The following is a 57,671-nucleotide window of genomic DNA, read 5'->3' on the forward strand; positions in this document are numbered from 1 at the left end:
GAGCCGTGCCCCCAAAAAAGTTCCACCGGCCGTCAAGCCTGGCCTTTTGCGTTGTGGTGGTCGTCGTGGTGGCCGCCGTCGTCGTGATCTGCAGCGTCGTGCTGCCGCCACCACTGAGCGTGACCGGGCTGAAGGAGCAGGTCGCCTCAGCGCTTGACGGCGGAGAGCAGCCGAAGGTCACAGTGCCTTTGAAGCCTCCAACCATGCCCAGCAGCATTACCACCTTGCCCGTCTGCCCTGCCTTCAGGGTCAGGGTCTGCGGCACGCTGGTAAGGTTATAGTCCGCCATCGTGATTGCGAGCGTGGACGAGGTCGCGATGCTGAAGTTCGCGTCGCCGCTATAGATGGCGTAGACGCTGTGTGTGCCTGCGAGCAGGCCGGTGGTCGAGAAAGTCGCGATGGACTGGTTCGGACCGTTAGGCGTCAGCGGCGTAGGCGTGCCCAGCTGAAGCGCAGATCCGTTGAAGGTGTCGTAGAAGGTGATGCTGCCCGTGGGGCCGACGGAGTTCGTCGCCGTGGTGAAGACCGTCGCCGTAAAGACAAGATTGACGCCGGCAAGCGTCGTCGTGGTGTTCGAGGTCAGGGTAAGGGTGGAGGGCAGAAGCGTTGGCTGAACCGACTGTGGGACTGAGTTGCTTGGATTCCAGTTCGCGTCGCCGCTGTACTTTGCGACGATGCTGTGCTGGACGTTGCCGGAGAGCGTCTTGCTCGTCGTGGCTGCATTGGTCGCAACCGGCACCGTCGCGATCAGCACGCCATTGTCATAGAACGTCACGTTGCCGCCAAAGCTATATGTATCAGTGCCATTGCCCGCGTTGTTGATGGTGGCGGTGAGCGTCACCGGCTGGCCGGCCTGCGGAGACTGCGGGGTCAGGCTTATGGTCGTAATCGTGTTTCCCTTCGCCGTCGTGAAGGTAAGGTCGACAGGGGTCTGGCACTGGAAGTTCTGGTTGCCCGCGCAAGTCACCTCCACCGTGTACGGCTGCGTCTGCGGCTTGGGAGCGTTGATGACGATGTTGGACGTCGCCGTGTTTCCGCCTGGATTCGGGGAGAGCGTTGCATTGAAGACTGCTCCCGTAACGGCCTCAATCGTTGCGGTCACGGTACCGGAGGGGGCGGCTGAAGAGGTCGGCAGCTTGACCGTCGCCGTAACCGTTGCAGTTGCTCCGTAGGGTACGTTCTGGGTGGGAGAGATCGTCGCCGCCAACGTGGCAGTCACAGATCTAACATTAATTCCTATACCGGTACTGGTACTGGGCGCATAGTTTGGATCCCCGGAGTAATTCGCAATGATCGTATAGGCGCCGAAATCCAGACTGCTCGTATGAATGTCGCCGTGCCATTTGTCAGCTGTGCGGAGCCGATGGTCGTCCCCTGCAATGAGGTAAAGGTTACTGTACCCGTAGGACCCGTTGCAGCATAAGACGAGGGTGTAATGGAAGAAGCCAGTTTGATCGGCGTGCCATAATCCACAGTGTATTGATCCGCAATGAGCGACGTTGTCGTACTGATGGAACCCGTGCCGCGCGGAAAGACCTTCACCAGTGTCTGAAGGTTCACCATGCCGAGCCCCGTGTTCGCTTCCCATGTGCCGCTCGCTCCATCGGGCTGCGTGTAGAGGTCGGGCGTCGATGCCAGCGAATACAGCGTGGCGTTGATATTGCCCTGACGACCTCCCCCCTCCGTCTGCTGCAGGATCGATGCCATCGCGTGTGTGAAGTCTTCGATCGATGTGGTCGTCAGATCGGGCGCATGACGCAGGCCATCGTCAGGCAGTCCCGGCGCGCTCTGCCAGGAAGGACGAGGGTCAACGACTGCAAGAGGCGACGTGAGCGGGGCCGTGATCAACGCAGTGGCTTCGGCAAGATCGCCTGCCTGCGCTCCGATGCTCTGCGCATCGCAGGTGTTCGACGTCACGACCGTAATGCCCTGCGCCGCGGCCTGGCGGAAGAGCGCGCGATAAGCCTCATAGTCCGGCTGGCTCAGCGTGCCGGTGCAATCGCTCGTCGTCAGCGCGAGAATCGGGGAGGAGTTTGCATCGATCGCCGCTGCTGCAGCATCGAGCGGATCGGTCGCATCGCTCGAGAGGATCGTCGTCAGCCCGTTCGTCGAGATCGCCGCGACCTTCGTCTTCACGGGAGAAGGCATGTCGTCGAGGCCGGAGATCTCAGCGATCGCAGAGGAGACCTCCTGCGGCATCGACGGGCGTACTGTGCTGGCGTAGTACTGCGTTCCCGACACACTGTAGGCACGCAGTGTGACGGCAAAGGCTCGCTGCACCTGGTCTGCGGTGCCTGAGACCGCGATGCGCGTCTTTGTCGCGGCGACACCGTCGACCGAGAGTCCCTGCGACTGAAGCCACGCCGTCGTCGCGGCGATCTGGTCGTCCGTAGCTCCGTACGTTGCGGCGAACTGCGGCGGGGTAAGCCAGTGATGGTATGACGAAGAAGAGGGCGTGATCTGCTGATCGAGGGCAGCCTGGCGATCGGGAGTCGCCTGCAGACGCAGCGTCAGATGCATGGGCTGCGAGACCGGCAACGGGCCCACATCGACTGCCTCGGAGGGGCTGTCGATTGCGTCGATCGTACGCGCCGCAACCACGCGCTGCTGCGCGTGCAGAGAGGAAACGACAAAGCAAACAGGCAGAAGTGCCGCCACGACGGACGGCAAAGCAACGCGGACTCTGCGATGCAAAGGATGACGTGTAACCATGGGCATTCCGCACGATGGTTACAGACGTGCCTTCAAAAGGCAACGCAAACGGACAGCCGAAAGGGGTAATTCGACTGGTCCTTTTGTGGGATGGTCAACGAGCGATCATCGCGGTCAAACTCAAGCGTTACAGCGCGTACTTCCCTGCCCGGATCACATGCTGCGCCACCTGCCGCCGAAGACCGATCGTGTCGGCCGGATCATGCTTCGCAAGCCTGCGCAGGATCGCAAGCTGCGTGCGAAGCATGTCACCCTCGGCAACAGTAGCGATCACACGCCGCGCGGCCAGCTCGATCTTCTCCATCGCCACCGAAGCGTAGATGCGAGCCATCGCCACGGGAATCTCGGCTGTGCCTTTTGCCGAGAGCTTCTCCGCGCGCAGAATCGCCGACTCCATCGCGAAGACCTCGATGATCATGTTAGCGATGGCCCCCATCACCTCCTGCTGTTCGGTCAATTGCTGCATGTACTTCTGCGTTGCAGCGCCTGCAGCGAAGAGCCCAAGCTTCTTCGCGCTCGCAAGCAGGTTGAACTCCTCCGCCAGCGGCCCCTCACGCTCCTCCTTCTCGACCGGGCCGGCCATCACCTCGTCCATCACCTGCTTGATGGCGGGCATCAGCGCAAGCTTGCCGCCCATCGCCGACTTCATCAGCCAGCCCGTGATGATCAGCCGATTGATCTCGTTCGTGCCTTCAAAGATGCGGTTGATGCGCGAGTCGCGGTAGGCGCGCTCCGCCGGATACTCCTCCACGTAGCCATAGCCGGCGTAGATCTGCAGTATCTCGTCCACGACAAGGTCGAGCATCTCGGAGTCCCACACCTTGCAGATGCTGCACTCGACGGCGTAGTCCTCGATCGCCTTCTGGATCGCCGCAGTGTCGTGCTTGTCCACCTGTGCCAGCGCCGCGTCGATCATCCCCACTGCGCGGTAGCTGAGAGCCTCGCCCACAAAGACGCCAACGGCGCAGTCGGCAAGCTTCTCCTGTATCAATCCAAACTCGGAGATCGGCTTTCCGAAGGCCTTGCGGTCCTTCGCATAACGAATCCCGTTGGCGATGCACATGCGCGCTGCGCCCACAGCGGCATTGCCCAGCTTGTAGCGGCCGACGTTCAGGATGTTGAACGCGATGTGATGACCCTTGCCAACCTCGCCCAGCAGATTCGACGCAGGAATCCTGCAGTCGGCGAGAATCAGCGGGCACGTAGAGCTGCCGCGAATGCCGAGCTTGTGCTCCTCCTTGCCGACGGTGAACCCCGGCGTCCCGCGCTCGACGAGAAACGCGGTCAGTCGCTCCTTGCCTGCATCCTTGCCCTCCTTCACCTCGCACTTCGCGAAGATGGTGAAGAGATCGGCAAAGCCTGCGTTCGTGATCCACATCTTCTCGCCGTTGAGCGTGTAGGTCTGGCCATCCTCCGAAAGCACAGCGCGCGTTCGCGCGTTCAGGGCGTCAGAGCCGGAGGTCGACTCCGAGAGCGCATAGGCGCCGATGAACTCGCCGCTCGCCAGCTTCGGCAGATACTTCTTCTTCTGCTCCGCCGTGCCGTACCACACGATAGGCAGCGTACCGATCCCGACGTGCGCCGAGAACGCAACCGAGAAGCTTCCCTGCTTGGCGATGTTGTCCGCGATGATCGCCGACGTCACCTTGTCCATCTCAAGGCCGCCGTACTCCTCGGGGATATCGACCGACGTGAGCCCAAGTTCGCTTGCGTGCTTGATGAGGCGTCGCGTCACGGAGAAGTCCTTCGCTTCGATCTGGTCCGAAACCGGAACGATCTCGTTCAGAGCAAACTCCGCCGTTGTCTGCGCGATCTGGCGATGCTCCTCGGTGAAGTCTTCGGGGAAGAAGCAGTCGGCAGGAGTTGGGTTGGAGATGAGGAAGCTTCCGCCGGGAATGATCTTCTTGTCAGTGGGCGTTGGGGTCGTCATTGTGGCCATGATGCGGCTCCTTACGTGAACTTAATTGATAGCCTCGAAGATTCCAGCGGCGCCCATGCCTCCGCCGACGCACATGGTTACCATGCCATACTTTGCGTTGCGGCGAGGCATCTCGCGCAGCAGCGTCGCGGTAAGTTTCGCTCCCGTGCAGCCAAGCGGATGCCCCAGCGCGATCGCTCCTCCATTGACGTTGAGCTTCGTCGGGTCGATGCCGAGCACCTTAATTACGGCCAGCGACTGCGCCGCAAATGCCTCGTTCAGCTCAATCACGTCGATTTGATCCAGAGACAGACCCGCCATCTTCAGCGCCTTCGGAATCGCGTGGATCGGGCCGATGCCCATCTCCTCGGGATCACATCCCGCGTAGGCGAAGGCGATGAACTTCGCCATCGGCCTGATGCCCAACGACTGCGCACGCCCGGCGGACATGACGACCGCCGCCGCTGCACCATCGGAGGTCTGCGACGAATTTCCCGCTGTCACCGTTCCATTCGCATGAAAAACTGGCTTCAACTTCGCCAGCGCCTCGAGTGAGGTATCGGCACGCGGTCCCTCATCCATCCTGAAGGTCGACTCCACCACCTCAGCCTTGCCCTTGCCATTCACGCTCGTCGACGTCACGGGCACAGGAACGATCTCATCATCGAACCTGCCCGACTGAATCGCCGCAAGCGCCTTCTGATGGCTCTGGTACGAGAACTCGTCCATCGTGTCGCGCGTGATGCCGTAGTGCGCCGCCACACGCTCCGCCGTCAGCCCCATCGACATATACGATCCGGGATAGTTATCGACTAGCCACGGATTCACCGAGATCTTGTTGCCCCCGAAGGGCACATACGACATGCTCTCCGTTCCGCCGGCGACGATCACGTCCGCACCGCCTCCGCGAATGCGATCCGCCGCCAGCGCAATCGACTGCAGACCCGAGGCGCAGTAGCGATTGATCGTCATAGCCGATGCAGTCACCGGCAGGCCCGCGCGAAAGCTCGCGACACGGGCGACGTTCATTCCCTGCTCGGCCTCAGGCATCGCACAGCCGAGGATGACGTCCTCCACCTCCGACTTATCGAGCTGAGGCACGCGCTCCAGCGCGCCGATGATCGTAAGTGCAGCGAGATCGTCGGGCCGCGTCGTGCGTAGCGTGCCACGCGGAGCCTTGCCAACCGGCGTGCGTACTGCTGAGGCGATAATGACTTCGTTGTTCATGATGCTTCCTTCCTGCTAGTTCCTTAGCGGCTTGCCGGTCTTGAGCGTAAAGGCGATGCGCTCCTGCGTCTTCTTCTCGCCGCAGAGCGAGACAAACGCCTCGCGCTCCAGATCGAGCAGGTACTGTTCACTGACGGGTGTGCCTGGAGCCACCTTGCCTCCGGCGAGAATGTATGCGGCCCAGTTGGCCACCTTTGCGTCGTGGTCGGAGATGTACTGTCCCTCGCGCATCGTCCACACTGCGAGCTTCAGCGTGGCCAGCACAGATTCACCCGGCGCCGGAATATCGGTTCGTGGAACAGGCGCCGTGTAGCCTGCATCGGCCTGAGCACGCGCCCGCAGCTTCGCATCCGTCACCAGTCGGTCGCGATTGATCGTGATGCTGTCCGAGTGGCGCAGGAAGCCAAGCCCGCGAGCCTCAGCTGCGCTCGTCGAGACCGTCGCCTTCGCTATGGTCTCAAAGTTCTTCTTGATCGCCTCGAAGATCTCAACGCCCTCGCCGCGCGCATCCGGCCGAATGCTCGAGCCTGCCTCGATCGATCGAAGCACGATCTCCTTGCAGCCGCCGCCTCCGGGGATCAGGCCAACGCCAGCCTCCACCAGTCCCATGTACAGCTCGGCATGCGGCTGTCGTGCTGCGGCGTGCAAGCTGATCTCGACGCCTCCGCCCAGACACATTCCGTATGGCGCGACGACAACCGGCCGCGGGCAGAACTTGATCGCCTGCGTCATGTTCTGGAAGCTCCGCACCATCAGGTCAACCTCGTCCCACTCCTGCTCCTGCACTGCGAGCAGAAGCTGCATCAGGTTCGCGCCGACGGAGAAGTTCGTCGAGTCGCCTGTGATCACGAAGGCCTCGAAGTTCGCCACCTGCTCGCTCGTGGGCTTCAGCGTCTGCGTGATCAGCGAGACGATGTCGCCCCCCAGAGCATTCATCTTCGAGTGCAGCTCAATCGCCGCCACGCCATCGCCCAGATCGACCACCGACGCTCCGGCATTCTTCTTCATCACGCCGCGTGCCTTCTTGATCGTCGCAATCGACGTCGTTCCCTCGGCCGCGGGAACAGGCTTGTAGCTCTCGGCGAACGGATCGAAGTAGCACCGGCCGCTCGCCGAGCTTACATCGTCGCGATACCACGTTGGATTCGCCTCACCGTTCTTGCCGGCCCACGCCAGCAGCTTCTCCACGTTTGGCGCAATCGTCAAACCGGCGGCGCGCATCTTCTCCGTCGTCGCGCGTACACCGGCCGCGTCGAAGAGCTCAAACGGCCCAAGCTCCCAGTTGAAGCCCGTGCGCATCGCCGTGTCGACTTCGACGATGTTCTCCGCAGGCTCCGTGTCGTCCTTCGAGACGCGATTCGCCGCGTAGGTGAACAGCTCCGTCAGCAGAGGCCAGTAAAATCGCGCAGCCTTATCGGTCGTTGCGTCCGAATGCAGAAGCTGCGCCACACGCGCGCCCGTCGCTTCGACGTTCTTCGCCATCTCCAATGCCGGAAACTTCGGCCGCTCTGCCGGGCGATAGTCCAGCGTCTGCCAGTCGAGCACGTGGCGCAGGTCGCGACCCTCGGCATCCTTCCCGGCCTTCTTGTAGAAGCCCTGCCCCGCCTTGTCGCCGATCCACTTCTTCTCCAGCATTGTGCCGATGAATGCAGGGAGCTTCACGTCCGAGCGCTCGTCGCCGATGCCCGCGGCCTTCGCCTCGAAGTTGCGCGCCACATGCACCAGCACGTCGATCCCGACCATGTCGCCCAGGCGAAACGTTCCCGTCTTCGGCCAGCCCAGCGCCGAGCCGGTCAGCGTATCGACCTCTTCGATCGTCAGCCCCTGCTCCTGCATCAGGCGAATCGCATTGCCCATTGAGAAGGTCCCGATGCGGTTCGCAATGAAGTTCGGCGTATCACGCGAGCGCACGATCGCCTTGCCCAGGCGCTGATCGCAGAAGTGCGCAATTGCCGCAACTGCCTCTCGATCGGTCTCGGCCAGTGGAATAATCTCCAACAGCCGCATGTAGCGCGGCGGATTGAAGAAGTGCGTGCCAAAGAACAGCGGCTTCATCGCTGCCGGAAGTCCATCGGCGAGGCTGGCAATAGGCAGTCCGCTGGTGTTCGTCGTCAGAATCGCGTCGCCGCGCCGGTGCTGCATCACCTTCGCATAGAGCGCGTGCTTGATCTCAAGATTCTCCGCGACCGCCTCGATGATCCAGTCGCAGTCTGCGATCAGCACCATGTCGTCTTCGAAGTTCCCCGGCGTAATCAGCCTCGCTGACTCGACCGCGTAAAAGGCTGCCGGTTTGGCCTTCTTCAGCCCGTCCATCGCGGAAAGGACGATCCTGTTCCGCTCCTGTTTCGGAGCCGCCGCGTCCACGTCGGGAGGAACGATGTCGAGCAGGACAACCGGAAGTCCGGCGTTGGCAATATGTGCAGCGATCCGCGATCCCATGGTTCCGGCGCCGAGGACAGCAACCTTGCGAATGGTTCGGCTGGGCGCGGAGTGTGTGCTGGTCGGCATGCTGGTGATCTCTCCCTCCGGCGAAAGCCCGGACGCGGTGAAGCATACTGAATGACCATTCAGTCCGTCAAGAACAGCAAAACAACACACGGTAAATTTCTCATTCTGAGACGCATTCGTGCTCCGCCGCACCACGAACCGTTATGATTCGGACGAGCGCTACGAGACATTGAGCGGCGCCTTGGAGGTAGCAGATAGAGATGAAGACCTTCTCACGGAGAGAGTTTTGTGCGCTGGCCGGCGCAACCGCTGCCAGCCTTCGCAGCATGGATGCCTGGGCGGCACCGCTCAAGGGAGCCTACGAGCTGGTAGCCTCCACCGACCGCACCCGCATCCTCGCCGCAGCTGACAAATACCTCTCTGAGCAGCCCATCACCGTCACGGCCTCGCACTCCGAGCGCAGCCCCGGCGGCGCACACGATTTCTTCTCCGAGGGCGACTACTGGTGGCCAGATCCTGAGAACCCTGGCGGCCCCTACATCCGCCGCGACGGCGAATCCAATCCGCAGAACTTCAACGGCCACCGCGAGGCGATGATCCGGCTTAGTCTCATCGTCCCTGCTCTCACTGCGGCGTGGATGCTCACGCGGCAGAAGAAGTACTCCGATCACGCCGAAAAACACCTGCGCGCCTGGTTCGTCGCCCCCGACACGAAGATGAATCCGAGCCTGCAGTACGCCCAGGCTATCTTCGGGGTGAGTAAAGGCCGCGGAACCGGCATCATCGACACGCTGCATCTCGTCGAGGTCGCCCGAGCCGCCACGCTGCTGCGCAACGGCAGCGCGCTTAAGTCCGGCGCGGAGGTTCGCCGCTGGTTCGCCGACTACCTCGAATGGATGCGCACCTCGAAGAACGGCCAGGAGGAGCGCGACGCCGCGAACAACCACGGAACCTGCTGGGTCCTGCAGGCCGGCGAATTCGCCCGCTTCACCGGCAACACCGAGGTCATGGAATGGTGCCGCGACCGCTTCCGCACCACGCTCGTCCCCAAACAGATCGCGCCCGACGGCAGCCTTCCTCTCGAACTCGCGCGAACCAAGCCCTACAGCTACTCGCTCTTCGACATGGATGTGCTCTGCGGCATCGCGCAAAGCCTCTCCAACAGGCAGGAGAGCCTCTGGAGCTTCTCAACTCCTGACGGCCGCGGCCTCGCGAAGATGATGGAGTTCATGGTTCCCTTCATCGCCGACAAGTCGAAGTGGCCCTACAAGCACGACGTCGAGCACTGGGACGACTTCCCTGTCCGCAATCCGGCGCTGATCTTCTCCGGCATCGCCTATGACAAGCCCGAGTACATCACGGTCTGGAAGCGGCTCAACCCCGACCCCACCGTCCCCGAGGTCATTCGCAACTTCCCCATCCGCCAGCCGCTTCTGTGGATCTCCTGAACCTTCCGCAAAGAAAGAGAGCCGCCGGAAATCATCGCATCGGCTCTCTCTGTTCTGCAGTCTGACTACTTCCCGCCCGCCAGCCGGTTCATCTGATAACCCGCCATCAGGAAGCCTCCCACGCCGTACACATGGCTGGACGAGGGCTTGAACTTGCCCGGCTGCGCATCCACCGGCTGAATCGAGCCCAGCCGTCCGTCCGCGTAGACGTGCTGCAACATTCCCTTCCACGACTTCTCAACAACAGGGAGGTACGTCTTGCGATCGAGGATGTGCTCGTTGATGCCATACGCAATCGCGTACGTAAAGAACGCCGAGCCCGAGACCTCCGGAAGCTCATACGCGCCCGGATCGAGCAGTCCCGAACGCCACAAGCCGTCTTCGCCCTGGATGTTCTTCACTGCCTCGGCCATCTCCTTGAACTGCGCGATGTACTTCGGCCGGCTCGGATAGTTCTTCGGCATGATCTCCAGGACCTTCACCAGGCCGCCCAGAACCCATCCATTGCCGCGCGACCAGTAGAGGCTCTTGCCGTTCGCCTGTTTCTGCGTCAGGTAGCGCTCGTCGCGGAAGTAGAGGTGATCGGTCGGGCTATAGAGCTTTGCCGAGGTCTGCCACCACTCCTTGTCCATATAGTCGAGATATTTCCTGTCGCCCGTCGCCTTGTACAACTGGGCCAGCACCGGAGGAGCCATGTACAGTGCATCGCACCACCACCACACCAGCTTCGCAGGATCATCCGGACGAGCCACCAGGCGATCCATCACCTCATTCGTGTTCGCCATCCGCACCGGCTTGCGCTGAGCCTTCGGATCGCGCAGGTAGAGATACATATACGACTTGCCCATCGCCTCGTCGTCGGCGTGCGGAAAGCGATTGTCGATCAGCAGCCACTGCTCTTCTTCAGAGTACTTCTCGACTGCATTCCGAAACGTCGGATCGCCCGTAGCATCCGACGCAGCAAGCAGACCGTCGTACATCGCGGCATAGGTCCACAGCCGGTTGAACGTCGGCTCCGCCACCTTCACCTGCCAGTCGGCGACCTTCTTGATCACCGCCTGGATCGCCTTCGGCTTCAGATCGGACGAGATGTCGGTGGCAAGCGGTCCGGGATCATCCGGCGCATCGCCCGAAGCCTTGGAGTCCGGCACAGGCTTATTTGCATGCGCAGGAGCGGGAGCGGCCTGCGCAAACGCAGCCGTGCTGGCGCCCACCATCGCGCTCACAGCAACCAGGCCAAGCGCACTCGCCCGGCGAAGACCACGCAAATCCAAGAAAGAGGGACGCAGAGAGAGCGACGACCCCGACGACGCGGGGGATCGCAGTTCGGCAAGAGGCATAAACGGCAGATTTCCTTTCAGTTCAGTTGAGACCCTGGTTCATGACGAGCGCGACTGCGCTGCGCAGCCTCGCGGTGTTGCCCTCAAACGAGGGCCGCAGTTTTGGAGCCTTTGAGAAGGCATTCTGTTTGAGCTCGGCCTCGATCTTCGGGCCGAACAGGTGCCAGGCGCTCGTAATGTCGCCCACAATCACGATCTCGCTCGGAGCCAGCGCAGAGGCGATCATCCGCAGGCCCCTGCCCAGATAGCAGGACATCTTTTCCAGTGCGCGGGTGGCGTTCTTGTCGTCGGCCTGCGCCATCTTCACCAGCGCGGCAAAGCTTGGCGGAGCGCCGTTGCCGCTGATCTCCCGGTAGTAGCGCAGCCCCGCACGGTTCGAGGCCAGCGTCTCCCAGCAGCCGCGCCCGCCGCAGCCGCAGGGATGACCGTCGTGCTCCATCTCCACGTGGCCGAACTCGCCCGCCATGCCATTGGCTCCGCGCAGCAGCCGGCCGTTCGAGAAGATGCCCGTCCCGATGCCCTCCGACACATTCACCACGACAATATCCTGTAGGCCGTCGCTGTCTCCGAACCACACCTCGGAGAGAGCGCAGGCGTTCGCAACATTGTCTATCTCCACGCGCAGCCCGGTCGCGCGATGAATCCTCGACTTGATGCTCTGCACCGGCCAGTTCAGGTTCGGCGCAAAGATCGGCTTCCTCAGCTCCGGATCGGCGCGCCCCGGAAGGCTGATGCCCACTCCGTCGAACGCCTTGTCCGCGTGATTCGCAATTAGCTTGCGGATCGCCGCCACGATCGGCGTGATCGCCTTGTTGGGATCGTCCGGCAGTGCCACGATATTCTGCGCGACGATCCTTCCGCCCAGATCGGTCACCGCTACCGTCGTCTGCGAGGGATGAATGTCCAGCGCAATCACGGCGCGCTGATGGTTCAGCTCCAGAAACGTAGGCCGCCGACCACGCGGAAGCCTGCCAGTCGATCCCTCGAGCACCCATCTCTCACGAATCAGGTCTTCGACGATCAGCGAGATCGTGCTCCGCTGCAAGCCCGAGACACGAGCCAGATCGGCCCGCGAGATCGGCTGTCGCGTCCGAATCAGGTTGAAGACAAGATTGCGATTGATCTGCCGAGGCGTCTTGTTCGACGCACTTTGTTTTCGCGTAAACGTGAATGCGTGGGTCGGAGGTGTTGGCATCTTGGGCGTCCTGTCTTTCCGTACCGATCGAACTGCAGCACCACAGGTAAAGCGATTTTGCAGGCTGAAATCTAAACCACTGACGATCTTCGTTCGCTTCCCCGTAACTTGACATCGCGGAGGAAGAGTCTTTATATCACTGGAAGCCCGGCATTTTGTAGACGGTCTGAATTATATGTCGCAGATTGTCCTGCTGGCCCGGCGCTTCTACCCGGAAGTAACCCCTGTACTGGAGCCCTGGCCCCGCTATGCCTACTCGCCGACAGTTCCTCGCCAGCAGCGTGTCCGCCGCTGCCGCCGCCTCATTTCTCTCGCGCTCGGCCCTTAGCGCATCTCTTGCAAGACTTGCCGATGGCGGCAGCTCGGCCTCAGAAAACTGCCGCCTCTCCGCGGGATGGGAGTACTTTCAGGGCTCGCTCGGCGGCCCCTGGGAGGTCTGGCACTCCCAGGAGGTCGCCGCCTTCCAGCCAGTCGCCATGCCCCACTGCTTTAATGCCTACGACGGCTGTGACCCGGACGTTCCCGCCTATCGGGGCCCCGGCTGGTACCGCACTCACGTCCCGATCGCCAACCCCTACCCCAACGGCCGCACCCTACTCCAATTCGAGGGCGCCGGGCAGGACACCACCGTCTACGTCGGCGACACCCTCGTCGGCAAGCACGTCGGCGGCTACGACGAGTTCATCTTCGACATCACCGGCGCCATCGCCAAACTTCCCCCTCCTCCCGCACCCGATCCAAAGAAGAAGACGCCCGCCAACGGAATCCCGCTCGCCATCCTCTGCGACAACTCCCGCGACCTCGACCGCATACCTTCGGACCTGAGCGATTTCACGCTCTACGGCGGCCTCTATCGCCACGTCAGCCTCGTCTACGTTCCCTCCGTCTCGCTCGAGACCGTCCATATCAAGACCACTCTTGCCACACCGAAGTCCCCGGCTGAGGTCGAACTGATCGCCTCGCTCTACAATCCCGCCAACACCACCACGCCCGTAACCCTCGCCATCGAGTTCCTCGATGCCAAGGGCGCCTCCGTCCACACCGCAAAGCAGATCCTCACACCGTGGACATCGGCAAAATCCCTCACCTCCTTCAGCCTCCGCACGCCCCAACTCTGGAGCCCCGCCATCCCGCAGCTCTACCAGTGCCGCATCACTCTCACTACGTCCGCCGGCGAATACACCGCCACGGAAGCCTTCGGCATTCGCCACACCGAGTGGGTCGAGCACGGCCCCTTCAAGCTCAACGGCGAGCGCCTCCTCCTGCGCGGAACACACCGCCACGAGGATCACGCCGGCTACGCCGCCGCCATGCCCGACGACCTCCTCGAGCAGGAGATGCGCCTCATTAAAGATATGGGCGCCAACTTCATCCGCCTCGCCCACTACCAGCAGTCCCGCCGCGTGCTCGAGCACTGCGATCGCCTCGGCATCCTCGTCTGGGAGGAGATCCCCTGGTGCCGCGGCGGCATCGGCAACGAGACCTTCCAGGAGATGGGCCGCCGTACTCTGCGAAACATGATCGCCCAGCACTACAACCACCCCAGCGTCCTGCTCTGGGGCCTGGGCAACGAGGACGACTGGCCCACGGAGTATCCAGAGGTCGACCAGCAGAAGATCCGCGCCTACCTCACCGAGCTGCGCGACCTCTCCCACCAACTCGACCCCTCGCGCATGACCACCATCCGCCGCTGCGACTTCTGCCGCGACATCCCCGACGTCTATTCCCCTTCCATCTGGGCCGGCTGGTACAGCGGAACCTACCCCGAGTATCAAAAGTCCCTCGAGACCCAGCGCGAGCGCGTCAAGCATCTCTTCCACGCCGAGTGGGGTGCCGACAGCCACGCCGGCCGCCACTCCGAAAACCCCGACAAGGCACTCGCCCAGGTCGCCACCGGCCACGGCACCGACGAGCGCGGCATGGCCTACCTCAAGACCGGCGGCGAGGCCCGTGTCTCCCGCGACGGCGACTGGTCCGAGACCTACGCCTGCAACCTCTTCGACTGGCACCTCAAGGTTCAGGACACCCTCGACTGGTTCACCGGGTCCGCGCAGTGGGTCTTCAAAGACTTCACCACGCCCCTGCGCGTCGACAACCCCGTCCCTCGCGTCAACCAGAAGGGTCTCATCACCCGCGACATGCAGAAGAAGGAGGCCTACTTCGTCTTCCAGTCCTACTGGTCCGACGTCCCTATGGCCCACATCTACGGCCACTCCTGGCCCATCCGCTGGGGCGCGTCCGGCGAACAGAAGATGGTCAAGGTCTACTCCAACTGCGAAAATGCTGAGCTTTTTCTCAATGGAACCTCTCTCGGCTCCCGTACCCGCAACAGCCAGGACTTCCCCGCCGCCGGCCTTCGCTGGATGACCCCATTTGTCGAAGGTACGAACAAACTGCGCGTCGTCGCGCGAAGAGGTTCGACCACCGTCACCGACGAGATCGAGTTCCAGTATCAGACCCAGACGTGGACCACTCCGGCAAAGTTCACGCTAACGGAACTCCATCGTACCGACGATAAGATCACCGTCGAAGCGAAGCTCTGCGATGCCCAGGGCGTCCTCTGCCTCGACGCCCGCACTCGCGTCCGATTCTCGCTGGCCGGCAACGGGCGTCTGATTGATAATCAGGGCACTCCCACTGGCTCCCGCGTCGTTGAGCTGGCCAACGGACGAGCCCGCTTCACCATCGAGCGCAGGCACTCTGGCGAGTCGCTGGTCGCAGTCGAAGCCATGGACCTTCCGAGCGCCTCGCTTGCGCTAGCGTAAAAACAGTACCTCGAAAGTGGCACAAATCTCGGCCACGATTCTAATTCGTGACCAGATCGGTCACGTTTTTATTAACCTCGCCGAAATGAACGATTGACAATCGTTCATTCCGCGAACTATCTTTCCCAGCGATTCCAAAAATCAAGTTAGAGCCTCGTTCAACGGGGCGAGACAAACGTTTGACTCTGGAGGCAACACATGAATAGTGCCTTATTCTCTCGGGGCTGGCGGTTTGCACTGCTTGCGCTACTGGCCATCGGGCTCTCTGCCGATGCCAACGCGCAGCTCAGCACCGCAACGCTCGCCGGTACGATTACCGACTCCACCGGCGCGGCCATCCCGAATGCGACCATCACACTGTTACAAACTGCGACGAACTTCACGCGCGTCGCTAAGTCCAAGGCGGACGGCTCCTATCACGAGGAGTTCCTCCCCATCGGCCCCTATCGGATCACTGTAGCCGCTCCGGGCTTCAAGACCCTCAATCGCACCGGCATCAGCCTCTCGGTTATGCAGAACGCCGATCTCGACCTGCAACTCGAGGTCGGAACCACCGGCGAGACGATCGAGGTCGTCGCTGACGTTCCCCTGGTCAATACCGGTGACTCCACCCTCGGACAGACCGTCTCGAACGTCGAAATCGACAACCTTCCCCTCGTCAACCGGAACGTCGACCGTCTGCTGCAGCTCGTTCCCGGTGTGCAGACCGTCAACACCATCAACAACCTCGGCTATCAGGAAATCAAGGTTCTCATCAACGGATCGACCGACGGCTTCGTCGGACAGGTCTCTTACTACCTCGATGGCGGCCTTAACATGACCGGCCTCCGCAACTCGGGTAACCAGGTCCCCAATCCCGACGCAGTCAGCCAATTCAACGTCGTTACCAATAACTACAGCGCTCAGCTCGGGAAGTACTCTGCTGGCGTCGTCAGCATCGTCACGAAGAGTGGAACCAACGGCTTCCATGGGTCGGCCTTCGAGTTCTTCCGCGATAGAAATTTCAACTCCGGAGGCTTTAACACCGGTGGCGCTCCTCCAAACGCATACAATCTCCATCGTTTTGGCGCTACCCTCGGTGGGCCCATCCGTCGCGACAGAGACTTCTTCTTCGGCAGCTTCGGCGGGTATCGCTTCAGAACAGTTGCAACCAACAGCGGAAACCTTCCAAGCGATGCCCAGATCGCGGGCAACTTCTCTGAGAATCTGCCCAGCGATATCACGCGCTGCAACCAGGCTCCTACTGCTGCGGACAATACCAACATCAAGTTCCTCGTCTGCGATCCCAAGACCGGAAACCCCTTCCCAGGCAACATCATTCCCGCCTCGCGTCTCGATCCCACCGCGGTCAACATCATTAAGTATGTAAAGTCGGCAGTCACCCAGATTCCCAAACAGCCCTTCCGTTCCGGCGATACACCGTACACCTATCGCATTCTCGAGCCGACGCCCGAGCAGAACGAAGAGTACCTGATCAAGACCGATCACCAGATAACCTCATCTCACCGGCTCACACTCAGCTACTTCCTTCTGAACTACAGCACCCGTATCAACCTCGGCGGCTTTACGCAGAAGTGGTCCTCTTCCAACTACGCCAACAAGCAGCAGAACGCCAACATCAGCGACGTATGGACCGTCAGCGGACGTACCGTCAACCAGTTCTGGGTCAATTACACCCGTCAGAACGGCGGTCGTAATCCCGTATCCGGCGACCCCACCAAGAAGACCCTCGCCGACTTCGGCTCGGACTTCGGTGTCGTCGGCGCTCCATCTCTTCCCAATATCAGCGTAGGCGGCGTTGAGGGCTTCACCCTGGCGCAGGCCATCACTGGTCCTAAGGCCGGCGCTAACGTCTACGGTGTTCGCGACGTCCTCAGTACCACTCGTGGCCGTCACACACTTTACTTCGGTGGTGAGGCTGGCCTCGAAAAGGACTTCCAGCTCACCTCGCTCAACAACTACGGCACGTTCAGCTTCAACACCACCAACGGCAGCAGCTTCGCCCGTTCCACGAACGGTCTTTCGGACTTCATTCTCGGCGTACCCGCCAGCATGGGTCAGGATACCGGGCTCTATGCCAATGCGAACTGGCTCCTCTTCGCAGCCTTTGCACAGGATGACTGGCGCATCACCCCGAAGCTGACTCTCAACCTGGGCATCCGCTACGACTGGCAGCAGGCACCCACCGACAACAAGCGCATGCAGACGAACTTCACTCCTGGTGTTCAGTCGCATGCCTTCACGGCCTCCGTCATCGGAACCAACAAGACCCTTGCTCCTCTCGGCATGCTCTTCCCCGGTGACCCCGGTGTTCCGAAGGGCGGCGTCTTTACACCTCTCAATCACGCCTCGCCGCGCTTAGGTTTCGCATATGATCCCTACGGCAACGGCAAGACTGTCCTTCACGGAGCTGCCGGCCTCTTCTTCGGCGGTATCTCCGGAAATCAGTGGGAGTTCCCTTCCAACTTCGCTCCTTACGCTGTTCGTAATAGCGGATACACGAAGGTCCAGTCACTGACACATCCTTACTCGAATGACCCGACTGAGTTCCCCACCGGAACCAATCCCTATCCACAGCTGGCGTTCGACTATAAGAGCAAGACGGCGACCTTTCTTCCGTTGAATCAGGTCGTGGCCTTTGATCCGAACTATCGCTGGCCATACTCTATCCAGCTCAACTTCGGGATCCAGCAGCAACTCACCAACAGCCTGGCATTCAGTGCCTACTACGTAGGTTCACTCAACCGAAAGACGCCACTCTATAACGACATCAACGGTCCCATCTTCAACGTCAGCCCTCAGGGTACGTCCGGTCCGTCGTGCTTCCTCCCGGGAACCAAAACGCCCGACACGACCAAAGGCTGCGGTTATGCCAATACAAGCGGAACGATCAACAACCGTCGCCCACTGAACTCCATGTTCGGAAACTCGGCGGCCAGCCCCATCTACTCGAACGTCTGGATCATTCGCTCTAACCAGAACTCCAACTACAACGGTCTGCAAGTTGTACTCGAGCAGCGTATTACCCACCACATCAGTGCCCGCGGCTACTACACGTGGAGCAAGACGCTTCAGAGCAACACTCTTGACTCCACAGGCGGCCTCAATGGAACCTTCGTCGATGCCAACTATCCGCAGCTCGAGTACCGCCAGCGTTCTGACCAGGACCGTCGTCACATGATGACCATGTCCTTTGTCTGGAAGCCGGACTATTTCGACCGCTACAATCGTTTTGTCCGCACGGCTCTTAACGGATGGACGGTCACGGGAATCTGGACGGCAAACAGCGGCCAGCCCTTCACCGTGACCACCGGAAACGACAACTACTTCTCGGGTCTGGGCAACAACCGTCCGAGCATTCTTTCTGGCAAGCAGCCTCACACGCTGCCCAGCAACTCGCGTACGGCCGAAAGGAAGCTGTGGTTCGACACCTCGGCCTACTGTCGTCCAGGTGTTGATGCGGGCTGTTCCGGCGTTGGACCTCTCGGCCTGCTCGGAAATGAGCGGCCGGCACAGCTCGACGTACCCGGTTATAAGAACGTGGATGCGTCGCTGTTCCGTTCCTTCTCCATCTACGAGCAGCTGAAGTTCCAGCTCCGCGGTGAGTTCTCCAACGTCTTCAACTTCGTCAACCTCGGCGGACCCTCAGCGTCCATCAACAGCTCGACCTACGGTCAGATCAATGGAAGTGGCGGCGGCCAGCGCGTCATTCAGGTCGGCGGCCGAATCCTCTTCTAACAACGTACTTCCCTCTCCTCCCGGGACATCGGCTCACACCGATGCCCGGGAGTTTTCTCTTTAAGAGACGCATCGATTCTTCCCCGCCTGCGTCGAACAAAGATGCCGGCTTCGCTCCGGTATATTAAATCTTCCGGCTGTACTTCTCAGGAGGTCTCCTTCGTGCGCGTCCAGCGTGTGCTTCTAACCCTCACCCTCGGTCTCGCCCTCTCGAGCGCGGCCCGCGCCCAGGACCTCGCCAGCTTCGAGAAGCGGACCCACGTGAAGGTCCTGCCCAACGGCCTCACGCTCATCGTCTGCGAGCGCCCCGAGGCTCCCGTCTTCAGCTTCTACACCCTCGTCGACTCCGGCTCCGCCAACGACCCCCAAGGTGACAGCGGCCTCGCCCACATGTTCGAGCACATGGCCTTCAAGGGCACTCGCGAGATCGGCACCACAAACTACCCCGCCGAAAAGCTCGCTCTCGAAAAGGTCGAGCAGGCCTACGCCGCCTACGACGCCGAGTATCGCAAGCGCGTCGGCCAGGACCCCGCCAAACTTGCCCAGCTCAAGAAGGCCTTCGAGGACGCCCAGGAGGCCGCACAGAAGTACGTCATCCCCAACCAGTTCTCCGAGATCGCTGAGCAGAACGGAGCCACCGGCATCAACGCCTCCACCAGCGAAGACTCCACCCAGTACTTCTGGTCCATGCCCTCCAACCGTCTGGAGCTCTGGGCCTATCTCGAAAGCCAGCGCATCGCCTATCCAGTCCAGCGCGAATTCTACAAGGAGCGCGACGTCGTCCAGGAAGAGCGACGCATGCGCGTCGACTCTTCCCCCGTGGGTCGTATGGTCGAGCAGTTCCTCGCCGCCGCCTACACCGCCCACTCCTACCGCATCCCCGGCGTCGGCTGGGAGAGCGAGATCTCCCAGGTTTCCGCCACCGAGGCCGAGGCCTTCCACAAGCAGTACTACGTCCCCTCGAACATCGTCATCGCCGTCGTCGGCGACGTCAAAGTCTCCGAGGCCATGCCCGTCCTCGAGCGCTACTTCTCGAAGATCCCCGCCGGCGGTCCCAAGCCGACTCCCATGACGACCGTCGAGCCTCCGCAGTTCGCTGAAAAGTCCGTGGTCATCAAAGAGGCCACCCAGCCCTTCTACATCGAGGGCTACCACCGTCCCAACTACCTCGACCCCGACGACTCCGTCTACGACGCCATCACCGACATCTTCTCGAACGGCCGCACCGCGCGCCTCTACCGCTCACTCGTCCGCGACCAGCGCATCGCCGCCGCCGCCGAGGGCTTCTCCGGCTTTCCCGGTTACAAGTTCCCCGGCCTCTTCGCCTTCTACGCCGTCCCGCTCCCCGGCCACACGCCCGACGAGGTCCGCACCTCCATCCACAAGGAGCTCGACCGCCTGAAGAACGAGGACGTCTCCGACGACGAGCTCACTCGCTTCAAGACCCGCGCCCGCGCCGAACTCCTCCGCGGCCTCGACGACAACGACGGCCTCGCCCACCAGCTCGCCGAGTACCAGACCCGCTACGGCGACTGGCGCCAGCTCTTCCGCGATCTCGACAAGATCGATGCCGTCAACAAGGCCGACATCCGCCGCGTCGCCAACAAGATCTTCCTCGACAGCAACCGCACCAGCGCGCGCATCGAGTTCGTCGCGCCCCAGAAACCCGCCGCAAAGAACCAGGGAGGTGCGGAGTGAACAATCCCATGAGCCTGTATCGCCTGCCCATCGCTGCCACTCTCCTCGCCCTCGCCGTCTCTCCCTCGCTCGCCCTCGCGCAGGCCGCACCGGCTCCCGCAAAGCCCACGCCCGCAAAGCAAGCAGCCACACCCTCCGAGCCTTGGAAGAAGATCCCCATTCCTCCGCTCCACGCCTTCAGGCCGCAGCAGCCCAAACGCATCGAGCTCTCCAACGGCCTCGTCCTCTTCCTCCAGGAAGACCACGAGCTTCCCTTCATCAACGGCTCCATCCTCATCCGCGGAGGCAGCCGCGAGGAGCCGGCTGACAAGGTCGGCCTCGTCTCCATGTACGGCCAGACCTGGCGCACCAGCGGAACCCCCACCGTCGACGGCGACAAGCTCGACGATCGGCTCGAGATCAAAGCTGCCAGCATCGAGACCACCGGAGGCTCCGCCAATACCTCTCTCCGCTGGTCCTCGCTCAAGGGCGACTTCGACTCCGTCTTCGCCTCCACCGTCGATCTCCTCCTCCACCCCGCCTTCAAGGACGACAAGCTCGCTCTAGCCAAGCGCCAGCTCGACACCGCCATCTCCCGCCGCAACGACGACGCCAGCGGCATCGCCATCCGCGAGGCCATCAAGCTCGTCTACGGCCCCACCAGCCCCTACGCGCGCGATCCCGAGTACGCCACCGTCGCCGCCGTCACCCTCGACGACCTGAAGGCCTGGCACGACCGCACCGTCGTCCCCAACGGCATGATCGTCTCCGTCTCCGGGGACTTCGACTCCGCACAGATGGAACAGAAGCTCCGCGCCGCCTTCGAACCCCTCCCCCGCGGCCAGGTCATCGCCCAGGAGAAGTTCACCTTCACCGACCCCAAACCCGGCGTCCGCTTCGCCAACAAAGACGACGTCAATCAGTCCAACGTTTTGATCGTCGGCCTCGGCACCGAACGCTCCAACCCCGACTACTACGCGCTCTCCGTCATGAACGAGATCTTCTCCGGAGGCTTCAGCTCGCGCGTCGTCCAAAACGTCCGCACCAAACTCGGCCTCGCCTACGATGTCAGCGGCGCATTCGGAGCCTCCTACGACCACCCCGGCATCTTCTACGTCATCGCCGGCACCAAGAGCACCTCCACCGTCGCCGCCACCAAGGCAATGCTCGACGAGGTCAACCGCCTCAAGACCGTCCCGCCCTCCGCCTCCGAACTCGCCAAGGCCAAGGACGACCTCCTCAACTCCTTCATCTTCCGCTACGACTCACCGGAGAAGATCCTCGCCGAGCAGGTCACCCTCGCCTTCTACGGCTACCCCGCCGACTTCCTCGAGAAGTACAAGGAAGGCATCGAAAAGGTCACCGCCGCCGAGGTCTCCCGTGTAGCCAACAAGTACGTCGACCAGTCCAAGCTGGGCATCGTCGTCGTAGGCAACCAGTCCGAGATCAAGCCACCAATCTCCGAACTGGGCAAGGTCACCGAGATCGACATCACCATCCCACCACCGCCCACCAAGTCAGGCCAATAGCCTCCTCGCCAATCCCCAACCCAAAACACTCTGGTGCCCCATCCTTCGCAGCTTCATCGCGAAGGGTGGGAGTAGATTGCTCGAACTGGTGCCCCACATCTGATCGCGCACGAGCCTCATACCCTCGCCGCCCCTCGCGTTACAGCGATTGCAAGGAATTCCGCCGGGGTATATAATCCTGGCACTCGAGCTCTTTGCAGAATTGCTGTTCGATGCCCCCCAGAAATCTCTAAGGCACGTCCTTTTAGCTTCGAAAGCGGTCGCAACTGCGAATCACAGTGAAAAAAGGAATATGGCGAAGTAAGTCGCCTCATTTAAGCGGGGGAGGGTCGGGAGGACTCCCCTTATCCATCATGTGTGATTTAGGAGGATCAAATGGCCGAAGACACCCTATCTGGAGAAGTGAAAAAGCATTCTACCTGGACCATGTTCATGGGCTTCCTGATCGCAGCTCTGGGACTACTTCTGATCGCCTACCCCTTCGCCGCAGCAACGATTACGGCCGTGTTGTTGGGATGGGTATTGATCCTTGTCGGTATCGCCCAGGTTATCTTTGCCCTTCATTCGCACACGGTCGGAAAGTTTTTCCTGAAACTTCTTTCCGCCGTGCTCTTTGCAATCTGCGGTCTCGTTCTGGCGCTCTTTCCCATTGAAGGCGTGGCAGCTTTGACGGGAGTTCTCGGAACGTTTCTGATCGTACAGGCAATCGTGCTCATCGTGATTGCCTTCCAGGTGAAACCAATCGATGGTTGGGGATGGTTTCTCGCAGATGGCCTGGGCAGCCTGCTGTTGGGATTCCTGATTCTCGCGAAGTGGCCGGCCAGTTCCACCTGGGCAATCGGTACGCTCATTGGCCTAGCTGTGCTGATTAGTGGAATCACCCGGATCATGATCGCAGGCAGGATTCGGAGCGGCGCAGCCACCGTGCAGCGCTTCACTCGGCCCGCGTAGCGCAATCAAGTGAGCTAGTCGCCTGTGCCCCATTCACGCGGCTTCATCGCATGAGTGGGCAATCGCGCGAAGCGCGATCCGTTTCTTTCGTTCGCCTGCATCTGGCAGAAGGTCGTCTCTCCTACTTCTGCTGCGCCACATCCATCTCCTTCAGATACGCCAAAGACAGAGTTCCCTGCTCTTCGGACGGGTGCCCCACGTCTGAGTCCCTCGCAGCAACGGGTGCCCATCTTCGCGACGGCTTCATCGTCGCTTGATATTCCACTTCCTCAATCTAACCTCATGACAGCCTCTCTAAAGCTGTGCCGGCGCGCGGACGAATCACGACGGGAATCACCGTAGAAACAAGGACGATGGCGCTCAGCACATGGAAGCCCTCCCGGTAGTTTCCCGTCGTCTGCCGCATGTGAGCAACCAGCAGCGGTCCGAAAGCGCTCGCCGCGCCCCACGCTGTGAGCATGAGCCCATAGATAGGTCCGACATTTTTCGAGCCGAAGTAATCTGCCGTAAAGGCAGGCATGGTTCCGAAGCCGCCGCCATAGCACATCAGGACAACGAAGCACGCAACCGTCAGAAGTGCCGCGGAGGTAATGCTGGTAAGAACCCAGAAGAGCACGGCCTGCATCAGGAACATCAGGACGAAAGCCTGGCGGCGAGTGATCAGATCGGACACCCATGCCCAAACCACTCGTCCGGCAGCGTTCCCGATACTGACGATTCCTACCATGCCGGCAGCAACGATCACCGTAACCTTCGCCAGTTCCTGAAAGATCGGAGACTCCTGAGAGATCACGGAGATGCCAGCGGAACTGTTCAGGAAGAGAATGGCCCAGAGCGCCCACCATTGCCACGTGCGCAGAGCCTCGCCGAGCGTGTAATCCACTGCTGCACGCTGACTAGTCTCCTTCGCAGAAGGCGTCCAGCCCGCAGGACGCCATCCAGTCGGAGGATTCTTCATGAAGAAGGCAGTCGCTACGCCCAGGACCGTGTATGCGATCCCCAGATAAGCGAAGGTCTGCAGCACGCCGACAGACTGAATCAGGCGCGTTGCCACAGGAGCAGTGACAAGAGCACCTAAGCCAAACCCACCTACAGCGATTCCGGTGATCAAACCTCTCCGGTCGGGAAACCACTTCACCAGCACCGCCACCGGAACAATATAGGCAAAACCAAGTCCGATGCCGCCGATAAGACCATAACTCAGGTAAAGCCACCACAAGCGGTCGCCGGAAAAACTGGCCAGGATCGTTCCCGCGCCATACAGCAGGGCTCCCGTTACTCCGACGACACGCGGTCCTGACTTATTCAGCCACAACCCACCGAACAATGCCGCGATGCCGAGCACAACGATGCTGATGGTGAACGTCAGAGTTACTTGAGAAATAGTCCAATGAAACTGCTTCGTAAGCGGCGCCCGAAAAACGCTCCATGCATAAACGGAACCGAGCACGATCTGCAAAACAATACCAGCAAGGGCAATGCCCCAACGACTTGACTTCACTTTCTATGACTCCTGATGTTTGGTGATGCGGAGGGTGGGGCGGACTGCCGCTTGTTCGAGACGTATTTTATGACGCGCCATGCTGTAATGCTCTGCGAAAAGTCCGACAATTCGATACGACCCTTTGTTAGACTCTTCAACTTTGATTTTTATCCATGAATTTTTCGCGTAACCGTAATACCTTGACACCAAATTACTTCTGCGGCGACACATCCATCTCCTTAAGATACGCCGCAGACAGAGTCCCCTTGCTCTTCGCCACCGGCAGCAGCGTCGGATAAAACTGAACGAACGTCGTATCGACGGCGGCATGCTCGCTGTGACAGCTGTAGCAGTCCACCGTCGTCGGAATCATCTTCGCCGTCTTCCCGCCGTCGAACCCGAAGAACGCCCACTTGCCCTGGAACCGCGCCTCGTCCTTGACGTGCACCTCCAGCCCCATCACACCGGTCGACTGGTAGTTGCCTCTCTGGTTGATCGACCCGCGCCCCTCGGCCTTGCGACCCTCCAGCACCATCACTGTCTTGTCCGGCCACGTGCCCGTCTCCAGAAACACCCGGTACGCCTCGGGGTTCACAAACACGTTATCGAACATGTGGTGACCTGCCTGCGCCCCCGGGTTGTAGCTCATATCGAATCCCGTACTCAGGTACACCCACTCGCGATAGTGCTCCGGCACCTTCATCTGTCCGTCGCTCGTGTACTCAGGCGCAACTGCTGGTACCTTCTCCCCATACTCCCGGACAAGTGTTGGAGCTGCCACCGACGCCATGCTAAGCAAGCCGACAATCAATTTGCTGATCATGCCGCCAAGTATGGCGCCGATGCCTCCAACACATCCAGACCGCTCGCTGCATCAATCCGTCGATTCGCTGCATTGTTTGCGATTCACGCCGGGTCGTAGAATACGATCCTTCCTATGGACGCATCCCCCGCACGCACGCAACCCCCGCAGTGGCTCTGGGTCGTCACCATCTGGTCCGCCGTCGGCCTCTTCGACGCCACCGAGAACGTCTTCGTCATGCGCGCTGAGGGCATGCACCATTACTGGGGCCGGCTCTACTTCTACCTGCTTGTCTCGTGGCTGCCATGGGCCCTGGCTACGCCACTCGTCCTTCGCCTCGCCCGCCGCTATCCTCCCACGAAGCTCCGACCTCTCTCCACATGGGTTCGCCACATCCTCGCCGGCGTCTCGATCGGCCTCGCCTTCTCCACATGGACCGCCGCGCTCGAAGTCCTCCTCAATCCCTGGGCCAAGATGCCCGGCCCCGGCACCTTCCTTCAGATCCAGTCCAGGACGTTCTACAACGGTCTCCTCGCCTGCGCCATCCTCTACACAACTCTCCTTCTCGTCGGCTACCTTCTCGACTCCCGCGAACGACTCGCCCGCCAGCAGACTGAGACAGCGCGCCTCAACGAGCAGCTCGTCAAGGCCCAGCTCAGCGCGCTCCGCCACCAGATCGAGCCACACTTCCTCTTCAACACCCTCAACTCCATCGCCGGCCTCGTCCGTGAGCGGCGCAACGACGACGCCGTCAGCATGATCGTCGAGCTCAGCGACTTCATGCGCCGCGTCCTCAAAGATTCCAGCCTCCACCACGTCCCCCTCAGCGAAGAGCTCGACTTCGCGCGCAAGTATCTCGACATCCAGAAGGTCCGCTTCGTCGATCGCCTCCACTGCAGCATCGAGGTCCCCGACGATCTCCTCCTCGCCCAGGTCCCCACCCTCATCCTTCAACCCATGGTCGAAAACGCCATCAAGCACGGCATCGCCAGGCGCGCGCACGGAGGAGCCATTCGCATCCTCGCCTCCCGCGGCAACGACAAGCTCACCCTCAGCGTCTACAACGACGGCCCCAGCCTGCCCGCCAACGGCACCAACGTCTCCACCGGAATCGGCATCTCCAACATCCGCACCCGCCTCGAGAGCCTCTACGGGGACAACTTCGAGTTCACCATGCAGAACCAGCCGCCAGGCGGAGTTCAGGTCTCCGTCTCCGTTCCCTTCAAGGAGTAGCCATCGTGACCGACGCTCGCTCCCCGAAGATCACCACCGTCATCGTCGACGACGAGCCTCTCGCCCGAAGCAACCTCGCCGTCCTCCTCCGCCGCGATCCCACCATCGACATCGCGGCCGAGTGCGGCTCCGGCGTCGAAGCCCCCGCCGTCATCCGCAGGGCAAAGCCCGACCTCCTCTTCCTCGACGTCCAGATGCCCGAGTGCGACGGCTTCGATGTGCTCGAGCTGCTCGGCAAAGATCTCCCGCCCGCCATCATCTTCACCACGGCGTACGATCAATACGCTCTGCGCGCCTTCGAGGCCGGAGCGCTCGACTACCTCCTCAAGCCCTTCGACGACGCGCGCTTTGCTCTCGCACTCGAACGCGCCCGTCAAAAGATCGCGGTAAGCCGCGACGCCCCGCGAAGACTCGAGCGCCTCACCATCAAGAGCGCCGGCCAGATCGTCTTCCTCAAGCTCTCCGAGATCGACTGGATCGAAGCCGCCGACTACTACGCCTGCCTCCACGTCGGACAGCGAACCCACATGCTCCGCCGCAGCATCGTCGATCTCGAGCAGGACCTTGACCCCTCTGCCTTCTGCCGCATCCATCGCTCCACCATCGTCAATCTCGACCGCATCGCCGGCCTCAGCGTCACCGAAGACGGCGGCTACGACGTCGTACTGCACAACGACATCCGCCTGCGCCTCAGCCGCAGCTACCGCCGGCAGCTCGAAGACCGCATGGGAATCCGCAATACCTGTGCGCCTTAGGACGGGTATTGCGAAGTCGAACCGCCGAACCAAACCCACCCCACCTCCACCTTCCGATGGATGACCAACCCCACCTCGCCCCGCTAAACTTCACCGCATGCAAACCGAACCCATCGGCAGCATCCCTCGTCCCGCCTCCCTGCTCCAGGCCATCGCCGCCTTCCAATCCGGCCAAATCACCCGCGAGCAGCTCGACCGCGCCTACGACGACGCCCTCCGCGACACCATCCAGCGCCTAGAGCAGACCGGCTCCCCCGTCATCACCGACGGCGAGCAGACCAAGCCCAGCTTCGCCACCTACCCGCTCTCCGGCCTCACCAACCTCGCACTCGATGGAGTCGTCATCCCCTTCGCCGACGGGCACACCCGCCAGCTCCCGCGCCTGACCTCCGGCCCCTTCCGCTACGCCGTGTATGCCGCCTCCTACTTCACACGCGCGCGCACCCTCACCACTCGCCCGCTCAAGCAAGCCGTCATCTCGGCATCCGCGCTCAGCCTCCTCTATCCCTCCGATCCCATCCCCGGCTATCCGCGCGAAGCCTTCCTCGCCGACCTCCTCAACGAAGCCGAAACCGACATCCGCACTGCGCTCGACGCCGGCGCCGACTCCGTCCAGATCGACTTCACCGAAGGCCGGCTCTCGCTCAAGCTCGATCCCTCCGGCGGTCTTCTCCGCAGCTTCATCGACATCAACAATCAGGTCCTCGATCGCTTCACTCCAGCTCAGCGCCAGCGCATCGGCGTCCACGCCTGCCCCGGTGGCGACCGCGACTCCACCCACAGTGCCGACGTCGACTACACCACCCTCCTCCCCGACCTCTTTCAGATGAACGCTGGCCGCTTCTACCTTCAGATGGCAAGCGAAGCGAATCGCGAACGCGCGTTGCTCACCGTACGCCGCGTACTCAAACCCGATCAGTTCGTCTTCATCGGCGTCATCGACCCCATCAACGCTCTCATCGAAACACCCGCTCTTGTGAAGTACAGGATTCTCGAAACCGCATCCCTGCTTCCCGTCGAGCAACTCGGATCGACGGATGACTGCGGCTTCGCTCCCTTCGCCGACGACACCTCGACAGCACGTGATACCGCCTTTGCCAAGATCGACGCACGAGTCAAGGGCACGGCCCTCGCAGCCCGCGAATTGGGCCTCTAATCCAGCTCTTGCAGCACGACTCCCACGGCTCTACCGCCGCTAAGTGGGCATCGCAAGGAAGTGCGACCCGCTATTTTATAGACACACGTCTCTCGCATTGCATTCCTCCCCAAATAGGCACATAATCCCACAGACGCGGGAGAGCGATTCATGAGTCTCCGAGAGCCCTGCCTGCCTTGCATGATCGTCGCAGCCACGGCCCTATCTCTCATGGCGCTTGCGATCTCTCTTCCCATACGGGCCTTTGTTCGGAGGCACATCTGATCCGGAGGTACTCCCCATGGGCCGCGGCTGGCTCCGTGCATCGCTCACCCAGCGGCCAGCAGGATCGCGAACGCATCGCCCAGGCTCTGCCCGACGATCAGCGCTACCTCCTCGACCTTCGCAGCATCGACGTTCGCGAAGCTCCACGGGTTCGCGACCCGCAGCAGTTCCTCGCCCCCGGAATCACGTTCGGCGGCCAATCGCCTGCTCCGCCGTCAGAGAGAGCAGGCCACCCCGGCTTCAACATCACATAGTCGTCTTCACGCTTGAAAGAACGACAGCATCACCTGCCCTGTTTGCCTCTCCTCAAGCACGAGGCCTATAGTCTCCCGGTCACTCCCTCTGGGCTCCGTTCAGAATTCTTATCTCAACCGGGAGGTCCTCCTATGCCCTGGATCGGACGAAAGAAGATCGCCTTCATTCCGCTCTATCGCCCCAACGCTCATCCACCCGACCTGATCCCTCCTGATTGGCCCAGCGCCATTCAGCAGCGAGTCTTCTTCGACCCCGATCCAAGGACCGGCATCGATCGCTCTCTCCGTGCCTACATCGTGGCCGCGTCCTCCGGCCGCGCCGATCTCGACGCCGCCGTGCTGCCCATGCAGACCGTCGACCAGCAGGACGTGCCGCCCGACATCCTCGAAGGCGCCATGGGCGATCAACTCCGCGATGAGGGCTTCGACGCCGCGGCAATCGTCATGCTCGGCGGTCCCGGCGCAGGCACAACCCGCGGTTTCTGGTGCCGCTTCGTCATGCTCGAACAGGTCGGCGTCTGGGCCATGGAGACCATGCACTCCCTCACCGGCTTCGGCGATCTCTACCCCTTCGGCGGCAACATGGGAACCTACGACGAAATGGCCTGCGCCTGCGGCACCCATCCTTCCGCTTACACCAAGAGAGCAGTCCAGTGGCTCGACGCCTCCGCCATCACGCCGCACTCCGGCCGGGCCAACGCTTACTCCCTGCACTCCATCGGGCTCGTTCAGCCGCCTCCGTCCGGCCGATCGTCGGCCGTACAGATCGGCGCAAACGTCCCGTACCTCATGGTCGAAGCGCGCCAGAAGGTCGATGAGTTCGACGCCGGCATCCCCGGCGAAGGCGTCATCGTCTACCAGGTCCTGACCAACGATCCTCTCGGCCACCCGCAGAACGGAACTCCTCCGGTCAAGCTCCTCACCGCCACAGCACTCAAGCCCGGGCAAGCCATCGTCTCCCCCACCAACGTCGCCGTCAGCGTACTCGGCGCTCTCCCCGGTGGATTCTTCGTCACCATCGACGACCGCAACGCTCCCTTCTCAAGCGGACAGCTCCTCTTCTATCGTGACAACACTCGCAACGGAACCGGCGACGTCAACACGCCCGGAGTGATCGGCCTCGGCGGATGGACGCAGTTCCTTCGTCTCTTCTACGGCGGCGACGGCATCCTCTACGCTGTCAATCCGCAGGGCCAGCTCCTCTTCTATCGCGACAACAACCGCAACGGCACCGGCGACGTCAACACACCCTCCATCATCGGCCAGGGAGGATGGCAGTCCATGCGCTTCCTCTTCTCCGGCGACCCCGGCGTCATCTACGCCGTCAACCAGCAGGGCCAGCTCCTCTTCTACCGCGACAACACACGCAACGGAACCGGCGACGTCAACACCCCCTCCATCATCGGCCAGGGAGGATGGCAGCAGTTCCGCCATCTCTTCTACGGCGGCGACGGCATCCTCTACGCCGTCAACCAGCAAGGCCAGCTCCTCTTCTACCGCGACAACACACGCAACGGAACCGGCGACGTTAACACGCCCTCCATCATCGGCCAGGGAGGATGGCAGCAGTTCCGGCACCTCTTCTACGGCGGCGACGGAATCATCTACGCCGTCAACCAGCAGGGCCAGCTCCTCTTCTACCGCGACAACACGCGCAACGGAACCGGCGACGTCAACACACCCTCCGTCATCGGACAGGGAGGATGGCAAACGATGAAGTTCCTCTTCGGAGGCGACCCCGGAGTCATCTACGCCGTCCGGGCATAGAACCACTCATCCAACTCGGTGCCCACTCATGCGGTCTCATGCATGAGTGGGACATTCGTGCGACAGCGCGATCCGCTCTTCCTAATTCGACGCCGGAGCTGCGGCCGCCGCAGCCGGCACCGCAGGCGCAGCCACCGCAGGTCTCGCAGCCACCTTCGCACAGAACTCCTTCGACATCGACTTCGTCAGCTTCTTCTCATACTCGAAGTTCTTCGCCGTATCGTCCCACCGGTACGCCTCGCCCCCGCACTTCAGCTTCTTCTTCTTCTTCGTCTCCCAGTGTCCGGCAAACACCACGTGGTCCTTCGGCACCAGCTCCACCGAACCTCCCTTGCCCTCCTCTGTCCCCGAGAGAAACGTCATCGGCACAATCTTCTCGTCCCTCCCCTTGAACCGCGCGGCCACAGGAGTCTCTCCCTCCAGCCGCACCACCGTCATCTCTTCCGTGTACCCGCCCATGCCCAGGTCCACCAGCGCCACCTGCACTCCGGGCGCAACGTCCGCCGTCTTCGCGATCGATGCCGGATAGTGCGCCTGTTCTGCCACCATCGGAAACGCATGGCGCACCGCGAGTTGCACCATCGGCAGCATCGTCTTCCAATCCACCTGCGGAGGCGCATCCGTCGCTGCAAACACGCCAGCGCACCCCGCCACCCACATACCCGCCAGAACGATCCCTCTTCTCATCCCGACCTCCGGTCCTTGCGAAGCCACGCACACTCCGCTCTAGTGACCAGCCTACCCAGTACTCCCGTCCCACACCGATCCCCCAAAAGTACCAGCGCAGCGAAATCCCTCTGGGGACAAACCTGCTCTTGCCTCTCAAAGAGTGTGAAAATTCCCGCGCAACCCTCCTTACATATCAATCACTTACAAACCAAAGTTTTATCTAGCAAAACGCTACTGGTTTCTTTCTTGAAAACAATCTTTTCGCTTCGCTAGATTGGGCTCCGCGCAAAAACAGACAATCTGGCATGCGCGATAACAGCGGTTCCTGAAATAAGGAGAGCGTTACATGCGCGGAATCGACACAAAGAAGCTGTGCTTTTTTCTTGCGAGCCTATCCACTGCGGCACTACTCACCGCACAAACACAAACCCCCGCACACCTCAGGGCTGACGGAGTCATTCAGCCGGAGACCTTCGCCGGCACCGTCCTCCAGGCCGCGCCGGAGACACCCGATTGCAGCCACCTCAGCTTCGGCCCTCACCTCACTCAGGTTCCCGACGCCACTCTTGGAAGCTACGTCTTCGTCTTCAACTCGCACGTCGTCCCCGACAACGATCGCTGCTCTGCCACCGACCGTCAGCGGCTCGAGATCAAGACCGAAGGCCACGGCAACCCAACGCCCTATCAGGACTACATCGTCGGCCATCTCGGCGAAACCGTGACCCACCGCTGGAGATTTCAACTCCCCACCGGCTTTCAACCATCAAACAGCTTCACTCACATCCATCAGATCAAAGCCTTCGACGGCGACGACGGATCTCCGCTCATCACACTCACTCCGCGCTTCGGCAACCCGAACACCATTCAGCTGCTGCTGATCACATCCACCATCGCAAATCCGCCAGCCCAGACCATCACGCTCACCCAGGCGCCGCTCGCGCCCTTCATCGGCGAGTGGGTCGAGGCATACGAGAAGATCACCTACAACCACACGCTGGAAGAGGGAGCCACCAATCCCGGACGCTACTCCATCGTCATCAACCGCCTCAGCGACAACGCCACTATCTTCTCCTACTCCAGCAACAACATCGACATGTGGCGCGTCGGCACCACAACCATCCGGCCAAAGTGGGGTGTCTATCGCAGCCTCGCCAATGCGCAACAGCTTCGTGACGAACAGGTGCGCTTCAACAACATCTGTATCGCCAAGGGGAACGATGACTGTCCCAGTGACTCCACGCTGCCGGACTTCTCCCTTACCTCCGACACCGCCACCGCGACAATCGCTCCCGGCGGCACTACGTCGTACAACCTGAACCTCGCGCCGCTCAACAGCTTTACCCAGAACGTCAGCCTCAGCCTTACGGGCTCGAACGTCGTTCCTGGCTCAACTGCAGTGCCCGCTGCCACCAACCTCACCGGACTTCCCGCAGCGGCAACCGCACAGTTCAGCTCTCCCGTCGTCGCGGGCGGATCCGGCTCGTCCACCCTCACCATCACGACATCGTCATCCACGCCGCCCGGTAGTTACACGCTGGTCGTCAACGGCCTCAGCGCCGATGGTTTCCGCTCCCACGTCGCTTCCCTTCCCCTCGTGGTCTCGGGTGCTCCCGGCGATGTCAATCATGACGGAACCGTCGATTGCTCCGACGTAACCTCGGTCCGGGCCTCGTTCGGTAGAAAGGTGGGACAGACCGGATACAGCCCAGCCGCCGACTTCAACGGCGACGGTTTCGTCAATGTCCTCGACCTCCAATTTGCCGTTCAGCACCTGCCCGCTGGCACCACCTGCCAGTAATCAACGGACACGTTCAAAAGCTCACTATCCCAGAGGAGAACAAATGAAACTCGGAAGACTCTTCCTGCTTACGACGACCTTCGCCTTGTTGGCCCATACCGCCGCTCGCGCCGATGCCGTGCTCTCCGTCGTCCCCTACTCCAGCGCCGTCACCGCGGGCCAGCAGTTCACCGTCGGCATCTACGTCACCGGCCCCACCGTCATTCACAACGGTCAAACCATCACCTCCAACGTGACCGATCTGTCCGCGTTCCAATTCGACCTCGCCTTCAACTGCCTGGTCGCAGGAGGAAACTCCAGCAGCTGCGCTCCGGGGGCAGGCATCCTGAATGCCGTCTCCGTCACCGAAGGCCCCTTCCTTCCCAACGGCGGAACCAACCCCACCTTCTTTGAATCCGGCACCATCGATAACACCGCGGGAACCATCTCGTCCATCGGCGACGTCGGACTCTCCGGCGTCACCGGCAGCGGCTATCTCGTCAACATCACCTTCCAGGCACTCCAGGCCGGAACCACGAGCATCGCCATCCTCGCCAACAGCGACCTCCAGTTCTACGACTCCAACTTCAACCCCATCGTCATCGACGACTCCGTCACGACGTCTCCCGGCCAGCAGACCTTTCCCACCAACCAATCCCTCTCCACCAACGTCACCGTCGCCCCGGTGCCGGAACCTCCGTCCTTACAGCTCCTGTTGATCGGAGGTTCCATGACCTTGGTCACGCTGTTAGGTTCGCGCCGGCTCTCAGCGCAACACTAACGCCCACCGGGTGCACCGGGTGCCCCATCTTCGCCGCGGCTTCATCGCGGCTAAGGTGGGCAATTTTTGCGGAAGCAAAAATCCAGACACTCTCGATTCGCCGCAACTGTCGTGCTCCATACGCGATATCCACAACCAAACCCTTGACACCCACTGCTATCCTTAAATTAGGAAAGAGGGAACGAAGCCCGGCCACAGCCGGGCTTCTGCATTTAAGCCGCTACAAGACCGAAGTACCCCGCTAAACTATCTGTTTCGAAGACTTTGCACACTTAAGTACGGGAGGGGGACAACCCATGAGAAGATAGCCGAAGCATGGATACACAAAGCTTCGCCATCACCATCATGGCCGCCGGTCAGGGCACCCGCCTCAAGAGCAAGCGCCCCAAAGTCCTCCACGAGATCGGAGGCCGCGCCCTCCTCCTCCACGTCATCGACGCCGCCCAAAAGGTCGTCCCGGCCGACAGAATCTACTGCATCATCGGCCACGAGGCCGACCGCGTCCGCGCCGCCGTCGAGTCCACCGGAGTCCAGTTCGTCCTCCAGCCCGAGCAGCGAGGAACCGGCCACGCCCTCCAGATGCTCAAGGCCTTCTTCGCCCTCTCCGGTGCGCCGATCCCCGAAAACCTGCTCGTCCTCTCCGGCGACGTCCCGCTCATCCGCCCCGAGACCATCGCCTCCATCTGCGAGACCCACCTCCACGAGCAGGCCGCGATGACCATCCTCACCGCCGTCCCCCCGAACCCCACTGGATACGGCCGCGTCCTCCGCCGCACCCCCGGCCAGCCGGAAGTCACCGCCATCGTCGAACAAAAATCGCTCACCCCCGACCAACACTCGACCCCCGAGATCAACTCCGGGATCTACTGCTTCCGCACCTCCGCCCTCTTCGAAAAACTCGACCTCCTCGACACCAACAACGCGCACGGCGAGTTCTATCTCACCGACGTCGCCGCAATGCTCGTCGCCGACCAGCAGCGAGTCGTCGCCGTCCAGGCCGAGAGCATCGACGAGGTCCTCGGAGCCAACACCATCGCCGAGATGATGCACCTCGACGCCGCCATGCGCCTCGCCACCGCGCGCCGCCTCATGGCCGCAGGCGTCACCATCTTCCGCCCCGACACCCAGGTCATCGACGCCGAGGTCGAGGTCGGCCCCGACACCGTCATCGAGCCCTTCGTCCAGCTCCTCGGCTCCACCAGGATCGGCTCCGACTGCCGCATCCGCTCCTTCACCGTCATCCAGGACACCAGGATCGGCGACAACGTCACCGTGCTCAACGCCTGCAACTTCGACCGCTCCGAGATCGCCGACGGAGCCATCCTCGGCCCCTACGCCCGCCTCCGCCCAGAGAGCCGCATCGGCGAGAACGCACACATCGGCAACTTCGTCGAGACCAAAAAGGTCACCATCGGCAAAGGCTCGAAGGCCAACCACCTCACCTACCTCGGCGACACCATCGTCGGCGAGAAGACCAACATCGGCGCCGGAACCATCACCTGCAACTACGACGGTGTGCTGAAGCACCAGACCACCATCGGCGACAACGTCTTCGTCGGCTCCGACTCCACGCTCGTCGCCCCCATCACTATCGAGTCGAACTCGTACATCGCCGCCGGAAGCTCCATCACCGACGACGTACCCTCCGGAGCCCTCGCCCTCGGCCGCGCACGTCAGGTCACCAAGCCCGGCTGGGTCACCGCGAAGAACGAGAGCCGCAAAGCCAGGCAGTAAAGCCGCCGCCTTCCCCTGCCGATAGAGCCTTGAGAAGACAAGCGCGAATCGCGCTGGGGAGTCTCGGGGCCAATGCAGCAGGAAAGAATCCTTGTCGTCGACGATGAAGCGCCGGTCCGCGGTATCGTAGCCGCTCTGCTTGAGCACACCGCCATCACCGCCATCACCGCCCGGCGCCGACGAGGCGATCGAGCGGCTCGCGCAGGACCCCGGCTACTCTCTCGTCCTCTCCGACATCATGATGCCCGGCACCAACGGCCTCGCTCTGCTCGATCGCATCTCAGCCGACCACCCCGGGCTCCCGGTCATCATGTTCACCGCCGTACACGACATCCACGTCGCCACCAGCGCCTTCCGCCGCGGAGCCTTCGACTATCTGCTGAAGCCCTTCGAGCGCCTGCAGCTCGAGAGCGTCGTCTCCCGCGCCGTCGAGCACTCACGCCACATGCGCCAAAAACAACGCCTACCGCCAGCATCTCGAAGAGATCATCTCCGCGCGCACCAGCCGCCTTCGCGACACCATGCATAACCTCGAGCGCAGCTACGACATCACCATCGAGGCCATGGGCGACGCTCTCGACCTGCGCGACCAGGAGACCGAAGGCCACTCGCGCCGTGTCACCGCCTACACCATCGAGCTCGCACGCGAGCTCGGCGTCGCATCAGACGAGCTGCGTATCATCGCGCGCGGAGCCTTCCTCCACGACATCGGCAAGATCGCAACCCCCAACGCCATCCTGCTCAAGCCCGGACGCCTTGATTCAGCCGAGATGGCCATCATGCGCGAGCACTGCCAGCGCGGCTACGAGATGGTCCGCAAGATTCCCTTCCTCCGCGACGCCGCCGAGATCGTCTACTCGCACCAGGAACGGTTCGACGGAACCGGCTATCCGCGCGGCCTTAAGGGCAACGACATCCCGCTCGGCGCGCGCATCTTTGCCATCGCCGACACCCTCGACGCCATGACCTCCGACCGCCCCTACCGCAAGGGCACCAGCTTCGCCAAGGCGCGCAATGAGATTCTGCGCTGCTCCGGGACCCAGTTCGACCCAGCTATCGTCGATGCCTTCCTCAATATCCCAGACGAGCACTGGATTCAGGTCCGCACCCGCATCGAGCAACCCGACTTCGACGCCGCCCCTGCCTTCGCAACGCTCTGACCTTTGCAACTTCGCTCCGTTCGCGTGCAGCGTTCCCGCGTCACTTCGCCTCCGCCGCCAGCGCCTTTGCCAGTCCCTCCTGCGTATCGGCAGCATGCGCCGCATCTGCCAGAAACGTCAGCTTCTCCACCCTGGTTCGCAGCGCATCGTATCGATCCGCCAGCAGAGCCTGCGTTCGACGCGCACGAAGGAATCCACTCATAAACTCTGACGCGATCTCCCCCGTGCTGAATTCGCTCACGCCGCCATCGAGCACCATCGGAGCGAAGAACGGGTGATGAATCACCATACGGTGCGCCTCCTCAAATACGATTGCCCCCACCAGGTTCATCCGTGCGGGCGTAAACGTTCGCGGATCTCCCAAGCCCACGATCAGCAGCCGCTGAGCTGGAATCGTCCCCGCCCTGGGAATCACCAGCAGCGTCTCCCCTGCCTCGCCGCTGAACAACGACGGCTTACGCACCGCATCCAGCAGACCCTGCAGCCTCTCATTCATCTCAACCAGCGAACCATGCAGTGGATCGGAAGGCTCGGAACGGAACAGGCAGATGACCTGAAGCTCCGTCATCGTCTCCGCCGGTCCCTGCACCAGCACATCCACAGGAAAGGTCGCACTCTGCACAGTACGCACCTGCCCCGCCACCGGCAGACTCGCGGCACTCGTCTGCGCGCTCGTCCTGTGCGTTGCAACGCTGCAGCACAGAAGAGCGCTGACAACAAGCCTTCTCACCTCAACGATGAGTCTTCCAGAGTCGCGCCACGTCAGAGCCACGCCGCTACCTCAAGGTGGAACCATTGCAGACCAAGATACTGGAAACGGCTCGCTCGACTTAAAAGTCCTTCACCGCATCTCACAAGTAGCCCGGCGCCTCCGATTTCGTTCCTTGAAGAATCGAGGCAGTCGCCTGAAGCGTATCCTTGCCACCCGTTTGCGCAATCCCACTCCCCGCTCTAGCATGTCAGCTACGGAGGCTCACCATGTCTGTTCTTAGCCAAGCCGACATCGATACCCTTCTCAACGAGAACCCCGAGTGGAAACTCGAGTCCGGAAAGCTCGTCCGTGACTGGACCTTCAAGGACTTTGTGCAGGCGATGGCCTTCGTCAATCGAGTCGCCGAACTGGCCGAGGCCGCCGGACACCATCCGGATATCGACATTCGCTACAACCAGGTCCGTCTGGGCCTTATCTCCCACGACTCCGGCGGTATCACCCTGCGGGACTCCAAGATGGCTGTCCGGCTCGGCCGGGAACTTCACTAACCCTCGAAAACCTCAGCAAATTTCGTTGTCAAGCCCCAAAATCGCGAAAACCAGCGTCACCATTGGCGATTTCGGTTGCCGATTAATTTCCCTCCGGTTGCTATACCTTAAAAATAATGATAGAGAAAGGGCTCCCGGCCATCGCGCCGGGAGCCCTTTCTCCTTCAGAATCAATATTCTGAGGGTTAACTCTTTCAGATTCAATATTTTGCGATCATAATTTCGGATAAGTATTTGATTCTAATGACGTTATTTTGACAAAGGGGGAAGGGGTAGTCTTCTGCCTGAACCCTTCTTCCAAAATCTGCATATTCGCCATATCAGATTCAACAAAAGATGGAACTAAATTGGATTCTTCTCCGTATATCACTGATAGGTACTCGGTTACTTGGATTTGCCAGCGAGAGAAAATGTAACTGAAACAGGATTCAGATAGTTCTTTTTCTATGGCAGAACGTATTTTTGAAAATTACTCTTCCATTTTGTGGTATATTTCTCTTACGGGCAGAACGGAAGCATCGCCCGGCAGGTTTTCAGCTTAGAGTGAAGCTCCTCAGCTGACACAAGTTGCGTCACTGGCCTCCCGGCACGGACAAAGAAACGTTCGTGCCGCCTTTTTTTTGCCTTTTCGTGCCGCTTTTTTTTGCCGGGGAGAGGAGCTGAAAAGTGGCTCAGGAACAAAGAAAAAGCTCCCTCGGCGGCTAAGGCCCACTCGCTTTATTTAGGATGACAGAATGAAGCGAATCCTTGGATGCCTCGCGCTCGGACTCATCACCATCGCAGCATCGGCTCAGTGGAGCAATCCCGCAGCCGACATTCCGGCCTATAACGCAAAGCCTCCCGCCAAACCGCTTCCTCCGGTCCTCAGCGGCAGCCAACTCACCGGCCTATATTTTTCGCATCCCTATCAGGTAACTGCGTACAAGATGGCTGCGAAGATTCCCGCGGTCCTGCATCAGCAGCCCTGTTACTGCCACTGCGACCGCGCGCTTGGACACAACAGCCTTCACAGCTGCTTTGAAGGAACGCACGGAGCGGCCTGCTCCACCTGCATGAAAGAGACTGTCTACGCGTACCAGGAGACGAAGAAAGGCCGGACTCCCTCGCAGATTCGCGCCGGCATTGAGCGCGGCGAATGGCAGGACGTTGATCTCGAGAATGCCTCGCTGTAACGCCAGTTCCCTGCCCACCACACAGCCTTATCTCTCGCGACCTCGTGTCTCTGTAGAGCGTATCCTCAACGTATGACTTGGGTCTTCTGGGCGCTGCTCTCCGCCGTCTTCGCTGCAGCAACCGCACTGCTCGCCAAGGTCGGCGTCGCAGGCATCGACTCGAACCTCGCAACCGCCATCCGCACCACTGTGATCGTTGTCTTCACCTGGGCAATCGCGCTTGGGCTTGAGAAGCATAACGGCCTCGCTGAGATCGGCCGACGCAGTTGGCTGTTCCTCGTCCTCTCCGGCATCTGCACCGGTCTGTCGTGGCTGTGCTACTTTCGCGCGCTGCAACTCGGTCCGGCTTCGAGCGTTGCTCCAGTCGACAAGCTGAGCGTCGTCTTCGTCATTCTCGGCGCGTGGCTATTCCTCGGCGAAAACCTGACGCCAACGAAGATCGGCGGAGCGTCGCTGATTGCGATCGGTGCGGTCATCATCGCCTTCGCCTGATGAAGGCGGAATCGCCGGACTGTATCGAATCGCCGGACTGTATCGAATCGCCGGACTGTATCGAATCGCCGGACTGTATAATGAATACAGTTCTTTGCACGGCCCAATGCAAGGTTGGTGCCAGCTCCAGATGGGGGCGTCACGGCTTCGACGGGATTGCTTGCGGCAGAGAGGCATGCCGGGGTGTGGACACCCGTAATCGCTCACAAAACTATAAGTGCCGAACCTCAATTCGCGCTTGCTGCTTAATTAACTAAGTAGCCGATCGCTCGGGCTTCGCCTATGGGCCCGTACCGATCGTCGCACAGTAGGCTGGCCAAACCTGCTCCGCCTGCGCGGGGATGGCGAGATCGATCAGGCTGGTCGTCGTCGCATCTTTGTCCGTTCTAAGCGCCGACGATGAGACAAAACGAACTGGAAAAAGCATGAAGGCTCTCTGTTGAAGGTTTTTTCGGACGCGGGTTCGACTCCCGCCGCCTCCACCATAACTAAACACGAATAAAATGAACAACATAACATCTGACTCCTAGATTTTGTACAACATTTGTACAATGGAGTCATTCGAGCGCACCAGAAATCGCCTCGAATGGAGGTGTTTATGCTGTCTGTTTACACTCGACATTCGTCCGATTGCCCACGTGTGGGAGACGGCAACTGGAAGCGATGTCGCTGTCCGAAATGGATCTGGGGCACTCTTCCAAACGGCGGCTTCGTACGCCGCTCAGCGAAAACTCGTACGTGGGAGCAGGCCGAAGAACTACGGCGCGAACTGGAAGCGGAAGCTCTGCCCTCACTTGATGTTCTTCCTGCCCCACCGCAGTCACCAACAGTCGAGCCTCAGCCGCTCACAGCATCTACCCTCGCGCTTCCACAGAAGCCCCGCGTTACGATCGAGTTCGCTGTCCAGAGATACCTGGCAGACGCAAAGAGTCGCGACCTCGAAGCCTCGACCATCTCGAAGCTCACCACGATCTTCCGAAAGCAGTTTCTTGCATGGTCACAAGGCGAGGGCTTCACCTACCTCGACGAGCTTGACCTGGATGCCATGAAGAACTTCCGCTCGACATGGGAAGACGGTGCGCTCGCAAAATCCAAGAAGCAGGATCGCGTCGTGGGCTTCTTTTGGTCGTGTGTTCGTCGCGGCTACATCGTGCAGAACCCATGTCTCGAACTCGGCAAGATCAAGGTCAATCAGGTTCCAACGGACTACTTCCCGCAGGATGAATTCGCCAGGATCATCGATGTCACGTATGTGTATGGTGACCCGCGTGGCGGATTCATCCCTCTCGAAGATCTGCGCCTTCGTCTCCGTGTCATGACTTGGCTGATGCGATGGAGCGGGCTCCGCATACGTGACGCAGTCACTTTGGAGAAAAGCCGTCTACACGGTGACAGCCTGTTCCTGTATCAGGCGAAGACGGGGACGCCTGTATACGTGCCGCTTCCTCCCAACGTAGTGACAGCGCTCAAAGGGCTGCCGGATGGACCTCGTCCCAATCCGAGGTATTACTTCTGGAGTGGCAATGGCGATCCCAAGAGCGCCGTTGCAAACTGGCAACGGGCGTACAGGCGACTCTTCGAGATTGCTGCCATTCAAAAGCCGGATGGATCACTTAAACGCTGCCATCCGCATATGTTTCGGGACACGTTTGCCGTGGAAAACCTGCTTGCCGGAGTTCCCATTGATCAGGTTTCCCTGCTCCTGGGCCACGCATCGGTAAAGATCACCGAGAAGAGCTATGCCCCGTTTGTGAAGGCAAGGCAACTACAACTCCAAGAGAGCGTCCGAAATGCTTGGAAATCGGCGGGAGTTGCACAACTTTAGCCTCATCGCGGAATGAACTTCAGCCTGTAAATCTTCTACGGCATGGAAGATTTACAAGATCGACATTCAAAGCGAGCGTCTTTTCCTTGGTTGTCACAAAGGCATCGAATATTTTTTCGGTATCTTCGAGTCCCGTGCCATTATCGATGATTTGGACAATGACCATGCTCTGGGCACGTGCGGCTTCTCCTGTGTCCTCGGCATGCCAGAGAAGAAGAGTGCCGGTGTCACGATAGAAGACGGGTATAGGCAGCTCAGCTAACCATCGCGGCCACAATCTAACACTGTTAATTCCCATTGAGGAGATTTGTGCGTCTGCGTCGATGGCCTCTGTCGCCGGAGCGATCATTCCCGCCGCCGCCCACGCTGCTGAGTTCATCCCTTGACTGTCGGCCAAGTCGTGGAGGACAACACGTGCACCAGAGCGGGACGCGCGCCAAGCCAAGCAGCGCCCAATCAGGCCACCGCCCACAATTACGACGTCCGGTCGACTCACCGGTAGACCTCGCCACCGAGTTCGACAAACTCCCGCGACTTTTCCGCCATTCCGGCTTCTGCGTCTCCTTGATATTTCGCGCGGATCTCCTCGGTAATCTTCATCGAGCAGAACTTCGGTCCGCACATTGAGCAGAAATGCGCTGTTTTGGCGGCGTCGTGGGGCAAAGTTTCATCGTGAAACTCACGAGCACGGTCGGGATCAAGGCTCAGGTTGAACTGATCCTCCCAACGAAACTCGAAACGTGCCTTGGAGAGAGCATTATCCCTAATTTGTGCTCCAGGCAATCCCTTGGCCAGGTCCGCTGCATGCGCGGCAACTTTGTAGCTGATGATGCCTGTACGAACATCCTCTCTATTTGGAAGACCGAGGTGTTCCTCCGGAGTGACGTAGCAAAGCATCGCAGTCCCATCCCATCCGATGTTTGCTGCACCAATAGCGCTCGTGATGTGATCGTAGCCGGGGGCAATGTCAGTCACCAGCGGACCCAACGTATAGAAGGGCGCTTCGAAACATTGCTCCAGTTCCTTTTCCATGTTTTCGCGAATGAGCTGCAAAGGTACGTGACCTGGACCTTCGATCATCACTTGGATGTCGTGTTTCCACGCCTGCTGCGTCAGTTCACCAAGCGTTCTCAATTCTGCAAACTGTGCCTCGTCGTTGGCGTCGTAAATAGAGCCGGGACGAAGCCCATCTCCCAGACTGAAGGACACGTCGTAGGCCTTCATGATTTCGCAAATCTCATCGAAATTCGTATACAGAAAATTCTCCCGATGGTGTGCGAGGCACCACTTCGCCATGATGGAGCCGCCGCGCGACACGATTCCCGTCAGGCGCTTCGCCGTAAGCGGAATCCATGGCAGCCGAACACCAGCGTGCAGTGTGAAATAGTCCACACCCTGCTCGGCCTGTTCAATGAGGGTGTCGCGCATCAATTCCCAGGTGAGTTCTTCGGCACGCCCGTCTACTTTCTCAAGCGCCTGATAAATTGGCACGGTCCCCACCGGCACGGGACAGTTGCGAATAATCCATTCGCGAAGCTCGTGAATATCCTTGCCGGTAGAAAGATCCATAATTGTATCCGCGCCCCAGTAAGTAGCCCAGATCATTTTGTCCACTTCTTCTGCCGGCGAAGAGGTGACTGCGGAGTTGCCAATGTTGCCGTTGATCTTCACTTTGAAGTTGCGTCCGATGATCATCGGCTCTACTTCAGGGTGGTTTATATTCGCTGGAATAATCGCGCGCCCCGCAGCAACTTCGGCCCGAACAAACTCCGGCGTGACTCGTCCTGAAAGCAGTGCGCTGAAAGATTGTCCCCGGTGTTGCCGGAGCAGCAAGGAGTAGGCAGGGTCATCAAGCAGGCGCTCCAGCAGCATTGATTCCCGCAACGCAATAAATTCCATCTCCTTCGTGACGATGCCCTTACGGGCATAGTGCATCTGGCTCACGTTTCGTCCGTTGCGTGAGCGTCGAGAGATAGGGGGAGAGGGAAAACGTGAGTGGTAGGTCAGCAGATCTCGTTCGCGCTGACGTGCATACTGGGACGTAGGGCACGAAAGAGTCTCGGTATCATTGCGTTGTGTGATCCAATCGGTGCGAAGATCAGGTAAACCATGAGACAAATTTATCTGGACGTCGGCATCCGTGTACGGACCAGAAGTGTCATAAACCGGCAGGGGAGGATTCTCTTCCGTTCGATCTCCGTGATGGGTTGCTGATAAAGCGATTTCTCGGTAAGGGACACGCAAATCCCCCCGATCGCCTTCTAGGTAGCGCTTGTGCGATGCCGGATAAGAGGAAGGTGTACGAATTGTAGAAAACGTTGGTGATTGCTTCAGCATTTGATCCTCTCTGTGCAGTAGGTACCGCTTCCGATTCGAACGATCCTCCCTCCCCGTATAAAACTCGTAGAAAAGAATTACGTTCGCGCCGTGTTCATTCTTGGCTACCCCCAGCGGGCTAGATGACTACCAGCTTCTCCGCCGGGATCTTCATGGCCATCTCCTTATCAATGTTCAGGTGGGCCTTAAGCATTTCGCTGGGGACGCGCCTGAGCCACTGATTCAGAGACACGTCGGTGAATTCCTCCGACGGCATGGTTTCCAGTAGGACTAGATCGGCGTCACCCGTATTTTCCATGTAATGTGGGGCATTAGACGGAACATATCCCACGTCGTTGGCGTTGAAGTCCATGGTGCGGGCGTTGTCGACAGGGGAGAACACCGTCATGCGGCCCTTGCCAGCGATGTAGAACTGCCACTCAGATGCGGTTGGGTGCCAATGAAGTTCGCGCATACCGCCGGGCCTAATAGTTACCAGGGCTGCGGCAATGTGCTTCGAGGTTGGGAAGTTGCGGGAGTCGACGATACGAACTTCACCTCCCTTGCCTGACTTCGTGGGCTCCATCGATTTTAGGTGGAATGTATATTGATACTTGGACGCAACATTTTCTCCCCCAATCTCTGCCTTATCCTGCTCCAGAGACTTGGGCAGACTGCCAGGAAAAATATAGAGCGGCGCCTTGGGTGTTTTTGAGAAGACACTCTGATCCAGGCCTGTATTCTTTGCCAATACCTCTGGAGGTGTGTGTGCCACCCACTCAGAGAGAAGCATCGTACGATCTTCCGAGAAGTTGCCCTGATTGAAGACAAGAAGAAACTCCGTTCCGTCGGGTCCGAGTCCTTGGATGGAATGAGGGTAGGCGGCGGGGAAGATCCAAAGATCACCTTCACTCACGTCACCAATAAACATGGTGCCATCGGGGTTCATCACAGTAACACGGGCATTGCCATAGAGTACGTAAGCCCATTCATCAGCAGTGTGCCAGTGCATTTCGCGATAGCTGCCGGCAGTGAGCCGCATGTTGACGCCGGCAATGTCCTTAGAAGATGGAAGAACTGTTTGAGTCACCTCGTGAGTCCATCCACCCTCTTCGACGCGCTTCTTGACAAGATTAAAGGAATACCAAATCGGTACGAGTTCGCCATGATCCGTCGGCGGGGGAGTATTGGAGTTAGGGTTTTCTGCCTGGAGAGGCTTGTTCTCCTGTCCCGGATCGCTCGAGGAATGGTCGTGTTCGGCCTTTTGAGTGCTCGTCTTCTCTTGAGCATTCGCGGTCAGTCCAGCAAATGCCGCTGTTGCCAGAGCCGCCGAACTAAACCCGAGGAAATTTCTCCGCGATGGATGCTCGATCATGGATCTTTCTTTCGTGTGATTGTTCATCTTCGTAAATCTTTCATACGGGAGCGGTTCTCCTTTAGGGAAGTTCCGTGCTAACTTGCGGAACGATGAAATAGAATTCGTCGCCGTTGTCAGCGCTATCCAGCGGGCGGGTTCGCGGAAATGGCGATCGCTCCTCACCAGGTGAAACTCGAGCGAAGAAGAAAGACGTCCGCGTGGTGTTCGTTGTTCGCAACCCCAGCGGCCATAGGGTTCCAAATGTGCTGATAACTTGGAATCAGCCTGATCGCCGGAGTGATCGCGAAATCGTAGGAGACCTCGAGCCCATTCTCGTTTTTGACAGCGGCTGCGGCTCCGTTGAGCTGTTTGAAATCATTTTTCAAAGGCTGACTGATTCCATTGTGATAGATTCCCAATCCAAAACTGTCATTGGGCCGGTGGTCAGAGAGGCCATAGGCATACAACGCTACGCTCGCATCACGCGTGATAGGGTTGGTGTCCTCTGGGGCATATCCGATGCGTCCGAACAGACCAATTCCTCTGAGCGACTGGCCGCTTCCGAGCTTCTCACCGATCGCCGCAGGGCGGTCTTTGACAAAGAGATATTGCGAAAAGTTTCCGATCGTAACCCAACTCTTGCTTTTATAGTTGATGGGCAAAGCCTGAGTTGAAGGAGTTCCCAACAGAACTCCGACAGCCTGCGGAACTTCCGACGGCGACAATTGTCCAAATGGTGACGTCAAATCGATCTTCGGCTTGTTCGTCCAGTTGGCCTGCCCCCAGGATTTGCCCGGCAAGTTGCCGATCTTGTATGAAAAGATTGTGATGCCATAGATGTTTACCCGATTGAATGCGTTCGTGGCGAAATTATTTGCCTGGCTATTGGGATCGAACACGCCGGCAGCAGTGGTTAGCCATTTTGACGGTGTCCACACCCCAATCCCTGCCAACGATGTGGTGTTGTAAAAATTGAGGGCCATCGGATTCTTGTTGAAGTTCAGGTTCGCGAAGTCGTACTTGTAACTGTTGCCGAAAAAGGTTTGGTCGGCGTGGGTGAGCACGTTGACCTTTCCCAAGATGACGGAGAGTTTCGGCGTCAAAGACTGAAATAAGAAATACTCCGTGGGAAGGACATCATGGACGAAGAAGGGACCCGGGAAGGCCAGCCCGGCGTACTGAGGCACGGCGGAGCCCACGGTAAAAGTATCTTGCGGTGAAGAGCTTCCATTCCTGGCTTCCAAGGTGATGTGGAACACGCCGCCCGGCCAGAGCCCGGCGCGCCCGGTATCGACATTCATCGAAAGCTGGGTGTTTTGTATGAAGGCGCTGCCGGTTTTGAGCCCACCTGACGTTACGTTTTGATATGCACTCGTTGAGTAAAGATCAAAGAAAAATCCATGACGAGCTAGATCTGTTCGCAGCCCTCCCCAATCGCCACTCAATTGAGTGCGATAGCGGAAATCTCTCGAGTCGGTTCCCGGCAGCCCGAACACCGGTCCGTTGTTGAAGTATGGCAGGAGGTAGGGTGCCAAATTAGCAACAGAAGCTTTTTTTGTTGGAACTGGGCCCCAAGAGTCAGCTGCATTCGCGCGGGAAGACGTTGTCTTTTCTTCGATCGGATCATTGTCATAAGCTGCGCCGCCGACTCCATTCTGAGCCGCATGCACATCTGGCGTCGTTGGCGCGCCGACATCTGCCCCTGACTGTCCGTCCATGTTGATGGCTTGGCCAAACACGGTGTTTTGGACGCACGGCGCCAGAAGTACGAGTGTGAAAAATACAGTCCTTCCGGCGCCGTTTCTAAGCATCCTTTTGAACATCGTTTGTTCCTTTATTGAGTTGAAGTTAGTCCACGTCGGCTACCAGTGGCCGGAGCTGATGCGCAATACGAATGGCGATCACGGTAGGTCCGTCAGCGCTGAGAGCTGTTTTGAAAGCTGCCTTGATTTCCTCTATCGTGTTAGCGGCCACTCCGACACAACCAAAGGCCTTGGCCGTTGCGACGATATCGAGTCCGGGCAGATCAAGCGCGGGCACATTGGGAGTTTTCTCGAGAACTGCAAACTCTTTGAGAATGGCGTACTCGTCATTGCACGGGACAATGTAGATAAGCTTGAGTTTTTGCCGAGCGGCAGTATAAAGGCTCTGTACTGAATACTGCAGAGCTCCATCCCCGATGGCAGCGACGACCGGGCGCCCTGTTCCCATCTTCTTCTGGGCAAGCGCAACGCCAACTGCTGCTGGTTCTCCCCATCCAAGTCCGCCACTCGCGAAGGTATAGTACGAACCGGGCTCGGTGATTGGCCAGTACTGGGCGAGATCTCCGAAATTAGAAGCTGTTTCGTTCACCAGAATGGCATTCTCGGGCCGCAACTCGCTCAATGCGGCGAATGCCTCAAGGGCCTTTAAAGGACTATTCGGTGACGCTGGAAGTTTTCGTTCAATGTGTGGTGCCGCAGGAACGAGCCGCGACTTCACTTCCGGAATTGCATTATTCAATGCCTCCAGGGCCAGCTTTGCGTCTGCCAACAGGCTGTCTCCGACGATCGCGGCGGCCGCATCGTAGGGGTCATTGGTGATCTGCAAGAGTTCAGCATCTTCGGGAAGGTAGTCTCCTCCAATGTAGGGGTAATACCGGAAGACCTGGGCTCCAACCACGATGATTAGGTCATGGCCACGAAGTTTTTTGCTCAGTGGGCCAATCGCAAATGGGGCCATACCTCGAAACTGCGGGTGAGTTTGAGGGAAGGACGCTTTATCAGATAGCGGCGACATATACACCGGAGCTCTCAAGCGCTCCGCAAACTTGATGCCGGCATCCCAAGCGCCTGAGCGCTCAATCTCAGGGCCATAAAGCAACACTGGGTTCTTGCTCTTCCGAATCCTTTCGGCGAATTGAGCAAGCCGCTCAGGGTCTGGTGAGTACCGCGAGCTTGCAGTTCGAACGACCGCCTCTCCCAGAGCCGGCTGATCCCAGTCATCCAACGGAATTGACACATACACCGGGCCTGCGGGAGGCTGCATAGCAACCGTATAGGCCCTCATGATTGCTCCGGGGACGTCTTGTGCCCTCACAGGTTGATATGCCCACTTAACCCAGGGCCGCGGCAGGGTCGTCTCATCCCGGTTGGTAAGATATGGATCGCAGAGGATCATCTCACGTGTCTGCTGGCCAGCGGTGATGATGAGAGGCGTTTTATTCTGGAAGGCCGTCATGATGTTGCCCATGCCGTTCCCGGTTCCCGCTGACGTATGCAAATTCAGGAGCGCTGGCTTTCCAGTAGCTTGAGCAAAGCCGTCTGCCATTGCCACGGCGGTCGCCTCCTGCAGAGCAAGTACATATTCGAAATCCTTCGGGAAATTCTTGAGAAACGGCTGCTCTGTCGAGCCCGGGTTTCCGAAAATCGTTGTCAATCCAAGCTTCCGTAAGAGGTTGTACGTAACATCCCAGACGGTCGTCTGAGTTTCGCGTCGCTCATCTTTGAGCACCTCCAGAACTTCGGTTTGGCTATTTCTGCTCATTCCCAAATCTCCTTATGCGGTGTCCGGCTCTTCGGCGTGGATCGTCACGAAGTGCTTCTGTAGTCCTGAGCAAGAGTGACAATTTCCCGAACTCTCGAGAAGGTGAGTAACGGTTAGCCCCGGTTATGAGCCTTCCGGTTCTCGTCGGTATCGAATAAGCAGAACCAGAAATCCAGCGGGCAGAAAAAGCAACTAAACTTGTTAGCCTTAGCCCTCGAATGCTTTGGGTTCATATGCGATCACGAAGCATGAGCACAAAAGACAAAGGCCCGCCGTCGGCGGGCCCTTGCACATCGGTGATGCCTAAACCTTTGCCAATGATGGTGCTGGCCTATCATTCAGCACAGCATCAATGTTGTCGAGTGCAACCATGCCCATATTCGTCCTGCTCTCGACGGTTGCAGTGCCGATATGCGGTAGCAAAAAGACATTCTTGAGCTCGACATAGCCGGGATTGAGCTTTGGTTCTCCCTCAAACACGTCGAGACCGGCTGCAGCAAGGTGGCCGCTCTTGAGAGCAGCGATCAAATCTTCATCAACAACCAGGCCACCCCGGGCAGTGTTCACCACAATCGCACCTTGCGGGAGAAGGGCGATCGTTCGCGCATTGAGGAAGTGATGGGTCTTCTCCGTCTCGGGGGCATTCAGGCTGAAGAAGTGACTTACACCGAGAAGCTCCAAGGGATCGGCATGAAAGACAGCGTCGTCCGCCTCTTCCGCTGGAAGCGGATGCGGATTTGAGTAATGAATCTTCATGCCGAATGCCCGGGCGCGCTTCGCAACAGCCTGACCAATTCGTCCCATACCCAGAATTCCGAGGGTCTTTCCTGTCACCTGCCAGCCCAGAAGTGCGGCCGCGCGAGGGACGGTCCATTCACCGGTTCTGACCAGATCCTGTGCCTCGAATGCTCTGCGACTAGCGCCAAGCAGCAACAACATCGCTATGTCCGCCGTTGCGTCGGTCACTTCGGCAGGGGTGTATCCAATTGCGATATTTCGTTCCGCCGCAGCACGCATATCGATTTGGTCTACACCAACGGAATACGTTGAGATTACCTTGACGGAGGGTGAGACCCGTCTGAAGAAATCTGCATCGAGCCTGTCGAATGGCGTGATCAGGATTGCGTCTGCGCCATCCGCGGCGGTGAGGAGTTCTTCACGTGTAAAGGATGCTCCATCCCCTTTGCGTCGGACCTCGTATTCGTTATTGATCCGCGTCTCAACTGACTTGACGAAATGCGACGTCACCACCAACACTGGCTTTTTCATGAACTGTGTTCTCCCACAAGCTTGTCGTTCTCATCTGTTATGACATGGAATATTGCCAGCATCCACCGAACCGAAAACGCGAGCAACGGTTAGCTCACGGCGGCTACGAACAAAGCCAACCGAAGAGATAATGGAAGGGACATCTACTCGTGTCCTACCGTTTCCATGATCTTTCCCATCTCCATCGCGTTGCTTGAGGGAATTTCTTGAAGACTTATCGCGAGTTGATCATTTGCAATACCGGTCAGACTCTGAAACATAGCCCACAACTGCTTAAGCATTTCCGCCTTTTCATCTACGGCATGTCCACTTCGCAGGATGCAATTTAGAGCCCCAGTCGAAGCCCTGTCCCCACCGGTATATCCGGCCCCCCTTGGATAAGAGAGAAAGACCACTCGGACGAAGTTTTCGGGGACCTTCATAACCCCGTTGTGTATCCGTGTAATCTCCTTTGCGATTTCCGCTTTCATTTCCTCTGATATGGATCCCTCTTCCGTGATCGCGGTATATAAAGGCATTTTCGTTCCCTCCGATGGCTAAGTGTTTAGTTGTTAATCGAGAGCACAAGCTTTCCTGTCGTTCTCCGACCCTCCCGGAGGTGTGAACCCGGACGAGCACTCTCCCGCCTGAGGCACAGGATCGGAAACTGTGCACAATTCGAGGACGTCAGGTTCCCCTGTCGATCGAATTTGGATTGCTCTCATCCCTTACCTCTTTCGAAGAAAATCGATCACCCTTTCTTTGGGAAAAGAAATTGCATTTGGAATCTTGCAGACCAGTGTGTCGTCCCGTCTGGGTACTCAGCGTTTCGAAAAACTTGGGTGTAGATGTTCACAGGCAGCCTTTCAAAATGGACGATCTTTCCAACTCCGCCACCGACGGGCACTACCCACCGTTCAGCTCGTTGTTTCTCCCAATCTGCGGTGATGATCGGTGAGGATGTGAGGTACCACCCGTGACGAAGGTTGTAGTTCACGAATGGCTGCATCAGCATCTGATTGACATCCTTTCGCGCCGATGGTCCCGCCACGGAGAACAAGTTGTACACCAGCGTTCCATATAACCAATGTCCTTGGCTCCTCAATGCGACAACTGTAGGGCCGACACTGAGTTTCTTCGTACCAAGGATGTCTTGTGTTGCAGTAGGAAAAGACAGGATTGGTCCTGCGCCCCAAATAATAGGGCCAGCCTTTGCCGGCGATAGAAACAGCGAGAGGCTGACGTCTCCTAGTCCGGTTGTTCCGTTGACTCCTGGCGCCAGGTCGGGCACTTGGATCACCGGAACGATGGTCCGCGTAATAAGATTCCAATCCTTCGACAGAGTAAACGGGACGACAGGCTTCATCTCAAGAACGTAGCTGTCTTCTTTGTCAATCCCTGTTTGAGGATTGAAGTCATTCTCGAACGGGACTGAAATTAAACGTGCGATCGGATTCTGCGCTTGCTTGGCTATACTCGAACTCTCCTGGGCCCGAGTTGGCTGGACACTGGCAATGATGGTCAAACTCATTAGGGTGATTTTGCATATTGCCCGTATCGAGGCGCCGCGCATCGATGCTTCCACACCGACGGCGGCCAAATGCTTTGAGTCGTTGCATGTCCCTCCCTCCAAGGCGTTCGCGGCTCGGTTCGAGAATAATCTTTGAAATTGTCCCATTGTTCCTCCTGGCTCAACCGCGAGATTCGCACTTCCGCGAAGCCAAGGGAACGTGAGCAACAGTTAGCTCCCGGTGATCGCTGATAAGCCAAATGCGCGTCAAGGCTTCCGAGTCCAAATCGCTCCCTTAAGTGCAGTTGCGAGCCACGCTCGACCTGATTTCCGGCGTCTACCTGGTACGCCTATCCATGGGGTGCGATCTTTTACTCCGGCTTTTTCGCCTTGAAAGCCGGGTTGGAGTATCCACAGGATTTAGTTCTATTACAGGAACATGTAATTGTTTCGCTGCCGTGCAACTGCTACTCTCACGCTGTCATGTGGTTTATGACATTCGGCACTGCCATGGACGTCACGGAGTACGAACTCCTGACTCAGGAACTTGCTGTTGAAAAAATGAGCTCCCGAAGAATGGGTCTTTCTCTCTCGGTACCTTCTTCAGGTTGTTTCACCTCTTGATGTTGCTTACGCAGTTGTCATCTCTGTTGGGTTGTTATGTTGAGCCAGGCGAGCGACTTCATCGCGTCGAGTCAACTCTGCTTGTTGCTGGCCTAAAGTCGCAACAAACAAGCGGCATTGTTCTCACCCGAGCTGGCTCGGGTGCCATTTTCTTTCCTCTCGGCATCCTGAGGCAAAGCGCCAACAGAGATGGAATGTGAGTAATATGTGGGCGTTGTGCGGAAAACACATAAAGAAGGGGGGTCCTTTGTTCCCATTAGAAGTTGCGACGCCTTCGCAAGCTCAACCTGCGTCGCAGCCTCGCAGCTATGCTGTCTTGTTCTCTTGATGATCGTTACCTCCGTCTCTTCTTTTTTTGGACAACCACTTCGATTAGCGAACGTGCAGGTGGGTCACGACTCCTGGACCTTCAAAGAGGGAGCGCCTGCGGACATCACGTGTTTAGCACAGACCAATGACGGGTTCCTTTGGCTGGGCGGCCCCAACGGACTATTTCGCTTTGATGGAACGCGATTCGAACCATTCAGCTCGCCGTTTGGCGATCTGCTCCTCTCGAACAACCTTTACTCGTTGTTCGCACCGCCGTCTGGTGGCCTCTGGATCGGCTACACGTTCGGAGGCTTCAGTTTCCTGGATAAGGGGCGAGTGACCAATTATGCGAGCGGAATTGGAAGTGTTTACGGTTTTACTCAGGATCGGGATGGAATTGTATGGGCAGGCACATCCAGTGGTCTATGGAGATTCGATCATTCGGGGTGGCAGCATATCGGGATTGAGTGGAACGCTCCGACCGGACGCGTCACGCAGGTTGGATTTGATTCAGAGGGGATACTTTGGGCGTTGGTGGGCAGTACGGGTGCCCCGAAGGACCTTATCTGCCTTATGCCGGGGACCGGACGATTCAAAACAGCGGGCAGCAATTTATTAGGAGAGAATTTCACCTGGGAGCCGGATCGAACTGTCCTGACCGCGCCCGTAGCCCCACGTGCGTCCGACTCCGGCAAAGGTTCTGATGAGAGGCCGCCTGCTTACCCGGTTATCAGCAAAAACCTTCAAATGGTTGACCGAAACAACAGTATTTGGATCTCACCCTGGGATAAGCCGGTTGTGATGCGCCTTCCAAAAGACAGCCTGCGTGATGTCCAGAACAAAGCGTCCCCAGCTATCTCTGAAACCTATAACGTAAACCCTTTTCAGATGGCACAGTTGGTGGATCGTGAAGGAAATATCTGGTTTGGAGACACCAGGGGTATCCATCGATTCTTCTACACCCCCTTGATCAGACAGGAATTCCCGAAAGAAACATCGGAGAGTTCGGATTTCGCCGTGGTTGCTGATGACAATGGGGCGGTCTGGATCAGTTTCGGTACGCGTGGCGAATCTGTAATAGCAGACCTGTATCACGTGCTGGGCAGCAAAGCCGAGCGTCGTCTCCCGCAGGTGATATCGTCATTCGCCTACCGCGCACCTGACAAGACGTTCTGGTTCTCCGGGGAACGTTGTCTTTGGCATCTTGTCCGAGACGATTTCGTTCGAGTGAACCTTCCCCCGGAGGTGGTGAACCAATTTGGATTCCTGCAGACGATTACTGCGGATCGACAAGGAGGAATATGGGTCTCCTTCGGCCGCCACGGTTTATACCGGTTAGCCAATGGCAGTTGGACACCTTACGGTGGCCGCGACGACCTCGTAAAGACAGGGGCCATGATGATCGCGTTCACCGATAGCCTTGGCCGCGTGTGGTTCGGCTATACGAAGAGCCAGCTGGCGGTTTTGGATGGCGATCGGGTCCGTCGATTCGGTCCGAGCGATGATCTTCAAGTGGGCAATATCACGGCGATCTATGGACGAGGATCGGAGATCTGGATCGGGGGTGAATTTGGGCTGGAGCAGTTTGATCAGGGACGCTTCCGCAAGATCGCCGCTGTGGATGACAAATGGCTGCGCGGAATCTCTGGAATCGTCGAAACACCCGAGGGAGATTTATGGCTCAACGCGATTTCAGGGATCTTCCATATCCGTAAGGCGGAGATCTCCGAAGCTTTGAAAGATTCTGCGTATCGGATCAAGGGCGAGCACTTCGGCATACGCGAGGGACTTTCAGGGATTGCCAACCAGGCGCGTCCGTTTCCAACCGCCATCGAGGGCACCGATGGCCGACTGTGGTTCGCGTTGCGCAACGGAGTAGTGTGGCTCGATCCAACAACCTACTCTGAAAAACGGAGAGTGCTGCCTCCGATCACCATCCAGTCGGTCTCAGCCGACGACAAAGGCTACGCGCCCGACGCTCGTCTCTCTTTACCAGCCCATACGTCGAGCGTGCAGATCAGCTACACCGCAGTGAGCCTCTCCGATCCCGAGGCCATCCGATTCCGCTACAAGCTGCAGGAAACAGACAAGCACTGGCACGAAGCGGCTGCGGCCACTCCGGTTACCTATCGCAACCTTCCTCCCGGATCCTATCATTTCAGCGTTGAGGCGTCAGATACGAACGGCGTGTGGTCAGACAAAATTGCCACTGCGGAGTTCACGATGCTGCCGGCTTTCTACCAGACGCTATGGTTCCGTTCGCTATGCGTGATCCTCTTATTGGTAGCGGTTGCAGGGTTGTATCAGCTTCGGCTGCGGCAGTTGGCACGGCAATACGGCATGCGTCTGGAAGAGCGGGTGAGCGAGAGGACACGCATCGCACGGGAGTTGCACGACACGCTGCTACAGGGCTTTCAAGGACTCTTGTTGCATCTCCAGGTGGTCTTCGACCTCCTTCCGACGCGCGCTCAGGAAGGCAAGCAAAAACTAGGCAGTGCTATCGATCAAGCTGTTGAAGCGATCAGGGAAGGTCGTGACGCCGTGCAGGATTTGCGGTCGTCTGTGACGGTGACAAATGACCTTGCCCTTGCCTTGGACACGCTCGGACAAGAACTCGCAGTTGATGGAACAAACCACAATGCAAATGCTCCGGTATTTCATGTTGAGGTGGAAGGCGCGCCGCGCGATCTTCACCCAGTGACGCGGGACGAAGTCTACAGGATTGCTGGCGAGGCCTTACGAAACTCCTTTCGGCACGCCGACGCGCAACACATCGAAATAGAAATCCGGTATGACCAGCGGCAGATCCGATTGCGTTTGCGCGACGACGGAAAAGGCATTGACCCGAAACTTCTCAGTGACGATGGGCGCGAAGGACACTACGGCTTGCGAGGTATGCGAGAACGGGCAAAGCTTTTAGGTGGAGAGCTCACCGTATGGAGCGAACGGGATTCAGGGACCGAGGTGGAGCTGATCATTCCCGCAGCCCATGCGTATACGCCATCCGGGCTGCCCCGGTCTTGGTTCGCGGAAAGATTTTTCAGGAAAGCCCAGGAGGGAAAACGATGAGTGATGTTACCAGCCGGATGCGGATTCTCGTGGTAGACGACCATCCCCTCCTTCGCGACGGAGTTACGGCGCTGGTCAGCAGCCAGTCGGACATGAGCATCGTCGCACAAGCATCTAACGGGCGCGAAGCGATTCAACAGTTTCGCGCACACCATCCGGACGTCACGCTGATGGACCTCCAGTTGCCGGAAATGAACGGCCTCGATGCGTTGATCGCGATTCGCGGTGAGTTTCCCGAGGCTCGAATCATTGTTCTGACGACATATGTTGGAGATGCGCAGATCCTTCGCGCGGTCAAAGCCGGCGCACGTGCGTACCTGCTCAAAAATACTCTGCATAGAGAGCTGTTGGACACGATCCGTGCCGTCCACGCCGGGAAAAAGTATATTTCTCCCGAGGCCTCCTACGAGCTTGCTGAACACGCCAGCGAGGATGCCCTCACACCGGCGGAAGTTCGCGTGTTGCGGTCGATTGCCGATGGAAATTCCAATAAGGAGATTGCAGCTCTGCTATCCATTTGCGAAGACACGGTGAAGAGTCAGGTGCGAAATATTCTTTCCAAACTGAGCGCCAAAGACCGTACCCAAGCCGCCATGATCGGACTGAGACGTGGAATCATCGATGCCTAAAGCCCCCAAAAGGGTGACTTTTCCAAGCCTTTTGGGGTTGTTGCTCAGTTGCATACATTATAGGGTCATGAGGTGCGTCGACTTTTCTCCACGTTCGCTCATGGGGCGCCCGGCGTAGGTCTTCTCTTGTTGCGGATAGTGTCTGGCCTTGCTTTGATCTTTTGCGGCTTGACTTCGTTGCGGGGCCGCCCGCCTGTGGGGCCAGTTATGTTAGACATGCTCGTGACCTGCATAGGACTTCTCCTGCTGGCGGGTTTGTGGACCCCAGTCGCCGGCACACTGCTGGCGATCATTGCCTTCTGGCATGCATTCATCGAACCCGCGAATTCCTGCAATTGTGTCGTGATGGGAACTCTTGGCGCCGCGCTAGCACTTCTCGGACCAGGGGGCTGGTCGGTCGATGCTCGCCTTTTTGGATGGAAGCGCATCAGCGTGCGAGACAGAGTGAAGTAACTTCCACTCGAGAGACTTTTTTTTGACCTAAACAGTACCTACCGCTACCTAAATCTAGTTACCCCACCTGCCCACATTTTAGTTACATCACCTACCCAAAATGATGGCAGAGCCTCTCCAAATGGGCTTGTTGGGAACGGAGACCGATGCGAGACTCGCCATTAGGGAAGCGTGATACGGCAACGCTCGGTCAGCAGCGATAGAACTTAGGCAACAATAATGCAAAGAGACCCTGAAAGAGTTAGATCAAGAAGAACGAAGCTCACCTTCACGATGTTGAGACTGCAGCGCCTCAACGGAGACTGCCAATGAGAGTGCGGAGTCATACGGAGTCGAACTAGACACGGTCCAGCCTATATCCGTGGAATGAGGAACAAGAGAGACGGCGGATATGAATACTCCGAGAAACCGGACAAAGCGAAGCGAGGAGAGCGAAGATGATTGATGCAGATGACCGGCAGAGCCGTGATTTGGTGGGCGTGAGAGCAGTATTCAGACCTCGGGTTCGCTGCTCCGGAGTTCGAAACGGCCTCGCCGATCCAGATGTGATAGAAAAAGGTTCCTTTGCGACCGAAGCCGAGAGCGATGAGACGATCTCCGAAGACGCGATTCGTGATGAACTCTCTCGAATTCTCGAGAGTTCGATATTTATTCAATCTGACCGGCTAGGCCGATTTCTTCAGTTCACTATTGACAAAACCATGGCGGGCGAAGGGGGGATGCTCAAGGAGTATCTAATCGGCACGGAGGTGTACGACCGCCCGACTTCCTATCGGCCCAGTGAAGACTCGATTGTGCGCGGAGAAGCTCGCCGGCTACGAAGTAAATTGAAGGAATACTACGAATCCGTTGGCAAGAACGACCCACTTTCTATCCACTATCGGCTTGGCAGCTATGTGCCCACGTTCCGAAATAAACATAGACATGTGAACTTTGCTGCCACAGAATCCACTCCCCGTGAACGATTTACTGGTGGAGACGGCATCCGCATAGCTGTTCTGCCTTTCTTAGACGCTTCTGGCAGCGCCGCGTCTGGTATTTGTGCTCAATTGATTACCGATGACTTAATTCACGAACTGGTCCGCACAGATGGGATTCG

General features: G+C 59.0%; 42 protein-coding genes and 1 other RNA gene (2 of these 43 only partly in view). 24 read left to right on the forward strand and 19 right to left on the reverse strand.

The window, feature by feature from the left end; genetic code table 11:
* The 5 genes from Q363_RS05500 to Q363_RS05520 form a co-directional block, all read right to left on the reverse strand.
* On the reverse strand, window positions 1–1,219 hold the 5' portion of the coding sequence (locus tag Q363_RS05500) for an Ig-like domain-containing protein (RefSeq protein WP_035348484.1). It extends 248 nt beyond the left edge of the window; 1,219 of the gene's 1,467 nt are visible here — the first part of the coding sequence; the start codon lies at window positions 1,217–1,219; its stop codon lies off the left edge, out of view.
* A 17-nt stretch (window positions 1,220–1,236) separates the two neighbouring features.
* Entirely contained in the window at window positions 1,237–2,712 is a 1,476-nt protein-coding gene (locus Q363_RS05505; protein ID WP_169746934.1) for a protease pro-enzyme activation domain-containing protein, read from the reverse strand.
* A 127-nt stretch (window positions 2,713–2,839) separates the two neighbouring features.
* On the reverse strand, window positions 2,840–4,651 hold the full coding sequence (locus Q363_RS05510; protein WP_035348487.1) for an acyl-CoA dehydrogenase family protein: 1,812 nt from the start codon (window positions 4,649–4,651) through the stop codon (window positions 2,840–2,842).
* 21 nt (window positions 4,652–4,672) lie between these two features.
* Entirely contained in the window at window positions 4,673–5,857 is a 1,185-nt protein-coding gene (locus Q363_RS05515; RefSeq protein ID WP_035348489.1) for an acetyl-CoA C-acyltransferase, read from the reverse strand.
* Between the two features lie 15 nt (window positions 5,858–5,872).
* Window positions 5,873–8,365 carry a 3-hydroxyacyl-CoA dehydrogenase/enoyl-CoA hydratase family protein gene (locus Q363_RS05520; protein WP_035348491.1) on the reverse strand — a complete coding sequence of 831 codons (2,493 nt, stop codon included), beginning with the start codon at window positions 8,363–8,365 and terminating at the stop codon, window positions 5,873–5,875.
* A 200-nt stretch (window positions 8,366–8,565) separates the two neighbouring features.
* Between Q363_RS05520 and Q363_RS05525 the strand changes: the two genes are divergently transcribed.
* Entirely contained in the window at window positions 8,566–9,753 is a 1,188-nt protein-coding gene (locus tag Q363_RS05525; RefSeq protein ID WP_035348493.1) for an alginate lyase family protein, read from the forward strand.
* A 65-nt stretch (window positions 9,754–9,818) separates the two neighbouring features.
* On the opposite strand, the gene Q363_RS05530 is transcribed toward Q363_RS05525, so the two are convergent.
* Both Q363_RS05530 and Q363_RS05535 read right to left on the reverse strand, forming a co-directional pair.
* On the reverse strand, window positions 9,819–11,093 hold the full coding sequence (locus tag Q363_RS05530) for a glycoside hydrolase family 88/105 protein (RefSeq protein ID WP_245632053.1): 1,275 nt from the start codon (window positions 11,091–11,093) through the stop codon (window positions 9,819–9,821).
* 22 nt (window positions 11,094–11,115) lie between these two features.
* Window positions 11,116–12,288, reverse strand: a complete 1,173-nt coding sequence (locus Q363_RS05535) for an ROK family transcriptional regulator (RefSeq protein WP_035348495.1) — start codon at window positions 12,286–12,288, stop codon at window positions 11,116–11,118.
* A 248-nt stretch (window positions 12,289–12,536) separates the two neighbouring features.
* On the opposite strand from Q363_RS05535, the gene Q363_RS05540 reads away from it, so the two are divergent.
* The 5 genes from Q363_RS05540 (at window position 12,537) to Q363_RS05560 (ending at window position 22,948) form a co-directional block, all read left to right on the forward strand.
* Window positions 12,537–15,053: a glycoside hydrolase family 2 TIM barrel-domain containing protein gene (locus Q363_RS05540; protein WP_035348496.1), complete on the forward strand. Its 2,517-nt coding sequence runs from the start codon at window positions 12,537–12,539 to the stop codon at window positions 15,051–15,053.
* A 198-nt stretch (window positions 15,054–15,251) separates the two neighbouring features.
* Complete coding sequence (locus Q363_RS05545) at window positions 15,252–18,791, forward strand: outer membrane beta-barrel protein (protein ID WP_035348497.1); 3,540 nt, start codon at window positions 15,252–15,254, stop codon at window positions 18,789–18,791.
* A 162-nt stretch (window positions 18,792–18,953) separates the two neighbouring features.
* A complete protein-coding gene (locus tag Q363_RS05550; protein WP_035348498.1) occupies window positions 18,954–20,489 on the forward strand; it encodes a M16 family metallopeptidase in 1,536 nt (511 codons plus the stop codon).
* An 8-nt stretch (window positions 20,490–20,497) separates the two neighbouring features.
* Window positions 20,498–21,997, forward strand: a complete 1,500-nt coding sequence (locus Q363_RS05555; RefSeq protein ID WP_084080060.1) for a M16 family metallopeptidase — start codon at window positions 20,498–20,500, stop codon at window positions 21,995–21,997.
* 375 nt (window positions 21,998–22,372) lie between these two features.
* Window positions 22,373–22,948 (forward strand): HdeD family acid-resistance protein, encoded by a 576-nt coding sequence (locus tag Q363_RS05560; protein ID WP_035348500.1) that lies wholly within the window; start codon window positions 22,373–22,375, stop codon window positions 22,946–22,948.
* 280 nt (window positions 22,949–23,228) lie between these two features.
* Here Q363_RS05560 and Q363_RS05565 read toward each other — a convergent pair whose 3' ends face one another.
* Window positions 23,229–24,449: an L-lactate MFS transporter gene (locus tag Q363_RS05565; protein ID WP_035348502.1), complete on the reverse strand. Its 1,221-nt coding sequence runs from the start codon at window positions 24,447–24,449 to the stop codon at window positions 23,229–23,231.
* 193 nt (window positions 24,450–24,642) lie between these two features.
* On the reverse strand, window positions 24,643–25,254 hold the full coding sequence (locus Q363_RS05570) for a cytochrome P460 family protein (RefSeq protein WP_035348504.1): 612 nt from the start codon (window positions 25,252–25,254) through the stop codon (window positions 24,643–24,645).
* A 114-nt stretch (window positions 25,255–25,368) separates the two neighbouring features.
* Between Q363_RS05570 and Q363_RS05575 the strand changes: the two genes are divergently transcribed.
* From Q363_RS05575 to Q363_RS05590, 5 genes are all read left to right on the forward strand, one after another.
* On the forward strand, window positions 25,369–26,466 hold the full coding sequence (locus tag Q363_RS05575; protein WP_035348505.1) for a sensor histidine kinase: 1,098 nt from the start codon (window positions 25,369–25,371) through the stop codon (window positions 26,464–26,466).
* A gap of 5 nt (window positions 26,467–26,471) precedes the next feature.
* Window positions 26,472–27,221: a LytR/AlgR family response regulator transcription factor gene (locus Q363_RS05580; RefSeq protein WP_035348507.1), complete on the forward strand. Its 750-nt coding sequence runs from the start codon at window positions 26,472–26,474 to the stop codon at window positions 27,219–27,221.
* Window positions 27,222–27,318: 97 nt separating this feature from the next.
* The gene (locus Q363_RS05585) at window positions 27,319–28,377 is read left to right on the forward strand and encodes a cobalamin-independent methionine synthase II family protein (protein ID WP_035348508.1); all 1,059 of its coding nucleotides are present in this window, start codon (window positions 27,319–27,321) and stop codon (window positions 28,375–28,377) included.
* A 299-nt stretch (window positions 28,378–28,676) separates the two neighbouring features.
* A complete protein-coding gene (locus Q363_RS40185) occupies window positions 28,677–28,895 on the forward strand; it encodes a hypothetical protein (protein ID WP_157466551.1) in 219 nt (72 codons plus the stop codon).
* A gap of 132 nt (window positions 28,896–29,027) precedes the next feature.
* Complete coding sequence (locus tag Q363_RS05590; protein WP_035348509.1) at window positions 29,028–30,662, forward strand: tachylectin-related carbohydrate-binding protein; 1,635 nt, start codon at window positions 29,028–29,030, stop codon at window positions 30,660–30,662.
* Window positions 30,663–30,743: 81 nt separating this feature from the next.
* On the opposite strand, the gene Q363_RS05595 is transcribed toward Q363_RS05590, so the two are convergent.
* The gene (locus Q363_RS05595; protein WP_157466552.1) at window positions 30,744–31,349 is read right to left on the reverse strand and encodes a hypothetical protein; all 606 of its coding nucleotides are present in this window, start codon (window positions 31,347–31,349) and stop codon (window positions 30,744–30,746) included.
* A 328-nt stretch (window positions 31,350–31,677) separates the two neighbouring features.
* Here Q363_RS05595 and Q363_RS35755 point away from each other — a divergent pair, with 328 nt between their 5' ends.
* The 5 genes from Q363_RS35755 (at window position 31,678) to Q363_RS43750 (ending at window position 36,783) form a co-directional block, all read left to right on the forward strand.
* The gene (locus Q363_RS35755) at window positions 31,678–33,129 is read left to right on the forward strand and encodes a dockerin type I domain-containing protein (protein WP_051978413.1); all 1,452 of its coding nucleotides are present in this window, start codon (window positions 31,678–31,680) and stop codon (window positions 33,127–33,129) included.
* A gap of 43 nt (window positions 33,130–33,172) precedes the next feature.
* The gene (locus Q363_RS05605; RefSeq protein WP_035348513.1) at window positions 33,173–33,889 is read left to right on the forward strand and encodes a cohesin domain-containing protein; all 717 of its coding nucleotides are present in this window, start codon (window positions 33,173–33,175) and stop codon (window positions 33,887–33,889) included.
* A 315-nt stretch (window positions 33,890–34,204) separates the two neighbouring features.
* On the forward strand, window positions 34,205–35,623 hold the full coding sequence (gene glmU, locus Q363_RS05610) for a bifunctional UDP-N-acetylglucosamine diphosphorylase/glucosamine-1-phosphate N-acetyltransferase GlmU (RefSeq protein WP_035348514.1): 1,419 nt from the start codon (window positions 34,205–34,207) through the stop codon (window positions 35,621–35,623).
* 139 nt (window positions 35,624–35,762) lie between these two features.
* A complete protein-coding gene (locus tag Q363_RS43745) occupies window positions 35,763–36,152 on the forward strand; it encodes a response regulator (RefSeq protein WP_245632054.1) in 390 nt (129 codons plus the stop codon).
* Window positions 36,145–36,783 (forward strand): HD-GYP domain-containing protein, encoded by a 639-nt coding sequence (locus Q363_RS43750; protein WP_245632055.1) that lies wholly within the window; start codon window positions 36,145–36,147, stop codon window positions 36,781–36,783. The genes Q363_RS43745 and Q363_RS43750 overlap by 8 nt, the downstream gene beginning before the upstream one ends.
* 40 nt (window positions 36,784–36,823) lie before the next feature.
* Here Q363_RS43750 and Q363_RS05620 read toward each other — a convergent pair whose 3' ends face one another.
* A complete protein-coding gene (locus tag Q363_RS05620) occupies window positions 36,824–37,555 on the reverse strand; it encodes a M17 family peptidase N-terminal domain-containing protein (protein ID WP_035348516.1) in 732 nt (243 codons plus the stop codon).
* Window positions 37,556–37,761: 206 nt separating this feature from the next.
* Here Q363_RS05620 and Q363_RS05625 point away from each other — a divergent pair, with 206 nt between their 5' ends.
* From Q363_RS05625 to Q363_RS05645, 5 genes are all read left to right on the forward strand, one after another.
* The gene (locus tag Q363_RS05625) at window positions 37,762–38,043 is read left to right on the forward strand and encodes a 4a-hydroxytetrahydrobiopterin dehydratase (RefSeq protein WP_035348518.1); all 282 of its coding nucleotides are present in this window, start codon (window positions 37,762–37,764) and stop codon (window positions 38,041–38,043) included.
* A gap of 734 nt (window positions 38,044–38,777) precedes the next feature.
* Window positions 38,778–39,215 (forward strand): CYCXC family (seleno)protein, encoded by a 438-nt coding sequence (locus Q363_RS05630; RefSeq protein WP_035348520.1) that lies wholly within the window; start codon window positions 38,778–38,780, stop codon window positions 39,213–39,215.
* A 72-nt stretch (window positions 39,216–39,287) separates the two neighbouring features.
* The gene (locus Q363_RS05635) at window positions 39,288–39,707 is read left to right on the forward strand and encodes an EamA family transporter (RefSeq protein WP_035348523.1); all 420 of its coding nucleotides are present in this window, start codon (window positions 39,288–39,290) and stop codon (window positions 39,705–39,707) included.
* A gap of 132 nt (window positions 39,708–39,839) precedes the next feature.
* Window positions 39,840–40,192, forward strand: a transfer-messenger RNA (tmRNA) gene (ssrA, locus tag Q363_RS37415).
* Window positions 40,193–40,305: 113 nt separating this feature from the next.
* A complete protein-coding gene (locus Q363_RS05645) occupies window positions 40,306–41,532 on the forward strand; it encodes a tyrosine-type recombinase/integrase (RefSeq protein WP_169746935.1) in 1,227 nt (408 codons plus the stop codon).
* A 19-nt stretch (window positions 41,533–41,551) separates the two neighbouring features.
* Here the strand turns inward: Q363_RS05645 and Q363_RS05650 are convergent, their stop codons facing one another.
* From Q363_RS05650 to Q363_RS05685, 8 genes are all read right to left on the reverse strand, one after another.
* Complete coding sequence (locus tag Q363_RS05650) at window positions 41,552–42,028, reverse strand: FAD-dependent oxidoreductase (RefSeq protein WP_035348528.1); 477 nt, start codon at window positions 42,026–42,028, stop codon at window positions 41,552–41,554.
* Entirely contained in the window at window positions 42,025–43,869 is a 1,845-nt protein-coding gene (gene thiC / locus Q363_RS05655) for a phosphomethylpyrimidine synthase ThiC (protein ID WP_035348529.1), read from the reverse strand. Before thiC ends, Q363_RS05650 begins: the two co-directional genes overlap by 4 nt.
* 118 nt (window positions 43,870–43,987) lie before the next feature.
* Window positions 43,988–45,250: a cupin domain-containing protein gene (locus Q363_RS05660; protein WP_035348530.1), complete on the reverse strand. Its 1,263-nt coding sequence runs from the start codon at window positions 45,248–45,250 to the stop codon at window positions 43,988–43,990.
* Between the two features lie 134 nt (window positions 45,251–45,384).
* A complete protein-coding gene (locus Q363_RS05665; RefSeq protein WP_035348531.1) occupies window positions 45,385–47,028 on the reverse strand; it encodes a carbohydrate porin in 1,644 nt (547 codons plus the stop codon).
* A gap of 25 nt (window positions 47,029–47,053) precedes the next feature.
* The gene (gene mdlC / locus Q363_RS05670; protein ID WP_084080043.1) at window positions 47,054–48,730 is read right to left on the reverse strand and encodes a benzoylformate decarboxylase; all 1,677 of its coding nucleotides are present in this window, start codon (window positions 48,728–48,730) and stop codon (window positions 47,054–47,056) included.
* A gap of 303 nt (window positions 48,731–49,033) precedes the next feature.
* Window positions 49,034–49,999, reverse strand: coding sequence for a 2-hydroxyacid dehydrogenase (locus tag Q363_RS05675; RefSeq protein ID WP_035348532.1), 966 nt, complete (start codon window positions 49,997–49,999; stop codon window positions 49,034–49,036).
* A 143-nt stretch (window positions 50,000–50,142) separates the two neighbouring features.
* The gene (locus Q363_RS05680) at window positions 50,143–50,517 is read right to left on the reverse strand and encodes a tautomerase family protein (RefSeq protein ID WP_035348533.1); all 375 of its coding nucleotides are present in this window, start codon (window positions 50,515–50,517) and stop codon (window positions 50,143–50,145) included.
* Between the two features lie 212 nt (window positions 50,518–50,729).
* Entirely contained in the window at window positions 50,730–51,656 is a 927-nt protein-coding gene (locus Q363_RS05685) for a hypothetical protein (protein ID WP_051978414.1), read from the reverse strand.
* Window positions 51,657–52,493: 837 nt separating this feature from the next.
* On the opposite strand from Q363_RS05685, the gene Q363_RS05690 reads away from it, so the two are divergent.
* From Q363_RS05690 to Q363_RS05705, 3 genes are all read left to right on the forward strand, one after another.
* Window positions 52,494–55,490 carry a sensor histidine kinase gene (locus tag Q363_RS05690; protein ID WP_169746937.1) on the forward strand — a complete coding sequence of 999 codons (2,997 nt, stop codon included), beginning with the start codon at window positions 52,494–52,496 and terminating at the stop codon, window positions 55,488–55,490.
* A gap of 17 nt (window positions 55,491–55,507) precedes the next feature.
* A complete protein-coding gene (locus tag Q363_RS05695; protein WP_342667392.1) occupies window positions 55,508–56,119 on the forward strand; it encodes a response regulator in 612 nt (203 codons plus the stop codon).
* A gap of 890 nt (window positions 56,120–57,009) precedes the next feature.
* On the forward strand, window positions 57,010–57,671 hold the 5' portion of the coding sequence (locus Q363_RS05705) for a hypothetical protein (RefSeq protein ID WP_035348539.1). 274 nt of this gene lie beyond the right edge of the window; only the first 662 of its 936 coding nucleotides appear in the window; the start codon lies at window positions 57,010–57,012; its stop codon lies beyond the right edge, outside the window.

The sequence above is a fragment of the Edaphobacter aggregans DSM 19364 genome (assembly GCF_000745965.1).
Taxonomy (GTDB): Bacteria; Acidobacteriota; Terriglobia; order Terriglobales; family Acidobacteriaceae; genus Edaphobacter; species Edaphobacter aggregans.

Bases quoted from the DNA above. Each gene is read 5' to 3' on its own strand.
- Q363_RS05505 (WP_169746934.1), bottom strand. From the start codon at position 2,712: ATGGTTACACGTCATCCTTTGCATCGCAGAGTCCGCGTTGCTTTGCCG.
- Q363_RS05510 (WP_035348487.1), bottom strand. From the start codon at position 4,651: ATGGCCACAATGACGACCCCAACGCCCACTGACAAGAAGATCATTCCC.
- Q363_RS05515 (WP_035348489.1), bottom strand. From the start codon at position 5,857: ATGAACAACGAAGTCATTATCGCCTCAGCAGTACGCACGCCGGTTGGC.
- Q363_RS05520 (WP_035348491.1), bottom strand. From the start codon at position 8,365: ATGCCGACCAGCACACACTCCGCGCCCAGCCGAACCATTCGCAAGGTT.
- Q363_RS05525 (WP_035348493.1), top strand. From the start codon at position 8,566: ATGAAGACCTTCTCACGGAGAGAGTTTTGTGCGCTGGCCGGCGCAACC.
- Q363_RS05530 (WP_245632053.1), bottom strand. From the start codon at position 11,093: ATGCCTCTTGCCGAACTGCGATCCCCCGCGTCGTCGGGGTCGTCGCTC.
- Q363_RS05535 (WP_035348495.1), bottom strand. From the start codon at position 12,288: ATGCCAACACCTCCGACCCACGCATTCACGTTTACGCGAAAACAAAGT.
- Q363_RS05540 (WP_035348496.1), top strand. From the start codon at position 12,537: ATGCCTACTCGCCGACAGTTCCTCGCCAGCAGCGTGTCCGCCGCTGCC.
- Q363_RS05545 (WP_035348497.1), top strand. From the start codon at position 15,252: ATGAATAGTGCCTTATTCTCTCGGGGCTGGCGGTTTGCACTGCTTGCG.
- Q363_RS05555 (WP_084080060.1), top strand. From the start codon at position 20,498: ATGAGCCTGTATCGCCTGCCCATCGCTGCCACTCTCCTCGCCCTCGCC.
- Q363_RS05560 (WP_035348500.1), top strand. From the start codon at position 22,373: ATGGCCGAAGACACCCTATCTGGAGAAGTGAAAAAGCATTCTACCTGG.
- Q363_RS05570 (WP_035348504.1), bottom strand. From the start codon at position 25,254: ATGATCAGCAAATTGATTGTCGGCTTGCTTAGCATGGCGTCGGTGGCA.
- Q363_RS05575 (WP_035348505.1), top strand. From the start codon at position 25,369: ATGGACGCATCCCCCGCACGCACGCAACCCCCGCAGTGGCTCTGGGTC.
- Q363_RS05585 (WP_035348508.1), top strand. From the start codon at position 27,319: ATGCAAACCGAACCCATCGGCAGCATCCCTCGTCCCGCCTCCCTGCTC.
- Q363_RS05590 (WP_035348509.1), top strand. From the start codon at position 29,028: ATGCCCTGGATCGGACGAAAGAAGATCGCCTTCATTCCGCTCTATCGC.
- Q363_RS05595 (WP_157466552.1), bottom strand. From the start codon at position 31,349: ATGAGAAGAGGGATCGTTCTGGCGGGTATGTGGGTGGCGGGGTGCGCT.
- Q363_RS35755 (WP_051978413.1), top strand. From the start codon at position 31,678: ATGCGCGGAATCGACACAAAGAAGCTGTGCTTTTTTCTTGCGAGCCTA.
- Q363_RS05605 (WP_035348513.1), top strand. From the start codon at position 33,173: ATGAAACTCGGAAGACTCTTCCTGCTTACGACGACCTTCGCCTTGTTG.
- glmU (WP_035348514.1), top strand. From the start codon at position 34,205: ATGGATACACAAAGCTTCGCCATCACCATCATGGCCGCCGGTCAGGGC.
- Q363_RS43750 (WP_245632055.1), top strand. From the start codon at position 36,145: ATGCATAACCTCGAGCGCAGCTACGACATCACCATCGAGGCCATGGGC.
- Q363_RS05625 (WP_035348518.1), top strand. From the start codon at position 37,762: ATGTCTGTTCTTAGCCAAGCCGACATCGATACCCTTCTCAACGAGAAC.
- Q363_RS05630 (WP_035348520.1), top strand. From the start codon at position 38,778: ATGAAGCGAATCCTTGGATGCCTCGCGCTCGGACTCATCACCATCGCA.
- Q363_RS05635 (WP_035348523.1), top strand. From the start codon at position 39,288: ATGACTTGGGTCTTCTGGGCGCTGCTCTCCGCCGTCTTCGCTGCAGCA.
- Q363_RS05645 (WP_169746935.1), top strand. From the start codon at position 40,306: ATGCTGTCTGTTTACACTCGACATTCGTCCGATTGCCCACGTGTGGGA.
- thiC (WP_035348529.1), bottom strand. From the start codon at position 43,869: ATGCTGAAGCAATCACCAACGTTTTCTACAATTCGTACACCTTCCTCT.
- Q363_RS05660 (WP_035348530.1), bottom strand. From the start codon at position 45,250: ATGAACAATCACACGAAAGAAAGATCCATGATCGAGCATCCATCGCGG.
- Q363_RS05665 (WP_035348531.1), bottom strand. From the start codon at position 47,028: ATGTTCAAAAGGATGCTTAGAAACGGCGCCGGAAGGACTGTATTTTTC.
- mdlC (WP_084080043.1), bottom strand. From the start codon at position 48,730: ATGAGCAGAAATAGCCAAACCGAAGTTCTGGAGGTGCTCAAAGATGAG.
- Q363_RS05675 (WP_035348532.1), bottom strand. From the start codon at position 49,999: ATGAAAAAGCCAGTGTTGGTGGTGACGTCGCATTTCGTCAAGTCAGTT.
- Q363_RS05680 (WP_035348533.1), bottom strand. From the start codon at position 50,517: ATGCCTTTATATACCGCGATCACGGAAGAGGGATCCATATCAGAGGAA.
- Q363_RS05685 (WP_051978414.1), bottom strand. From the start codon at position 51,656: ATGGGACAATTTCAAAGATTATTCTCGAACCGAGCCGCGAACGCCTTG.
- Q363_RS05695 (WP_342667392.1), top strand. From the start codon at position 55,508: ATGCGGATTCTCGTGGTAGACGACCATCCCCTCCTTCGCGACGGAGTT.